Source organism: Parasedimentitalea huanghaiensis (assembly GCF_009753675.1).
GTDB lineage: Bacteria > Pseudomonadota > Alphaproteobacteria > Rhodobacterales > Rhodobacteraceae > Parasedimentitalea > Parasedimentitalea huanghaiensis.
Genome location: NZ_WQLV01000022.1, coordinates 1 through 44,133 on the forward strand (window position 1 = coordinate 1; position 44,133 = coordinate 44,133).

Here is a 44,133-nt window from a genome sequence, read left to right on the forward strand (position 1 = left end):
ACAAACCTATTATCGCTGGAAGAAGAAGTACGGCGGAATGGGCACAGAACAACTCAAGGAACTGAAGCGGCTCCAGAAGGAGAATGAGCGCCTGCGCCGGGCAGTATCGGATCTGACCCTGGACAAATTGATCCTGTCGGAGGCCGCCAAGGGAAACTTCTGAACCCCTCGCGTCGCCGTGCTTGCATCGACCTTGTGCGTAGCCAGATGAACGTTTCCGAACGTCGCGTTTGTCGCGTCTTGGGTCAACACCGATCCACGCAACGGTGATTACCACAGGGGCGTGCCGATGAAGACCGCCTGGTCGCAGACATGATCGAGCTGACTCGCCAGTATGGTCGATACGGTTATCGCCGGATTGCAACTTTGCTGAGAGATGCGGGCTGGCAGGTGAATGACAAACGTGTCGAACTCTTGTGGCGACGTGAGGGGCTGAAAGTGCCAATGAAACAACCGAAGAAGGGGCGGCTGTGGCTGAACGATGGATCTTGTGTCCGGCTACGCCCCGAATATCGCAATCATGTCTGGTCGTATGATTTCGTGCATCACCGTACTTACGATGGCAGGGCGTTCAGGACATTGAATATCCTGGATGAACACAGCCGGGAATGCCTGGCGATCCGCGTGAAGCGAAAGCTGAACTCGACCGAGGTCATCGACGCAGTGACGGACCTGTTCATTCTTGGCGGTGTGCCCGCATACATTCGATCAGACAACGTCCTATATTCGGAAAGTTTTGCTGGATCGGGCATCAGGTCAGGGTGCATCAGGCCATCCTGAGGCACTGTAATTATGGTCCCAAGCGGGTTCCGCAGTCAAGAAGTGGTCTCACCCATAGCAAACACAGAGTACGCAGTTATGCGGCTCTCACCGTCCTTAAAACGAGATCACAAATTCCAAGCGGAAGACCCAAACATTATCTACGAGGTCGGTTCACGCCTCCACGGCCACTACAGAGAGAGGTCCTTCCGCCTGGGCTCACCCCTTCAAAGAAGGGGCGATAGGGTTCGCCGTTTTTGACAATGGCATGCACAGTGCGCGCCATCTTTGCGGCAATTGCAGTATAGGCTTTGCGCCTGAGATGTTTATTGAATCTGTCGTGTGAGATGTAGCGTTCGTATTTGTCACGAAAGCTGTTGGCACGCTGGAGAATGGCGACCTGACCCGCCAACCATAGGGTTCGCCGCAAACGGGCGTTGCCGTATTTTGACAGTTTGGTTTGACCATGAAACATGCCGGACTGATATGTTGCCAGATCCATTCCACAGAATTTGAGAAACTGGCGGTGATGGCGGAAGCGACGTAGATCACCAGCTTCTGCCAAGATCGTGAGGGCGTTGATCGGACCAACGCCGGGAACTGACGTCAGCAGTCGGTAATCTTCGTGATCCGACAAAAGGTCGTCGGCGCGCGCCTCAATCTCGTTACGTTGCCGAATAAGACTGCGACCCTCGCTCAGAACCAGGCGGAACATCCGGATTGCGTCAGACTTTTCAGATACTGGCAATGCGACTGAAGCCTTAGCAGTCTCATATATATCTGAAAGCAATTGAGTTTTGGAAACTTTGCGGCCGACAACCTGCCATGCGACTTTGGTGAACTCTTCCTTAGTGAGAGCCGTTATGAAATAGGGTGACGGAAACATCTCGAGGAACGCCAGGAACCAATCTGTGCGGGAGGAACGGTGAAACCGTTCCGCTTCCGGGAAATACAGCGGCAGATAGTGGGTCAGAATCCGGTGCCAGAGTTCGGTTTTGGATTTGGAAACGATGTCATGGGTTTTTGAAATCTCCTGAATATCATTGGTGCCAAATGCCAGTGGGTCATGGAAAAACTGAACCAGCCCGATCTGTAACATATGAAGGATGACCTGCGCGTCCTTCGGGTCGTTCTTATCCCAACTGTTGTTCAGGGCTTCACGGGTCCGGGCAAGAGCCACCGAAGAAACAAGCTTGAGCTCGAAACCGGCCTGACCAAGATGGTGAGCCAGAACTCTGTGATAATTGCCCGTTGCCTCGAAAGCGATCCGGATCGGCCTTCTATAATCCATCAGCAAGGTGGTCAGCCGGTCGTAATCTTCGCGGGTGTTCTGAATGGTCAAGCGACGGCTGCGCTTCTTGCCTGGAACTTCGATCAAAATCTCGTGGCGATGTTTAGCGATATCAAGTGCTACCAGAACGGGCGCATCAGGTGTAATCTTGTGGTCGGTCATAATCGGTCTCCTCTTCAGTGTGATTTGCACAAAACCACTGTAGAGACCCGAGGTCCGGTTATGGCCAACTGCTCCGCTCGATGAGCGGCTCCGCAGGTCGCCATAACCCATAAATCAACGTGTTTCCGAAGGTGCTACGGTCCCGAGTTTATTGCGGAAGCGGTTAGAAACTGGATCAAAGCCGTTGGGGCCAAGACGGCCTACATTGAGCCTGGATCGCCCTGGGAGAACGGATACTGCGAGAGCTTCAACGGCGAATGCGAGACGAATTGCTGAACGGTGAAATCTTCTACTCGCTACGTGAGGCGCAAATCATCATCGAAAGCTGGAGGAACCACTACAACACCAAACGACCACATAGTGCTCTGGGATACTGTCCACCCGCGCCAGAGGTCATCCTCCAGAAGGTCCAAGGGCCGACAATGCACTAACTTTCAAACTGGACCACTTAAGTGGGGCTGCTCACAGAGGAAAAGACAAAAACGCCAGCGCGGGTAAAAAGCCACGTACAATCTTATGCATAGGAGGCAAAATCCGGATCAATTCTAAATTGATCGTAAAGAAACCGTCAAATCTCAACCTGTCAACCTAAAGTATAGCCGTCGACGCCAGAATATCGCAGTTTACCTTAGAGTTTTCCTTGATTGTAAGGCGGGCGGTTAAAGAACTACTCACAAACAAGATGATGCCAGCGTGGTAAATCTAGAACGCACTTGGTCAGTAGTTGGTGCCCCCGCTAAGCAAAACCTAGCTTTCACCGCTTACAAATTGAGAACGTAATCTGCGATCCCGACCAGAAACTTCCAACGTCTGGCCCAACACTCCTCGTAACACATCCCGAACGATATACTCCGGCACCCCCAAATCCACTAACCGGGTCACGGCGCCCTGTGGGGAGTTGGTGTGCAGCGTCGACAGCACCATGCGCCCAACCAGCGCAGCGCGGCATGCAATTTCGGCAGTCTCCTGATCACGGATCTCGCCTATCATGATCACATTTGGGTCCTGCCGCAAAAACGCCCGCAGAGCCTTAGCAAAGGTCATACCGATCTCTTCATGCACCTGAACCTGCTCAATCCCAGGTAAATTATATTCCACAGGGTCTTCGATTGTCAGAATTTTACGATCGTCGCGGTTAAGATGGGAGAGCGCAGTATACAATGTTGTGGTCTTGCCTGATCCGGTTGGTCCAGTGACCAGAAATAACCCGCTGGGCTGTTCTATCACAGATTTGATTTGCTGGGTGATTTCACCGTTGAACCCTAGTTGCGCCCAGCCTAGCCGCAGTGCCTTGGGGTCGAGCACCCGCGCAACGATGCTCTCACCATAGGCGGTGGGAACCGAAGAGACGCGAAAATCAATTTTGCGGCCAGCTAGGTTTAATGTAATGCGCCCATCTTGTGGCAGTCGGCGTTCAGACACATTCATTGAGGCCATCACCTTGACCCGAGCTAGGATCGATTTCGCATCCAGCCCCCTGTCAACTAGTTGAGACTTCAACAGACCATGTACCCTAAATCTGATACGCAACCCGTCTTCCTGAGCTTCAAAATGAATATCGGATGCACCTAGAGCCACCGCATCGTCAAACATCGAAGACACGAAGCGGATGACTGGACCGTCGCTCTCATCGCTCCGTGCCGCCTGCTGGTCAATTTGGCGCTGCTGATCCGAAGTCAAAGCGTGGTCATCCCCTCCCTGTGATGCGGACAACATCGTTCTGACAACCCGTGCCGAAGTAACCGCAAAAATCACACCACCATCCAGATGGAAGTTCAGCTCGTCTTGGATTGCCTTGTCGCAAGGTTTGCTAAGAAGGATCAGAGGGGGCCCCTGTGGCGCAAGCACAGGAGCCAGCGCGTTAGAGCTGCAGTAGTTAGGCGACAGTAAGCCCAGCCGTGTGGTATCCAGTCGGTAATCCGAGATGTCTACGACGTAGCGCAACCCGGCCAATTCAGCGACATGCGGAAGTAGCGTGTCCTCTTCTATCAATCCTAGTTTGAGAAGAGCCCTGTCTAGTGTAATAGCTTCGCTAATAGTTACAGACAGACCTCTCTCAACATCGACTTCACTGAGAAGTTCGTTGGCTAACAGCAGATCTGCTAAATCCTGGTTCGTGGTTGTCGAAGAAATCATAAAGGTAACTTGGATGCGCGTTGAATTTTTCTCTATAGGTTGTACCAGACTTACGACCAAGTTCTGGAAATTGAAAGATTACGTTTAATGACCTCTCATTTTGCCCGTTGGGCTGGATTGCTCACACGGACACCCCTAATCGGCTTAATACGTTGGATCTATCTGCCAGGCTTTGCACGACAATGGTCAACTAAAATCCATACTGATACCATTCAACCGGACGCCTCCTCATTCATGGCAATCAAAACGGGGGATTTAATCGATCTTGAACTCGGAGAGCCGTTGTTTCTAACAAAGCGTATCCCTCTCCCCGTCGCGGCTAAGAAAAACCTTAACAAAATCATTGATATGCAGATTAAGCAGTCCACCCCCGGCCGAGGTGAGAATGTGGTGTGGAGATCAATATTTGCTAACAAATCAAAACAGGAAATCGAAGTTAGAGTTGCTCTTGTTAAAAGGCCAGTATTGGTGAAGCTCGAAGCCGATGTTGCGGCACGAGGTGCCCAACTGAGAACCGTAAGGCTAGCCAACTTTCCACGGGTCAAACCCTTGCTAGATAATAGACAAACGACAGACAGGGGCCGACGATTTTGGAGCTATATTATCGCCAGTGCCAGCGTTGTATTTTGCATGCTTATTCTTGTACAAACCAGCGCAAACCTCAAAGCACAGAATAACCAAGTGCAACTCCTGCAAGACAAAAAGACCAGCCTTGAGCGGGAGGCAGTGCAATTACGAAAACGGCTCGATCAAAGTAACGCCAATTTCGCAGAAATCTCACAAGATATTCACCTTTTCGAAGCTGGCTTCCTGCGCCTCCCCTTAATCTTGGATCTCACCCAGACCCTAGATGACAGTACATGGATTTCTAACCTCTCACTTAACACCGAGGCACTCAATATTTCCGGATTTTCGGGCAGAGAGATAACTACGATCATATCTGATCTACGTGCGCTGTCATGGGTCAGCGGGGTTGAACTTCAGGGCCCAATCTCATTTGATAGCTTTTCACGGCGTAATCGGTTTGATCTCTCGATTGAGCTCGAAGGCATGGAAGATATAGCCAAATGATAGATCTACGTTCACTTCTCCCAGTTTTTGTAACTGTGATGTCCATGGCGATCGTCGGCTACCTCTTGTTGATCTACCCCGTTTATGGGCGAGGAGAGCAGCTACGTCAAAGCGCAGTTCAACTTCGGCATGAAATCAAGGCGTTGCAGACAAGGATAACTGCCTTGCAAACAGATGAAGCTACGGTTGAGTTCCCCAAGAAATTACTATGGATAGCTCCATCAGAAGCAGATGCTGAAATCTCTTTTCAGGACACAATCGTGAGATTGGCAGAGTCACTTAGATTAAGCCTTTCAAGTTTTGGCCCCCAAAAACCATTTGAAAGGACAACACACAAAACAATCTCCTCGGATCTGGAAGGGAACGGTAATCTCCAGGATTTCTATGCTTTCTTAGCGTCTGTTGAGAAACTTTCGCCAAGAGTAACCATCGCAACAATGCGGGTTCGTCCAAACCCTGGACCAGATTCTTCAGCCGAAAACGTTGAGGTCTATTTTCAGATTTCTTTGTGGGCATTCTGGGAGGAATTGAGTTGAAACGGCTTCGAAGATTGCTTCCACCCCCTTTGATGATTCTAATGGTGTTTCTAGTGTTCTGGATCGCCCTTGGAAGCCCAGTCACTTCACAATATGAAAGCCCGGTTACAGAAAAGAGTACTTCAGGAGCTATCGCAGCCAACTCAAACACCGGAGTATTCGACCTTCAGTCGCCAGGAATTTATTCAGAAACACTTGAACGTGCAAACCTGCGTCCGCTGTTTTCGGAAACCCGCCGGGAACCCGCAGCAATTTCGGCTCCCAAAGAAGAACCAATAATTGCTGACGTAGAACCGCAAGAAACTGATATTGAAGAGCCCCCAGCAATGCCTCTCCCGCCACAACTTGAATATCGAGGCTTCATGAAGTCAAGCTCTTCGATCCGCGCTCTTTTGTCAGACATTCAAACTGGAGAAGAAAACTGGGTTTCTAAAGGAGACGTGATTTCCCAGTGGCGTGTTGCCAAAGTGTCAAACATTCAAGTTCATCTGCAACTTGAAGACTTTGTACATATTGTTGAAATCAATCGTTAAGAGTAGAGGGAAGGTGAAGTTCTAGGGTGAAGTAAAAATGCTTAGATTAATATGCGCGTCACTCATCCTAATGTTAACGTCTTGCACTGAAACTACCACCACCAGTTCGGGAATTTTTGGCGATGATGTGACTGTCGAACGAGACCCCCTCATTTCAAGGAACTCTGAATTTTCCGGTCAAAATGAAGGGGGGGTTCGCCCAGGTGCAATGTCGCGAGGAACAGATCAATTCTTGAACCCAGCGGACGGCCGCAACCAAAATAGATCGCAAGCAATTGTAGTCCCTAGGGACGGGAAGCTTGTTGAGGTATCGCTGGTAAATGCAAGTATTTCTTCAGCTGCCCAAGCCGTTCTTGGAGATGCTTTGAAAAAACAGTTTACTGTTAGCGACCAGGTGAATGGCACGGTAACCATCCAATCTACGGGGCCTATTCCAAAGGACGCATTGCTTGAACTGTTTTCAGCAGCTCTCTCCGCTAATGGAGCACGAATTGAAAAAAGCGGCAAAGTTCTCAAAATCGTACCCGGTACCACTGGTAATCGAACTTTTCGACTCGCTTCCAGCGGCGTTGGAAACGGTGCCTCCATCATAGTTGCACCATTGGAGTACATTTCTTCCGCGCAAATGGTAAATCTACTTCAGCCCCTAGTTGCAGAAGGGCTAACAGCTATCGCAGACAAACGGCGTAACTTGATCATGATGACTGGCACTCCAGCCCAATTGGAAGCCGCGCTGGATGCGCTGAACCTCTTTGACGTGGATGTTCTTTCTGGGAAATCCATTGCACTTGTAGAGCTAAACTCGGCTGACCCTGAAGCGATAGTAGATGAACTCAAGGTTATTTTCGAAAATGAAGAAGGTGGAAACCTAGAAGGCGTTGTAGAGTTCATCCCAAACAAACGACTAGGTTCAGTATTAATCATTTCATCTCGCTCTCGGTACCTCCCAACTGCTCAAAAGTGGATCAGGGAACTTGACCGCACGGCGAGTGGTGCAAGTCGATACATCGAAACGTATGAGCTGCAAAACCGGAGCGCGACAGATGTGGCTCCAATACTTAGCAGCCTTCTTGCAAGTGAAGCCAGCACATCGGGCGAGAGCCAGTCTCAGACTTCCGCGAACACTGGAAGTACAGGTTCGCGCGTGGCCGCAGATAAAGCCCGAAACTCACTACTGATCAAAGCAACACGTAGTGAACATCGTGAGGTGCGCGCGCTCCTAAATGAAATCGACAGCAGTCCACAACAAGTTATGCTTGAAGCCACTATTGCAGAGGTGACTTTGAACGACGAGATCGGTCTTGGCGTGCGTTGGTTTTTTGAAACTGGAAATTTTGATTTCACCTTCTCTGACAACGACAGCGGAAGCGTAAACAGTAGTTTCCCTGGTTTTTCGGCAGTTTTCGGATCCAACAGTGCTGCTGCGGCTATCAATGCCTTGGCCGGTGTAACAGACGTGAAGATCATCTCATCGCCGACGCTGATGGTTTTAGACAACGAAGAAGCCATACTGCAGATCGGCGACCAGGTCCCCATTGCAACGCAATCCTCCACCTCTAACTCGGATGGGAATGCCCCAACAATTACTACAATCGAATATCGCGATACCGGAGTAATTCTAACTGTAAAGCCAAGTATAAATCGCAACGGTCGCGTTGTGTTGGACATATCGCAAGAGATTAGCACCGTATCCGAAACGGTAACCTCAGGCATAGACTCACCTACTATTCGCCAACGAAAGATTGCCACCAACGTTTTACTAAACGACGGCACAACGTTAGCGTTGGGTGGGCTTGTGCAAGAAAGCGACTCTACAACGGTCAGCAAGATACCAGGATTGGGAGATATCCCTGTCGCAGGCAGTCTGTTCCGGAACACCAACAGCAAGAAACGTCGGACTGAACTCCTCATTCTTATCCGTCCGCGTGTAGTACATACGGAAAACGATGCTCGAACGGTAACTGAGCATTGGCGAAATAAATTGTCTGGCTCAAATTCAATCCTAAGGACAGGCCTCGGAAATCCAAGGCATCAGATTAGTGAAATACTAAAGTAAACTACTGACATGGCTGAATTCTATTACACTGGATACGATGCGAACGGCCAGACAGAACGTGGAAGCATAACTTCCGCGTCAGAGCAGCTTGCCTTTGAGCTTTTACAATCCAGGGGGATCACAGTCTTTGATCTTCGAGAAGATGAAAGCACTACAACAAACGACCTTCCGTGGTATCGCAAGGACATAAAATTTGGACACCAAGAACTAGCTTTGGAGGAACAGGCAGCAACTGCAGACTTGCTGGCAACTCTTTTTTCCTCTCAGCTTCCCGTATCAGAAGTCTTTAGGATTGCAGCACTGTCGACTGAAAACCCGAAGGTAAAAAGTCAATTTGAACGGATCAGGCAACTTGTTGACGATGGAACAAGTTTGGCAAGAGCATTTGAGACTGAAAATCGGCTTTTTTCACCGGTGTTTATTTCTTTCTTGGGAGTAAGTGACAAGGCAAACGCCCTACCTTTGCTACTAAGATCGCTGTCTTCCTTTTTCCTGAAATTGAACGAAACACGTCAAAAAATCATTTCGGCGCTCATCTACCCAGCCATCTTGATGATCGCTGCCTGTGGTCTGCTCCTGGTTGTTGTTTTGTATCTTGCCCCCAATCTTGAACCACTTTTTAGAGCAGCGGACAGAAAGCCTCCCGACACACTGTCTGCTTTGCTCCAGATTAACATCATTGTCAGCAGCTATTGGCATTGGATGCTTCTAGGCTTGGTTGGTAGCTTCCTGCTGCTCGGAGTATCCCTTCAACAGCAACGTTCGAGGATCATTTTCTACGATCTAGCGCTCCGTGTTCCACTAATTGGGAAATTGCTGCGTTTTTCAGCTTTGGCACGTCTCACTCAAGCGACAGAGCTACTATTGACTTCGGGCCAACCCTTGCCGTTGGCCTTAAGACAAGCCGTTGAGTCAATGGGGGCATCCGCTGGGTTTGGTCAACTCTTCAAGCGGGCAGCAACTACTCTTGAAGCAGGCGGAACCGCCTCGAGTGTTATTTCTGAACATCGGCTTGTTCCCGCAAACTATAAAGAGTTGTTTCGAATTGGCGAAGAAACAAACAGATTACCAACCACCTTGGTTGCTCTTTCCGAGACCCTAAATGCCCAGGTCGACCGCCACGCGCAGCGCCTTCTTTCAATGTTAACACCGATGCTGACATTGGTATTGGGGCTAGGAATTGGTTACCTGATCTTTACATTGATGGGCGCAATTCTGGAAATTAACGAAATTGCTTTCTGATGTGACCCACCGGTCTCGCTCTTCCGGGTTCACCTTGCTTGAAGCTATGCTTGCGATGGCAATTCTAGGAATGGTACTAGCTGGGATTTTTACAGTTACCTCACGCTCGTTAAGTCAGCTTGGTCTCGCCACAAGGGAGCTTAATGACTCCGAAATGGCGCGTGCGCTATTGGACGAATACTTAGGAACTTATCCGGAGATGCCTGCGTCCGGCACATATCAGGGAGCTTGGAGTTGGCAGGTTAGAGAAGAACAGACCATTGGCCTCCAGCCGTCCCAAATGGATGAGAGTATTAGTTTTATTAGGGTAACTGTCACCGTTGAACGCCTTAACTCTCGCTTGGCCACTCCACTGTCGCTTACTGCCACCACCGCCCGGCGGCCAGAAAGCTAATGACCAAAAGAAAACCCAACTTAGGCATTTCACAACTCGAGGTGCTGATTTCACTCGCGGTTATGGGTCTAATAGCCGTGCTTTTGGCGAATGTATTGAACTTCTCCCGTATGTCACTCAACCGGGCACAGGAAGTTTCCTCTGAGGTGGGGTTATTTCTCACCCGTAATTCGCTCCGCCACTGGGGCGAAGAGATCCCTCTAAGCTACAATAACGAAACTGTATCTGGGTATTTTCATGGAAAAAATACCGACCTTCGATTTCATACTCTTATCAGCAATGACTCTTTCTGGGGCGGTGAACTCACGACGGTTCACCTACATGAAGACAATGGAACACTAACGGCAGAATTGGATGGTCTTGATGCGCAGACGCGGAAACCTCTTCAAACCCAACATCTACTTGCTAAAGATATTCAAAGCTTCCGCATCAGCTACTATGGAACCAAACACGGTGAACCAAAAGCCCGTTGGCACCAAAGTTGGGACGAAGCGACCAGCCTTCCTACCCTGACGAAAATCGAATGGGACGTCGCCTCCTCTGCAGCACCCCCACTTATCCTGCATCCCGCAAAACGAGATCGACAGTCTGTACTTTCCTTAGGTGACGTTATTCCACGCCACTAGCTTTTTCACATGGAAAGATCACCATCTTCGTTTTCACCGCCGGGATGTCCGTCGCGCCCATAGGTGACTAGATCAAAGGCTTTATCCGTGCCGGGGCTACGATACAGCAGGATACGACCCCACGGGTCTGAAATATCCTCTTCCTTGTCCATATAGGGTCCCCGCCAGCCTTTGGCCCCAGTGGGCGCAGACAATAGCGCTTTCAGCCCCTCCGCCTCACTGGGATACCGGCCCAGATCGATGTAATAAAGCTGCAATGCGCCTTTTACATTCTCCATCTGCGCCTCGGCCACCATCGTTTTAGCGCGACCAAAGTTGCCCATCAGTCGTGGCGCAGCCAGTCCAACCACCAGTGCAATGATGGCCAGCACCACCATGATTTCCAGCAGCGAGATACCGGCGTTTCGTTTACGGCGAACGGGGCGCGAGGTCATTGGAATTCCTTACAGAAATAGCGGATCAAAAAAGATCAAAACAAACATCGAATAGGCGATAAACGGGCCAAATGGAATCCCTTCCTGATCCGAACCGCCACGCATATGCGCAACCGCAACACCCACAATTCCACCAACCGAGGAGAGCAGGATAAACTCGGGCAATTGCCAGGGACCCAGCAACACCGCACCAGCGCCAAACAGCTTGGCATCGCCAATCCCCAGCCCTTCGCCCCCGGTGCGCCGAAAATGCAATTCTCCCACCGCCCATAGCAAGGCGTATAAGACCGCCCCCGCGATCAGGTTGATCAACAGCACGCCGGGGTCCGTTCCCCCATGATAGGCAATTGCAATCAGCACCACTGTGCCGGTGGCCAGATCGGGGATCTCAAAATGAGTGAGATCATGCTGGCTTAGCCAGATCAATGGCGGGCATATCGCCACAGCCATTGCCACCTGCCAAATATCCACCGTATTGGCCAACATCACCAGGGTCACCGTATAAATCACCCCAAAACCTGCTGCCCGGTGGCTGACAATCCGCCTCAACAATGCAAATGTTCCCTATGACCTATCGCGTTGAAATTTCCCGCAACCCTAGGCGCGGCGTGGTGCTGATCGCAACCCTGGCCTCGCTGATTTTGGTGATGGGGCTGATCACCCTGTTGCAGGCCCGATCGCTGGCCGCAACCAAGGTGATGAAACGCCTGGCCAACAACCACCAACTGGCGCTGGATCACAGCAGTGTCCGCGAGATGCTACGCCCTCTGGTGGGCGAGGCAATGATCCGTTTTGACGAGGAAACCACCCTGCGCCTGAACAGCACGCCTCTGCGGGTGGAGTTCGACGGCGCCACTTATGAAATCACCGCACAGGATCCGGGTGGGTTGGTTGACCTCTACCGCACCCCGCCCTCGGTGGCCGATCTGCTGTTGACCTCACCCCAACTGCGGGAATTGCAGGCCATGAAAGCGGTTGAGGCGCGAGGCCTGCCCCTGCGCCAACTGGCGGCGCAAGTGGGGCTGGCCGAGGCACCCACTTGGCTGACCACGCGGTCGCGTGAGCGCAGGGTGAATGCGGTGACATTGGCGGAGTTTTATCCAAATGGGGCCGAGCAGGTGCTGGTGCCGCGACCAGATCATAGGCAGCCGCGTGAGGTGGTTTTGGACATCCGGAAAGTTGCTGAATAAGGCAACTGCTTTGCCTATGTCATGGCGAGGCTGGCCGCCGTCGCCTATCACATGATACGGGCCGATTTCTATGCCAGGTAACCAGTCGCCGGTGATTTGCCGCCTGATCGGGGGGCTGATGGAGTTGCAACGGATCAACCAAAGAGTATGCAAGCAGGCGAAGAATTTGGGTTGGCGGCCTTTATGGGCTGACGCCTTGAATGCCAAAAGGTCGCATAACACAACCATATCAAGGATGAAATGACTTTATGGCAGCATCCATTCTCTCTCTATCGACAACGTCGACAACGATAATATTTTCAGCCAAGAAATTTTCTCCAAGCTCTTCAGAGAGCTCAGTATCTTGCTGCAACCTGTATTTGTCATAAAAGTTTACATTTATCGTTTCACCATCAACGACTGCCTGAACCTCAAAACATCCCTTGGAAGAAAGTTCCCAGGCATAGTCATCGAAGTCTTCGGGGTATTTCACATAATTCATACAATTACCTCGTACATGAAATGCTCTGACACGCCTCTATATATTGATCAGGGGTTAGGTTTGAGCCTGGCTTTGGGGCAATTTCAAAATGAGATGGGTCGCGCCCCCTCTGGATAATATCCAATGTATCCGGAACTGTTGATCGGTCAATTTGGTGAGGATCAAACCCTTTTGACGCGACACTTTCTGGGTTATCAAAGACAGAAACCCCATGAGTTGGCTTAACAAAACCTGTTGCTGGATCAACCTTGTAGTCGTTTGGCCTTGGCGTGAAGTCGGGGACTTGCCCTGGACGAGCACCACGAAAAAATTTCTTACCAATGCCTATAACTGGTTCAACGATTTTGGCGACTACCCGTGCTTTCCCGACAACGATCTCACCGGCCCCCATAACAACGCCGCTAATATCTCCGTTTACAACTGATTTAACACTCCGTATTGCACCATTAATGCCAATCACCTCTCCAATAATGCTATTTTCGGGATCATACTCGTTAGTAACATCAATCCCGTTACGCGCAGCTCTGTTGGCTAGAGAATAGTAATCTCCTAATTGATCCTCATCTCTTAACCCATCGTCTGGCGGGCCAAAATCTCCGCATTTAGTTTTCTCGCAGTTTCCGTTCGGATCAAGTTTATTGATTGGATCGTTAAAGCTGTACGAATACCTATTTGTCCCCACCCCTGGCTTCGTCACCTCAAACCAATCGGGTTGGATGAACATGGCCTGGGCTTGGGGGGCGAGGCTGGTGAAGAGCAGCGCGCAGAGGAGATATTTAAGGCGAGTGAGCATCAGGGGCGCTCTGTATTATGAGTTTGATCTATGGTGAGATGCGGCGCCCAAGGTGAGACCTCAGGCGCCGGTTGCAATGTCAGTGGACCGTCGGGTGCATCGCCGCGGGCTTGGCTGCCTTGGGATCCGTCGGAATGAACAGCGCCAGCTCGGGGTCATAGTAGCGGGCGTTGAGATACATCAGCCCGGCCGCCTCATCCTCGCGCTCGCCGATATAGCCGATGTCCTCTTTCGCCGGGTAGGAGGCCATGGCGGTGTCATGGATGGTTTCCCGCTCGTCACCAAATGGCGCAAAGTCGCGACGGACGTCTTTGGTGCCGGTGGCATTGGTGATAGAGAACACGCTGCCCAGCTGGTCGCGGTGCAGGTATTTCACCTCTTTGAAGGTCCCGCCCTCGTAAGACATCCGGACATTACTGTGTGGATACCAATGCGCCTGCTCGGGTTCATTTGGCGCCTGTACCAGCTCCACCCCGCCCACATAAAGCGATGTGGTGACGGCGCCATTCACCGTCTCGATCCGTTTTAAGCGGCTACCATCTGCACCATAGACATATTCGGTCTGATCACCATTCAGGGCGGTGACTGTCAGCGGCCGGTTCTCACCGTCGTAAGTCATCACCTTGCCATTCAGCCCCGTGGTCATGTTGCCATTGGCATCGTAGGTGAAGCTATCGCCGCCGGTGATCTGCTTGGGCGCGTGATCCACCGGGCTGCTGGAATAGTCATAGCTGCCGACAAAACTGTTCGACGCCATCGCGCCGTCACTCCGGTAGCTAAAGACCTGATCCTGAGGCTTAGCTCCGGTCCAGGACCCAACCGTACCACAGGTCTTGCCCGCCGCATCCAGATCCGCCGCCACCAAGAGACGCCCGGCATAGTCATAACAATAATTGAACCGTGAACGCTGAACCCCCGACCATTGTCGGTTTACCCGCCCGGTTGCAGAGCGATAATAGCGGCGTCGATCCAAGTAGGCCGTTCCAGCCACATCGTGGACATGGATTTTGTTAGTCCACCCACGCGCTACATCGTACTGCACCTCTTCACGCACACCACTGGAGAAGTCGGTCCAGGTTGGCTGGCTGCGCAGATTGTAGCTGGTGTTGGTCACATAGTTACCAAAGCCCGTTACCCGGCCCGCGGCGTCATAGGAGAATTCGGGGGTCCAAGCTCTTAGGGTCCAAGCTTGTTCGCTACCCGTTCCATAAGGGAGACGTTCTTTGACCAAAGCACCAGAGGTGTCGAACTCCCGTTCTATCCAATAGAAATTGCCGCCAGAATGAATGTCGTAGTGCCGCTCACCGGCCCGGTTTCCGTTCTCATCATATCCGTATTGAACCATGTGGTTCGCATTGTTTTGCCGAGTAAGCATTCCGACATTGCTTCTGCCAACCAGCCAGTCATATGGCTCATCATACACGTATGTGGTGTTATCAGTACGTGAGGTGCCATTCTTGGTCCATGTCACCTGTTTTTGCGATACACGATCCAGCTCGTCATGGGAGAAAGCAATCTCCTGCCCCTTGGCATCCACTTGACGCGTCAGGTTGTTATTGGCGTCATACTCCATCGTCCAGTAGCCCAACCCCGGATCATCCGCAGTCAGACGGTTGCCGCGCGAGTCATAGGTATAGGTCCAGATCGCGCCACCAGGATCAGTTACACCAACCATGCGGTTCAATAGATCATAGCGATATTGAGTTGTGCGATACTGGCTTGATCCACTGTCAACATCAGTGTCTGCAACATCTCTCACCATCGACCTGAACAGATTACTGCGCGCGTCAAAAGTAGTCCAATTCTGTCCACAAATAGTTGCATCTGCAGTCGGATCAAAACAGTGCTCATCTTTTCGACTAACGCGGGGATGTGCGATCGCGACACCGTTTATCGTAAACGTATGTTTCTCATAGATCTGCTGGGTTTTACTGCCATCTGGATTGTAGGTCCAGGTTGGCCTATCCGCCGGGTCGTATTCAAATCGCGTTTTTGAGGTATCAGGAAGAACTGCAGATGAGGCAGCCCAGCTCAATGGGTTGGATTGCCAAGACAGGTTGCCACGCACATCGTAGCCGCGCACAGAAGTGATCAGATCGACTTCAGCCGAAGTACTACCTGTTGCTGCGGTTTTGTAAACCTCACCAAAGCCGTCAAAGTACTCCCGGCTTTCCTGTGTTGTGCTGCCAGAGACCGTGGATGGGGATTTGGTGATCTTGCGGATGTACTGCGCCGTAGCACTGCCAAAACTGTTGTATTGAGTGTCAACATAATTGCCACCAGGTACTGTTACATAGTCTTCGCGGCAATGTGCATCATAGGTGTAATCCGTCACCAGCCCATTGATATCCGTTACCAAATCCGGGGCCTGACAGGCTTCGTCCCAGGCCGTGGTAACGAGATGCCCCTTGGCGTTGGTTTCCGTCAGACGGAACAAATGGCGCGTGGTGTCATAGCTGTAGGTGGCGACATTCCCGCGCGGATTGGTGTGCTGTGTCAGGTTGCCATGGCTATCATAGGCGTATCGGTCCATTTCCAAATAGACCGTAGTTGGAATGACCCTGTCCCCGTCCCACAGGCGAACCCTTGTGAGCTGCCCCTTCACGGGGGTATCGTTATTTGTGTTCGACCCATCATAATAATACAGCTCACGCGACAGCCAATCAGACCGCCCCGCCGTATTGCTATGCCCCTCCATCTCAGTTTTCCAACGCGGCAAGGAAACAATGTAATTGGCCAGATGGGGACGGTAGGAAAATACAGTGATGGTATTATCACCAGCATCCAAGTCCGCACCAGCATTGGTGAATCCAAAATGTCTGACCCAGGAAAGTGGCCCGTAGTCAGTCCAGGCGAATTCCTTCTTGGTCTCGATCAACTGGTCCCCGCTTAAGGCAGACGTACGGCTTGCTGTTTTGGTCACACGATACGGACCGTTGCCAGACTGAACTCCGCTCCAGTCATTGATCACCTTTGAGTAGGTGGTGGTACCGTCAGTGGTGCGAATCTGAGACTTAATCTTGCCGCGCTGGGAAAAATGGTCGTTCAGATAAGTGGTGACAACAACCGGCCCCTCAGTCTCATTGCTCAGTTTGGGCAGATAGGCAGTGACGGTACGGTAGCCCAAAGAACGACGGTTCTCGTAGTCATATTTGCTGCCGACATAGGAAAACTGTGTTTGTCGTGACGATCCACGCCCATCGTTCACTGTGAGCGTATCCACAAGCTGGGATACACCCGGCACTCGGTTGTCATTGGTGTATTTTGTGGACGGTGCATAAGCCACTTCTGTTGCGCCACCCGCATCATTCGTAAACTGCGTCAACAGGTTCGCCACCTGACCATCGCCAAACCAAACCGTTCCAGATGTTGCGCTTTCTTGAACGAAGTCGATCAACCCATTGCCGTCAACATCCCCAGCTCCAATAAAGCCCGGTATACTGGGTAGGCCACTTGTTTCTGGTGGGATAAAGCTAGATCCGTTCGAAAGGAAGATATGAGCGGTGCTGGAGCCAAAGGCGAGAGTGTAATCTTGAACATCCCCTTCCCCGCAATTTTGTTGCCCATGAAAGTTACTTGGCGTGTTCACCACAATATCAGTAAGGCCGTCGCCGTTTACATCCCCTGCGGTTGCCACTTTTGACCCAGCGGCCAATCCTGTCAAAGGGCTATCCGCCCAAATTTGCGGTGGTAGAAAGTCATTTCCTGTAGACAGAGCAACATAAATCGCTGTCCCACCTGTCTTCGGCGCAACATAGACTAGATCCTGTTGACCGTCACCATTGACATCTGCGGGTACAAATTTTGCCAAAGGAAACGTATCAAGTTCATCAGTCAAGCTATGATAGGCGCCAAGGTTCCTAAAATCTACAGTCTTCCACCGTCGAGGAGAGGACGCCGGAAACTCACTATTGGCAACCGGAAACCCGGTCTCAGCTTCACCGTCAAAGTAGGACGGGGGATTATTGTAGTTGAACGTTGTACCATAAACCAGTTCCTTCATCCCATCGCCATCCATGTCAAGCTGGGCAAGCAAGGCTGAATGCTCGTTAAATTGACCGATTCCAATCGACTGCTTTGTCCCCGATTGACTGGCTAGACGGATATGGTCAACGCCTCCGCCTTGATTTTTCAGGTAGAATTCCTGATCGGAATTGTTGTCAAAATTGCCCGCAATAGGGTTGCCCACATAGTCGGTTCGATCAGAACTGATCTCATAGTTTGCGCCGTTAGATCCAAGCCCTACAAACCTAAGGGCGCCGCCTACTCGCGTCCACTCGCCTCCGCCTTGCTGATGAGTGTAGTCAGAATATGTTTCATGGAGCAGAAATCCGTAATCACGCCTTTGGGCATCTGGAGGCAAGATACCTTTAATAACGCTTGTGACACGGTCGTAGCCAAATACAGCGGAGGTCCTACCTATAACACTCGCGGAGGTCCTACCTATAACACTCCAAGCGGGGTGAGCAATTTTCGCGTTCAGAACAAAGTCGCCATTACTGTCTCTGCTTGCTTCAAACTGGGGTGGGGGGTTGGAAATCTGGAGGTTGCCCCCCCCCCAACAACTGGGAATAATGGAGGTTCCCCCCACCTTGTTATACAAATCTGCAAAAACAAGGTCGTCTTTGTTGTTGCCGTCGACATCTAGAACCTGCAATCCGCGGTGAAACACCTGTCCAGCAAAAGTCTGTTGGGTCAACGTATTCAAATCGGGCGCGTAAATCGAATTTCTGACTTTCCCGGGCAGCACACTGCCGCCATCGATGACACCGCTGTTTTGACTGTTCAGTGTAAAATCACTGCCGTAAGGCGTCACCGCTGTCAGCAGTGACGCACTGGTCACCGCGGCGGTTTGATACTCTAGATCATAGGCCCTAATTTTGGCTGATCCATCGTGAACAAAAACCGATCTTAACCGAAATTTCTGTTCGCCAAAATGTGAGCCAGAACCCACCGCATAAGAGCTCAAACGTGAACTTGGCTGGTCGTACCCAAAGGATACCTTGTACCCGTTGCCGTATTGTATATCGGCAGGGCGGTGTGCCCGGGCCTCAGCCTTGCTGCTAAAGTCATAATTGAAAGTGACAATATTTGGCGTAGCCTGGACATCTTGGATCTCAGTCAGCAGGAACTTGCGACGGAACAGGACATTGTATTCATCATCTGCTCCGTTCGATATATCCCCTGCGATAGCGCCAACAGACCGATAAATATATCGCACGCCCTTGGTGTTGGTGACTTCAAAGAATTCGACCTGCTTGCCGCCGATGGTCTGATATTTCATCTCGATCTTGCGATAGCTTTCCACCATCGTTGACAGGTTGCCACCCGCAAGGCAGCTGGCACTTTTTGTCTCTGTTACATAGCGATCCGGATAGGCGCGTGTAGTTGGCAAAGGTGCAAGGGCCTGCGCGTCTCTGCAGGCCAACAGTTCTGTGCCGTCCAGGCGGAACAGGTCATAATTATCATCGTATGTCGGTGTGCCGCCGCCAAGGCTTACCCGTTCAATGGTCGAAAACCCATTGAGCTGCCACCCAACACCCAACCACGTCTCAGGGCTCCCCTTACCCTTGAAGGAGGAATTATATGATAATCCCAGATTAGGCTCCAACCCGCGAAACGCTGGAATGTCGAAAGTTATTCTTTTCCGGAAAGACCCATCACTGTTCATCCCCTGCGGTGTTTTGACCTCCGGCATTACACTCGGCTCTGGCCCAACAACGCCTTCGCTAAAGCCCGCATAGGCGAGATGAAATGGCAGAGCTAAAAACGCCAGCGCGGGTAAAAAACCACGTACAATCTTATGCATAGGGAGCAAAATCCGGATCAATTCTAAATTGAGCGTAAAGAAACCGTCAAATCTAAACTTGTCAACCCCAAGCTGCAGATCGTGACGGGCGCAGCACCATTAGGACGCGCAGAACACTGGCATCACGATACAATTTAGTCTCATATCACCGCCTTGGGCGCTGCCAGACGCGAACTGTTTTGGCTTCTACTAGTTATTAGCCATTCAACAACCTGTTTGATCAGAACAATACATTTGACTTTTGTTGACGTGAGCACGATCAAAGCTATCTCCAAGTGGACGGCAACGTCGTAGTCGATTGTTTTTGGCATACATGGGTCAGAGAACTAACTGCGCTTCAACTCTCGAAGCATCGTTGACCGACAACACTTCAAAAATATTTTGCTATCTCAACAACAAGGACCTTGGAGTGTCTCCAGCGTCATTCTGTGATACTTTGCTAGCAATAATCCGCATTGCGAATAGCTCGCACCTGGGAGCCTCAAGGGTCGTTGCGACAGTTTGCTCTATCTCAGCGTCATAAGCTCGTCCTTGATGGCTTCATTTGGAGTTCTCCATCCCAGGCACTTTCTTGGCGTGCCATTTAAGCGGTCTCAAATCGACTTCGTATCTCAATTTGAGAGTAGTGGAGACAGGCCCGTCTCGCGGCAGATATCGCCGCCCTCGTTTGTTAAAGTTTTCTACCAAGCCCTTTTGCACGGGGCCTGCGGATCGCAGAACCAAACCAACCAGATGAGCCAAACTCTCTCTCAGCTCAGGCCGCCTTTGGGCCTAAAAACCCTGCCGACGTGCACTCTATAGTTTTTGCCAGCAAAACCGAACCAATGAGACGATAGCCTGACGTAAAGCATGAAGCTCTAAAACAGGACTGCTGACTGGTCGAAAAACGAGGATTACCTCTAAAATCACTCGATCACAGAAGTCTCGTCACGCAGGTCCTCTCTTTGCCGAACCAACTTCTTAGCGCGGTTATGTTCGGGGGTGCCGGGTGCGAGTTCATTTAGGGTGTATTTCAACATCAACTCAATATCGTTGTCGGACACACCAACGTTTTTCCCAACTTGCCCGAGCGTCTGCATGCGGCTTTCGCTAGTCATCTTTCCATAGTGGGTATTTGTAATGACTTCACTTTCGTGCCCCATGTTAAGTGACCACGCCTTACGCTCTTGGGCGCTGTCGCAGAGCTGATCGCCCAGCGCTTTGAGGCAGTGGCGAGCGGAATGCGGTGAGTAGGCTTTTCCAATGACGGCACTCGCTATCGCGAACGCCTGATTGATTGGACCATTGGTTCGCAAGGGAGGTATCGCTTCGTCCTCGTAGATACGTCGCCGAATGTGTTTGCCATCTGGAAACAGCGCATCAGCTGGATTGAAACCCAGCGCCTCTAACTCTGCTTTCCACTCGGTAACAAAAGGTTCAAAGACCTCAACGCCTGGAAACCACTGAACAACCAAACTCTTGCCGTTTTTAGCCCGCATTTCTGTTCCATCTTGGGTTACAGTTTGGGCTTCAACATTCAAATGTTTCAGGCGTAGCGTCACCAGTGCACCGGCCCGCAACGCTGTTAGAAAAGCCAATGCAACCATGGCTCGGTCCCGGCGTTGCAAACGCGTTGTGCTCGGCATTGAGTCCACCATAGCCTTTGCTTCTTCTAGTGTCGGATAGGCTTTGTTTTCACGGGGTAGAACCTTGGCCATTTGACGTTTGGGCAAATCAAACTGATCCGGTATATTGGGACTCAGCCTGCGATATCCCTCTTGCTTCAGCAGCCAGTTAAAGAAGCTGGCCAGATGAGAAGCCCGATGCCGGATGGTGGAGGAGCTGAGGCCACCTTTATCGGGTTGTAGGTTACCTCGATCAACCAACCAATTTCTATAAAGTCCTGCGTCCTGATCACGCAGTTTGGTAAAGCAATTGCATCCGTAAAACATCTCGAAATCGCGGATGGAAGTGAGATGTGCGTCGGTGGTTTTGACGTCATAACGCCCCGCATAGAGCTGCCAATTATGAATAGTCCTATCGTTGGGCGAAGGCGCCACACGGACTCTATCCTGCGACTTTTTCCCAACACAAACGGGCTTTGCCCCATTTCTTTCGTCTATTTGGTGCAGTGCAGTATTGGTATTTAGGCATTCCATTATCCTGTCGCATTCTGTTTCACTTAGTAACTTCATCAGAACACCGCCACAGTCAGGGCAAGCGGCTTCACCGATCAATTTCCGCGACGCGGTCGTGCGGATCAACAAGAATTGGAGGTTGGGAAAAACACCAGCTTTACAGCAAAAACAAAAGAACTGTCCCATGCATAAATTTTTCCGATTTTGAGCCCGACGCTCCTGATGAAACCTGTTTAGTTCCGCCCCTCGGAATATCTGTGGCCCCAAACAAGGCGACGGAATCAGGCCAGACGCGACCCAATTGGACAAGGTGTTCCTGCATATGTCATAAAGGACCATCACCTCGTCAACTGAGTAGACCCGATTACGCTTGGCTCGGATTTTGTATGACCTACTCATTGAGTGCCCCCCTGGCGGGATTTGTCTTCTCGACGACCTGGATTTTGGCCACTTTTTTCTCAAAGGCTTCAACGTCCCTTTGCCGCCAACGACTAGTACCTTTTGCTAGTTTGACCGGTGCTGGAAAGGTCCCTTGTTTCACCCACCGCCAGATTGTCTGACGGCTCACACCAAACTTCTCAGCCAGTTCAAAATCAGTGAAGTATAACCCAAAACTCGCTCTTCTTCCTGACACCAAAATCGGTTGCTTGACCTTAGATTTTGTAACTTTCTTTTGGGGCTTTGAAGTTGCGCCATGCTTACGCGCTCCCTTCGTCGTGTCGGCCACCTCCTCAAACAAATCAGGGGTATGGCCCTTATTGGCGTTCCTATTTTTCATGTTTCCTGCATTCCTTGTCGAAGGCGATCTTCGTGCGCCAGCGCACGAAGATCGTTTTCTAATGAACGTCGAGTAGCTATAATGGACAGAGCATCACCCGACGAACTGATCTGATGGCATACACCAGCAGCACGGTTTTCAATCGAGATCATTGAGCCATTCGCGGATGGTGCTTTCACGCCAGCCAACAGCACGTTTGCTCAGCTTGATTGCATGAGGGAATGTTCCTTCCTGCATCATGGCGTAGATGGTGCTGCGCGATAGGCCTGTCACGGCCATCACGTCTCCACATCTTAGAATTCGACTAATTTGGGGCATTTCTGCTCCTTTCCTTTTCGAGAAGGCAGGAGCTCACATCAATGCATATGTGTGTCTCCCACCCTTAACGGGTGTCTTTCCTCGCGGAAACGGAAACGACACATCTTGCATCGTAGTTGTGAAGTGACGCTACAAAGTCACTTTAGACATTACAAGTGTGTTTAAGAGGCGTTGTACAAAAATAGAACATTTGGTGTGTGAGGGTATCCGAGAATGTCCAGATCATCCGAGCTACTGTTCCAGAAGAGTTGACCACCAAGCAGCAATTTCGACTCGCTCAGCCCAATGTTCACCTCGGGCGTAAGCTTTACGGATCTGGTTCTTTTCTACATGTGCAAGGGCGCGTTCGATTGCATCGGCATGCCAAAGACCGGATTCATTAGCCAAAGTTGAAAAGGTTGCTCGAAACCCATGGGCGGTCATTTCGTCTCCGCCATATCCCATTCGGCGCAATGCAGCATTCAGTGTGTTTTCGCTCATACAACGTTTAGATGAGCGAATAGATGGGAAAATCAGTTTTCCCCAGCCAGTCAATTCCTGCAGCTCTTGCAACTTGCCCTGTGCTTGCTCTGACAATGGCACCATGTGTGGTCGACGCATCTTTGCACGATGCGCGGGCACAGTCCAAATTGCGGCTTCAAAGTCAATTTCTTCCCACTCTGCCATGCGCAACTCACCTGGCCGCAATGCTGTCATCGCCAGGAGTTCCATTGCCAACCGAGTTGTGGGTTGCCCGTCAAACCCTGCAATCGCCCGCATAAGGCCTCTCACCTTTTCCGGATCTGTAATTGCAGATCGATGTTTGACGGGCGGTCGTGTCAAAGCATCTTTCAAGCCAAAGGTCGGATCGTTATCAACCACGCCCAGCGCGATTGCATATCGAAATACCTGCCCCGCTGCAGACCGCATCCTCAAAGCAGATTCGTGGTTCCCCTTGGCCTCCATCTTCTTGAGAGGCACCAATACATCCCGCGCAGTCAGCTGGTTAACAGGGTACGCGCCGATATCTGCACAAAGCAAGCGGTGCAGCCATTCCGACTTGGCCAGTGTAGCAGCGGATTTGCCCTCCTGCCGCTTCTTCTGCAGAAGAGCCTCAGAGAGTTTCTCAAAAGTCTCGCGATGTTCGGCTTCCTGAACAGCTTGTTCTTTTCTGCGTTCGAACGAAGGATCTTTACCCTCTGCCAAAAGTTTGCGCGCCTGATCGCGTTTGCCGCGCGCTTGTTTCAGCGAAAGCTCAGGATACCGACCAAACGATAAGAGCTTTTCTTTCCGCATCCAACGGTACTTGAATCGCCAAAGCTTGGATCCTCCAGGGTTCACCAAAACAAACAAATCATCGAAGTCAGCTTGCTTGTAAGGTCTATCTTTAGGCTTTAGCGCACGGATCTTAGCATCACCCAGAACTGGCATCTGGGGATACCCTTTATTCCTACTCTCCGCTGCACCCCAAGCCATACCCCCAATCAGGGAGGATTCAGTAGGATTACCTCGGACAATCTCGGACATCTCGTTCGAGATTTTCGATAGAAACTAAAGTATTATAGGATGTATTAGTCCACAACTGGAAGATATTGTGGTGCCCAGGGGCGGAATCGAACCACCGACACGAGGATTTTCAATCCACTGCTCTACCCCTGAGCTACCCGGGCACGGGAAGGCTTATCGCCTTGGGTGTGGGCCTTCTATGACGTCGAGGTCACAGTGTCCAGAGGCATTTTTCAAGAAAACTACTAATGTTTGGTTTGAGTATTTCGGTCTGCTTCTTCCAATGCTTTTTCAAGATCTTCGGGGTCCTGGCTCGGCACTGAATATGAACCGCTCAACCATTTTCCCAAGTCGATATCAGCACAGCGCTTGCTACAAAACGGGCGGTAGGTCGCAACGGTTTCTTTATCGCAGATTGGGCAGCTCATGACAGCAACTCGCTCAGTAAATTTGTCAATGTTGCCCGACCGCGTTTGCGCTGCAGCTCATAATGCCCTAGCGGAGTCCAGCCCACCAACAATGTCTCTTCGGTGTCAGCACGAAATGCGGCGCGCAGCGCAGTTTCAAAGGCACGTCTGTCCTTTTTCGGCATGGGAGCCAGGTCCAGTACGATCTGACCGCCCAACCCACGCAGCCGCAGGGCGCGCGGCAGGGCCTTAGCACAGGCCATATTGGCCTTAACGCCAGCCGCCAGTGATACATCAGCGCCCGTGTTCACATCCACCGCGACCAGGGCCCGGGTGGGTTCGACAAACAAAAAGGCGCCGCCTGACATCGGCTCGCGAATATCACGCACAACTTCCAGCGCTTCCAGCACACCATGGTGTTCAAATCCGCCAGGCTCGCGTTCAATCTCGGCCGCTTCTGACCAGTCACGCCAGGCCAGCAGATGCGGCGTATCCCCTTCGGTCAACGCCTGTGGCTCGGTGCCTTGATCCGCCATCACGGCAGCAGCCATATCCGCCATGGCCGAAATATCGTCGGCAATTTCATCTGCATCAGCGCCATCGCAAGCCGAACGCAGAATCAACCCATGTTCACTATCACCCATAGTCTCATGTGCCACTTCCAGAAGCCGGTTGCGCTCGTCCTCGTCGCGGATCGAGCGCGAGATGTTCAATCCCGGCGCCTCAGGGGTGACAATGGCATATCGGCTTTTAAACAGGATCTTTTGGGTGACCGGGATAGCCTTGCCATCTTCGGCATAGCCCGTAACCTGGACCAACAGCATTTGACCCGGGGCCAACCCCTTAACCTGACGTAAAAATGCTGGGCCATCCGGCGTGCTCAGGAACATTCCCCCCTGCCCTTTGACCGGACGATCAGCGCGGGCCCGGTAAATGGTCCCTGGCGTAGGTAAATCGCTTTCGATCAGAACATCGTCCAGCTTGCCATTCACAATCAGCGCCGCAGCTTCACGGCCCTTTACGTGGTCAAGAATGATAGTACGGCCCTTCATGCGGCGGCCTCCTTATGAACTGAATATCCCGCGACTTGCAGCAGGTTTGCGGTTTCGGCCAATGGCAGGCCGACGATGCCTGTAAACGAACCACTGATCCAGGGGATCAGAGCGCCTGCCGGCCCCTGAATGGCATAGCCACCCGCCTTGCCCTGCCAGTCATTACTGGCAAGGTACGCATTGAGTTCAAGATCAGACAGCCGTTTCATCCGCACCTGGGACACCACGTCCTTTTGCCAGATTTTGTCTCCGCGGCGCAGCGATAGTGCTGTGATCACCCGGTGCCGACGACCAGACAGGGCCAGCAGGAATTCTGCGGCTTCACCAGCATCAGCAGGCTTGCCCAAAATTCTGCGGCCCAGCGCTACAGTCGTATCCGCACACAGAATCAGGTCATCGCTGTCAGCCCGGACCGCCAACACCTTTTCATGCGCAATGCGATTACAGTAGTCCCGTGGTAGTTCGGCTTTCTTCGGGGTTTCATCGATATCAGGAGGCCGCACATCATCAGGGGTAATCCCCAATTGCGCCAAAAGCTCCAGCCGCCGTGGACTGCCCGATCCCAAAATGAATGCCATCACTGACCCTTTTGCCTTTGTGAGCCTGCTTACATCTCAGCAGATACTTATCAGAAGTCACCAGTCAAACCGGGCAATCTTCTTTTGATAGAATGCCTCAGTTAGAGGCCTTGGCCTTGCAATACAAAGCCGAATGACAAAAGCCCGGCGGGTAAGCCGGGCTTTGATCGTCAATCAGGATCGCGCTTACTTAAAGCGATAGTTGATCCGTCCCTTGGTCAGGTCATAAGGAGTCATCTCCACCTGAACCTTGTCGCCAGCCAGAACGCGGATGCGGTTTTTGCGCATCTTGCCTGCCGTGTGTGCGATGATCTCATGGCCGTTTTCCAGCTCGACCCGAAACGTCGCATTGGGCAAGAGTTCCTTCACGACACCGGGAAATTCGAGCGTATCTTCCTTGGCCATGTTCTCTCCATTTTTGGTTATCCCCGCCTATATGCGGGATGTGCGCTTAAATGGGGGCTTTTGCCCTGATTTTCAAGGGTGCAATCGCTGCTGGGGGCTAAATGTGACCGATTTCACCCGCTCTCGCTGCGCACCCCGTTAACAGAGGTTCAGAACCAGCCCAATTGCGCGCGCATACGAAACATCTGCAAGGCGAATTACAGCCAAAGCCCACTTCGGTATGGTTAAGCTATGCTCAACCTGCCCCTGCCTGAGTGAACCCGGTGACAAAGGGGCCAAACCTGAAATCCATACTGACGCTTACTCCAACATACACAACCATTCCATTGAGCCAACAAACGAGGCCATAATATTCAACACTGGTGTTTCAGAACCAAAGTCCTTGCGCCAGTCCGCTCACATCGGAAACATGCTGAACCATTCACCTCACATTAAATAGTTGTTTTTTAACAACCCACTACATCAAATCAAATCACTTGGACGCAATAGATCTTCAATATAACGCTCGAGTTCACACCCCAAATCTCACACTGTGAACAATCCAAGAATTGCTATTCCAAAGCACATTGTCGCCATGTGACAGCGCGTAAGCTCAGCCCAATTGACTACCGCAGAGCAGTGGCGCCATCTCCATCGAGGTCTACACAGGAACCATCGAACCGCGTCCCCAACCAAAGATGCCAGCATCCCAAGAAACAGCTTGGCCGTCATATTGTTCCAACCAACACAACAGGTAGGTGAACTTACCGCCATGTCGCGCCCCTTGTTACGGGCATGCAGGAGGTTCTAAGGCAAATCTCTGACCGTACACGATGATCGCGACATCAGCGAATCAGCAGCCTATTGCTTTTGAGTTGGCGCACCCCAGCGTTTAGTCAGATGTTGGATGATCTGGTCACGGGATTGGCGATAGCTAGCCAGCTTTGCTTCACGACCTTCGCCCAAGCCAGTTGGGTCCATAATTGGCCAGTACTCAACATCCAAATGAAAAAACCTGGTCAACTCCAATGCTCGGCGCTGGCTGGCAGGAGACAAGGCGACAACCAGATCAAACGACGAGAGATCATCACCCCAGCGCTCCATCTCATCAAAGGAGCGCGAACGATGACGCGACAATTCAACGCCGATCTCCTGACAAACTGAGATGGAAAACCCATCAATTTCCATGTCGGTCTTAACCCCAGCCGACTGCACATATGTACCGGTGCCGTAGAATTTTTTCATAATGCCCTCGGCCATAGGGGAGCGCACCGAGTTATGGTCACAACAAAACAATACCGATTGTGGCAACTCGCTCAACCGTCAGCCTCCGAAATGCAGCACACAGATCAACGTAAACAAACGTCGGGCAGTGTCGGTATCAATCTCTGCTTTACCTGCCAACCGCTCTTGCAACACACGACTGCCTTCGTTGTGAATGCCGCGGCGCGCCATATCGATCGTTTCGATTTGGCTCGGCGGTAGCGTTTTGACGGCTGTGAAATAGCTTTCGCAAATCTGGTAGTAATCTTTAACCACCTGTCGAAACGGTGACAGCGACAGATGAAATTCCGCTGCTTTACCGCCGTTCTCGGTTGCAACATCAAAAACCAATCGCTTATCACGAATTGCTAGTCCCAGATGGTAAGGACCCGGCGGCAGGTCGCGATCATCCCGTAACGGCAACGCAAAGGAGTTTTCCTCGATCAGGTCAAAAATCGCCACCCTGCGTTCCTGCTCAATCTCAGGCGTCGGCGGAGGCAGATTACGATCGTCCAACTCGATGTGGCTAATGCGGCTCATTCTTTTTTGTCTCACTGCACGTATGCTTTGCCTCAGAGGTATCTCAAGCCGCCAACGGGGGCAATGCGCAGCGTTTAAACAAATGACAAGCAGGCATCATCGGCAAAGTACCGCAAAAAAGCCTTTATGCCTCCGGCGGGGATATTTTGAGCTAGATGAAGTAACGGATTCTTAACTATACCCGCCAAGCCTGACGAGGCGGTACAGGCGGGGACGCCGATGACCGCGCTGGGTGAAACTTCCTGGACATTCCAGGAAGCGGATCCCTTATTCATCTAGCCCTAAATATCCCGGGGTGAATTGACCGAAGGTCAAGTGGGGCAGAGCCCCACCTTTTCCACTCAATCGTTCAGCGCGTCCAACCGTGCCCGTACAGACAATCCATGTGCTTCCAGGCTTTCACTAATCGCCAGAGCCTCAGCCGCAGGCCCAATCGCGCGCAGGGCGGCTGGGGTCATCTGGCTAAGAGTGGTGCGCTTGAGGAAATCCATCACCGATAGCCCGGACGAAAATCGCGCCGAGCGCGCAGTGGGCAGCACATGGTTGGGACCACCAACATAGTCGCCAATCGCCTCGGGGGTATATTGCCCAAGAAAAATAGCGCCGGCATGCACTGTCTTTTGGCTATACATCTCTGGATCAGCCACGCAGAGTTCCAGATGTTCGGGGGCTATGCGGTTGGACAATGCGGCAGCCTGATCCAGATCAGCCACGGTGATCACTGCACCAAAATCGCGCCAGCTGGGGCCAGCTATGGCGCGCCGTTGCAGCGTTTCGAGCCGTTTCTCAACCGCATCAGCCACTGCACGACCAAATTCCGCATTGTCTGTAATCAGGATCGACTGGGCGCTTTCGTCGTGTTCAGCCTGGCTCAGCAGGTCGAGCGCGATCCAGTCCGGGTTGTTATCTTTGTCAGCAATCACCAGAATTTCGGAAGGACCGGCGATCATATCGATACCCACCTTACCAAACACCCGCCGTTTCGCCGCCGCAACAAAGGCGTTGCCGGGGCCTGTGATTTTATCCACAGGAGCGATGCTTTCAGTCCCATACGCCAGTGCTGCGATCGCCTGCGCACCGCCGATACGGTAGACCTCATCCACGCCAGCGATCCGGGCCGCCAGTAAAACCAGTGGATTGATCTGACCATCCGGTGTTGGAACCGTAATTGCCAACCGCGGCACGCCTGCAACTTTGGCTGGAATGGCGTTCATCAACACCGAAGAGGGATAGGTGGCCAGGCCACCCGGCACATAAAGACCAGCAGCAGACACCGGCGACCAACGCCAACCCAGGGTCGCACCGGCCTCGTCCTTCCAACTGTCGTCCGCTGGCATCTGTCGCTCATGATAGGCGCGGATACGTTCAGCAGCCAATTCCAATGCTGCACGATCATCTGCGGACACCTGAGCAATGGCCCTGTCAATTTCCTCTGCCGAGAATGCCATCCCATTGGCCGTCAAATCCAGACGATCAAACTTCGAGGTCAGCTCAAGCACTGCGGCATCACCCCGCGCGCGGACATCAGCGATGATATCCGCGACGACCACATCAACATCGGGGCTGTCTTCTCGCTTAGCCCCCAGCAGTGCTGCAAACTTGGTTTCAAAATCAGGCGCGGTGGCATCAAGAAACTGCGGCATCGGGCTCTCCTTTGAGCGCTGAATAGCCGGGCACGCAGGCAGGCTCAAGCAAATTGGGTTGGTTAGTCCCCATGTCCCGGAGCCTTGCCCGAGGGGGCCTGATACGGGCGGGTAACATCGCGTAGTGTGACGCCAAGCGCTTCGACCGACAAACGCAGCACACCATCACCCGCCAGTGTCAGCAATACATGCCCAGTGCCATCTTCGCCGGGTTCAAAGCTCACATCCAAGAGCGACAGAATGATGTCCCGATCGCTACGATCGACTCCCTGCGATGCCACCGACAACACATTGTCGATGACAAGCAAGGACTGAACGCGTTCATAGGCGCGGCCACGAGCTTTGGCAGCGTCACTGTCTTCCCAACGGAACCGGTTCAACAGCAGTGCAAAACGGAACTGCTTTGCCTCCCAGCGCATTTCGGTGACCGGGAACACCGCATCCTGCGTCAGTGACGAGATAACTTGCAGGTCCTCACCTGTCAGTGCGCCAAGGTTCAACGGTGCTTCGCCGCCCTCTTCAAATGTTGCGTCGGCCATTATTGTCCCTTGATCCGTTCAATTTTTGCGCCAACACCTGAAAGCTTGCCCACCACATGCTCATAGCCGCGATCCAGATGATAAACCCGGCTGACCACAGTTTCACCCTCAGCAGCCAAGCCAGCCAGGATGAGAGACACCGAAGCCCGTAGGTCGGTTGCCATCACGGGGGCGCCTTTCAATCGGTCTACGCCGGTCACTGTGGCAGTCCCACCATGCACATCAATCTGTGCGCCCATCCGGATCAACTCAGGAGCATGCATGAACCGGTTCTCAAAAATTTTCTCTTCCAGCACCGAGGTGCCATTAGCGGTGCACAGCAATGCCATCATCTGAGCCTGCAGATCGGTTGGGAAACCGGGGAAGGGTTCGGTGACAACATCTACGGCGCTAATCCGACCATTGCGGCGCGCAACTTTCAGACCTTTGTCAGTTTCCTCGACCGAGATCCCAGCGGCGTCCAGCTTTTCGCAGAATGCACCTACCAGATTTAGGCGACCTCCCAGCAGCTCAACCTCGCCGCCGCAAATAGCTGGCGCCAGCATATAGGTGCCCAGCTCAATCCGGTCTGTAACAACAGGGTGCGTCGCCCCGTGCAGCCGGTCAACACCCTGAACGGTAATGGTTGATGTACCATCGCCGTCAATCTGGGCGCCCATTTTACGCAGGCAATCCGCCAGATCCACAATTTCCGGTTCACGCGCAGCGTTGTTGATAACCGTGGTGCCCTTGGCCAAGGTCGCCGCCATCAGTACGTTTTCGGTGGCCCCGACTGAGACCAGAGGAAAATCAACGGTTCCGCCCTTTAGCCCACCGGGGGCCTTTGCGTGGACATAGCCATCTTTTAGCTCCAGTTCGGCGCCCAGCGCTTCTAGTGCTTTTAGGTGCAAATCAACCGGCCGGGCGCCAATGGCACAGCCACCGGGCAACGACACAACCGCATGTCCGTCCCGCGCCAGCATCGGCCCCAGAACCAGAATCGACGCACGCATTTTGCGCACGATGTCATAGTCAGCAGTATGATTGTTGATATCGTGGCTGGACATCGCCAGCACCTGGCCGTCCTGAAGGCTGGTAACTTCGGCACCCAGCGACTGCAGCAGCTCGGTCATGGTTTTAATATCGCTAAGCCGTGGCGCATTGGTCAGCGTAAGCGGCTCTTCGCTGAGCAGCGTTGCCGGCATCAGCGTTAAGCAGGCGTTTTTTGCCCCTGCAATCGGAATTTGGCCGTTCAGCTCGCCGCCGCCACTTACCAGTATCGAATCCATCTGCCGTTATCCTTCTGACTTGCCTGTCTGTTTATTATCGGCACCTGTGCCTGATCGCGCCTTTGCCTGAGCCTTGCGCCGGGCCATATTGGCCTTCAACGCAGCCTTTAGCCGGTCTTCGCGTGCAGGGGAATTATTGCCGCTTTTGGGTGTTTTCTTATCTGCCATAAACCCTGTGTAACTCAGTCTGAAAAAACCGTCCAGATTACCCTTGCACAGTTCTTCGATTGCCCCTAAAAGCCCCCTCACCGGCGCTGCTGCAGCCCAGAGAGAGTTCTTTCTGATGCAAAGCAAGTTCGGTTGGTTAGGTTGCCGAACGACACGGGGTTTTCCAGTCCCACAGGCCACCTGATAAGATGCTGGAAAACGGTGCGCTGTGGTAGCTCAGTGGTAGAGCACACCCTTGGTAAGGGTGAGGTCTGGAGTTCAATCCTCCATCACAGCACCATTTCTATTTAGCTACAGCAAATAGTCGACTTGATAGCAATCTCGTCTGTTGGGCCACGGCCCCATTGAAGCTGTTGGTACCTACCAGCAGCTCCATCAGTCTCACAGGCAAACAGGCATCTCAGCGCACTGCTGAAATGCCTGTCTTAGGTGACAATCAAAACCCGTTTTGCGACCTCTGGTCAGGTGCGTCTCAATCCAGCCGCAGCCCTGATTCGGGGTCGAACAAACAAGCGCGTTCGGTTTCGATAGTGAAATCCATCGTGCCCTCAAGGATCTTGGTATAGCCCGAAGTGCCGCGCGCCAGCACTTCTTGGTTGTTCCAGTTCAAAACGCAGAGTGTATCCGCACCGGTGGCTTCGGTGACGTCGATTTCACACTGTACGCATTGACCGGCATCTGTGGTTCCCTGACTGATCATCTCAGGCCGCAACCCCATCACAACCTTTCGCCCGACATAGCCATCTAACCGCGCAGTATGGGCGCTGAGATCCAGCAAGACGGGCTTATCAGCACCGTCCGCGCGCAGGGTGACCCATGCCGCCGGACCCGCCTCTCCTGCCTCGACAGTGATGTCGAGAAAATTCATCGGTGGAGACCCAACCAGACCGGCAACAAACATATTGGCGGGGTGTTCATAGATTTCAGCCGGAGAGGCCAGTTGCTGGACCTCACCATCTTTCAGGATGGCGATACGATCTGCCAGTGTAAGCGCCTCGATCTGGTCATGGGTGACATAGACCATGGTGGCATTCAGCCGCTTGTGCAGGCGTTTGATTTCGGTGCGCATCTCTAACCGTAGCTTGGCATCGAGATTCGAGAGCGGTTCATCGAACAGGAAAACTTCAGGATCACGCACCAACGCCCGCCCCATCGCCACCCGCTGGCGCTGCCCGCCAGACAGTTGCGCCGGTTTACGATCTAACAGATGATCCATGCGCAGAGTCTTCGCGACCTGCTCTACCCGAAGGGCGCGCTCGGCCTTAGGCACACCGCGCATTTCCAGACCAAAGGCAATATTCTGCCCCACCGTCATCGTCGGGTATAGCGCGTAGGATTGGAACACCATGGCGATATCACGGTCTTTGGGATGTACGTCATTGACCACCCGATCCCCAATCATGATCTCACCTTCGGTCAGGTCTTCCAACCCGGCGATCATGTTCAAGAGAGTGGACTTCCCGCAGCCCGATGCGCCAAGCAGCACCAGGAATTCGCCGTCGCGAAGGTCGATAGACACGCCCTTCAGGACCTCAACATTACCGTAGCGTTTGACTGCATTTTTGATTGTCAGAGATGCCATTGTTATTTCCTCATCCTTTGACGGAACCTGCGGTCAGCCCGCGCACAAAATAGCGGCCCGCAAAGATGTATACGAGAAGGGTCGGCGCGGCTGTGATCAGCGCGGCGGCCATATCGACGTTGTATTGTTTGACCCCGGTGGTGGTGTTGACCAGATTGTTCATCGCCACTGTGATGGGCTGCGCCCCGCCGGTGGTAAAGCTGGCTCCAAACAGGAAGTCATTCCAGATTTGGGTGAACTGCCAGATCACTGACACCACGATAATCGGCGGTGACAACGGCAGGATGATACGGTGAAAGATTGTAAAGAACCCTGCCCCATCAATGGTCGCCGCACGGACCAGCTCATCCGGAATGGTGACATAGTAGTTGCGGAAAAACAGCGTGGTGAAGGCAAGACCATAGACCGAGTGAACAAGGATCAACCCGTAGACCGTGTTGGTGATGCCAATTTTGCCCAGTGTCTGCGCCATCGGCAGGATCACCACCTGAAACGGTACAAAGCAGCCAAACAGGATCAGCGCAAACACCAGATTGGCGCCTTTGAACTTCCATTTGGTTAGCGCGTATCCAGTCAGTGCGCCCAGCAAGGTCGACACCACCACTCCGGGCAGCGCCATCGACACCGAGTTCCAGAAGTAAGGCTTTAGTCCGGTGCATTCGACACCGATACAGGCCTCGGACCAGGCATGACGCCAGGCTGAAAAGTTTAGCTCATGTGGCAGCGCCAGCAGCGAACCGCCGCGGATCTCATCCAGATCCTTCAGCGATGTGCCCACCACCACATAGGCCGGCAACAGGAACCAAATCGCAAAGACAATCAGCACAAACCACAGTAACACGCGCAAGATTAGCGCAGACCAGGGACGCGGGGCAGAGTAACGGGCAGCATCAGACATGTTTTTTCCCCCGCAGTTCGGAATACAGATAAGGCACCATGATCGCGGCAACTGTCGCCAGCATCACCATGGCCGAGGCTGCACCAACGGCGATTTCGTTCCGCCGAAAGGTCATTTCGTACATGAAGTTTGCCGGCAGGGTTGAGGCATAGCCCGGTCCACCTCCGGTGAGGGCCACCACCAGGTCAAAGCTCTTGATGGCCAGATGGGACAGGATCACCATCGCGCTCATGAAGACCGGCCGCATCGATGGCAGAATAATGCGCAGATAGATCCGCCAAGGGGACGCGCCGTCCAGACTGGCGGCTTTGATAATGTCCTGATCAACACTGCGCAGCGCCGACAGAAACAGCGCCATCGCAAATCCCGAGGCTTGCCAGACTGCTGCCATCACCAGTGCGTAGATAGCCAGATTATTGTCGACGGTCCAACCAAAGCGGAAACTCTCCCAGCCCCAGTCGCGGATCACTTTTTCCAGCCCCAGTGACGGGTTCATGATCCATTTCCAGGCGGTACCTGTAATGATGAACGAGATCGCCATCGGGTACAGGTAGATGGTGCGGATAAAGCCTTCAGCACGGATTTTTTGGTCCAGCAACACGGCCAGCAGGCAACCAACGATGACTGAAACAAAAACAAACAAAAAGCCAAAGATGAACAGGTTCTCGATCGCTACAGACCAGCGGTCCATTTGGAACAGCCGTTCATAGGGCCGTGTACCTATCAGGGTGTAGTTAGGCAGCATCTTGGATTTGGTCAGCGAGATATAGCCGGTCCAGATGATGAAACCGTAGACAAAGTAGAGGATCGCGGCAAAGCCGGGGGCAACCACAATTTGTGGCAAAGCGCGGGCAATGCGGTCGATGAATTTGACAGGCGGACGGGTCAACACAATCGAACTCCGGCTGAATGTGGGGGAATAAAGTGGATGTGCGGCCCGGTCATGCAGGCCGCACATGGATCAGGTCATACCGCCAGATTACTGGGCCAGCTTGATCGCTTTGACCAGCTGGTCTACCGCATCCTGCGAGGACATATCCGAGTTGAAATGTGCTGTTGCAACATCAATGAACGCACCACGAACCGCACCGGCTTGGGCAATCTCATGCGCCATCGACCCCAGCAGTGTACCACCTTCGGCAGCAGCAACCATGTCGTCCATCGACTTGATCGCACAGTCGTCGAATTCGGCGCGTGGAACATCGGTCCGTGCCGGGATTGATCCCTTGAACAGGTTGAATGTTTCCTGGAACTCAGTGCCCAGGATCAACTCTGCCAGCACGGCCTGACCTTCAACGTTGTCATCGCCAGAAACATTGAACATGGCAAAGCTATCCGAGTTCAGCAGGTAACCGTTGTCAGAAGGTGTCGATGCACAAACGTAGTCCACTCCGGGAACCTTGCCCGCTGCGGCAAACTCACCTTTGGCCCAGTCGCCCATGATCTGCATCGCAGCTTCACCGCGCATAACCATGGCCGTTGCCAGGTTCCAGTCGCGGCCGGGGAAGTCGGGATCAACATAGCCACGCATTTTGCGCATCTGGTCAAACACCGCAATCATAGTGTCTGAACCCAGCGCATCCATGTCTAGCTCAACCAGTGCTTTGCGGTAGAAGTCGGTTCCACCAATGCCGAGCACAACAGTTTCGAACACAGTGGCATCCTGCCAAGGCTGTCCACCATGGGCCAATGGAATGATTCCGGCCGCTTGCAATTTGTCTGCGGTCTCGTTGAACTCTTCCCAAGTGGTCGGCACCTCGGCACCCACTTTTGCCAGCACTTCTGGGTTGGCCCAAATCCAGTCAACCCGGTGAACGTTCACTGGTACGGCGACATATTTGCCTTCGTACTTGACGATGTTTTGGATCGCTTCGGGCAGAACCTTGTCCCAGTCTTGGGCAGTAGCAACAGCTGTCAGATCACCCAGCGCGCCGGCTTCGGCCCATTCCTGGATGTTTGGACCCTTGATCTGCACCGCGGCAGGTGGATCACCGGCCAGTACGCGCGCCCGCAGAACAGCGGCTTGGGCGTCACCGCCGCCACCAGCCACAGGGGCATCAACCCATTCACCACCGCGCGCGGCAAAGGCTTCCTGCAGAGCCTGAACAGCTTTGGCTTCGCCACCAGAGGTCCAGTAGTGCAAGACTTCAGCTTTTGGTTCAGCCAAAGCAGGCGCCGCTGCAGTGACAGCAATCATTGAAACGGCGCCACAAAGCGCCCGTGCGAATGTCTTCATGATATCCTCCCAGATATACGATTGGTGCCATGCCTGTTCGGCTGGCCCTGCCTAACTGTAGAACGGGCCGTAGCATTTCCCTTGTGTTGAATTGTTGCGTTTTGTTGCCAAAGCCTTGGAAATACAGCCCCCGGTGATACAAAACGTTACAAATGTCGCGCCGTCTTGGCCTATGATGACCACAGAACCTCCTTTGGGAAAGACCACGATATTGAGCCATGTTCACATCATTGAGGACGACAGCGAGATTTCCAGCCTGCTGTCGACCTATCTGACCGCACGTGGATTTGACTGTACTGTGTCCGGGTCGGTGGAACAGGCTCAAAAGCGCCCACCTGACACGTTTGATATTTTTATCGTCGACGTCATGTTGCCCGGTGACGACGGATTGAGCTTTTGTCGCTGGCTGCGGGAACGCTCCGAACTGCCAGTGATCATCCTGTCCGCCGTCAAAGGTGACACCGAACGGATTATCGGCATTGAGCTGGGCGCGGATGACTATCTGGAGAAACCATTCAACCCGCGCGAACTGCTGGCGCGGATGAACGCTCTTTTGCGCCGCGCCAAGGGGGATGCAGCATCCGCACCTGCAGCTGGGCAAATTTGTTTCTCTGGCTGGGCGCTGGATTTTGACCGCCAAAAGCTACACAGCCCCGATGCCCAGTTGGTGCCCCTGAGTTCGACTGAGTACCAACTTATGACAGCGATGATTTCGGCGGCACCAGCCCCGGTCACCCGCGAGGACATCGCCCGGCACGTTTTAGGCGTTGAAATCGGTCCCGAAGACCGCCGGGTCGATATTCTGATCAGTCGTTTGCGCAAAAAGCTGATGGCAGTGGACAGTACGGCCGACTTTATCCGCACCGTGCGCAACAAAGGGTATTTGTTCTGCGCTGAAATCAACGGAAAATCATGAACGTGCCGCATCCGGCCCAATGGGCGCTGTCACTGCTTCCACAGGCCCTGGCGCAGAGGCTCCCACTACTGGTGATCGCGTCGTTTCTCATGGGGGGGCTAGTTGCAACCTGGACGTCGTACAATCTTTTTGAGCGCCGCGCCGCGTTACATTCGGCTGAGACCTCCGGAGGGGAACTACAGCAAATTATTCAGGCTGCTCATTTTGTCGACACGCAGCAAGACACCCCACCGTATCTCTGGAGCAAGACAACCGGTTTTGCTGCCGATAGCGACGCCCATACAGTGCCTTTGATCCTGACCCTTGGTGCTGTTCGCTACCGGGCAGCGGTTGTATTCGACCAGCGCCCCAAACGGCCCGATCTGCTGCGCGCGGGCGCCGTGTCGCAATCAGCCTCTGGTCGCTTGGGGGAGCTCTCAAAAGGGATCTCACGACAGGACGGCAAGGCCACTCTGGTTCTGTTTCTGCGCGATGGCGAAGCTCTGACCATCACAGCGCCTGATCTGTGGCGGGACCGTTTGGGTGAAACAACTGTGGCCCTGATTGGCATTGCAGCGTTTATCGGCGTTATCATGGCAATCCTGCCCTTAGCCCTAAACCTTGCGGCGCCCTTTCAAACCTTAACCTCCAAGAACCGCGAACCACTGACATCTCTGGCCTCTTCCGAGGCCCAGATGGCCCGTGACCACATCGTTCGCCTGAAAGAAAGGTTTGCCATCGAACAAGACAAACGGGTGCGGGGCTTGGCGGCGATTTCGCACGACCTGCGCACTCCGGTAACCCGTTTACGTTTGCGCACAGAGCTCCTGCCTGAAGACATTACACGCGACAAGTTCACTGCCGACCTGGACGAAATTTCCAGCATCGTTGATGGCGCACTCGATCTGCTCAGCATCCGCCATCAGGCTGAAACCAGTCACCGGTTTTCACTGGCGGCCTTGTTGGAAAGCCTGGTTGACGACTACCGCGACACCGGCCGCGATGTCAGCTTTCATTGGCCCGAAGCACTGGACCTGCCCTCGGTCCCATCGATTTTTGGCCACAGCGGCCATGTCACCGTCCGCGCCAGTGGCGAAAGCATGATGCGGGGGCAGCCCGACAAGCTGCGCCGGGCGCTGTCCAACCTGATTGACAACGGATTGAAATATGGTGGTGAAGTCACAGTATCGATTGCATCACCCAAGGCCGACCTGTTGCAGGTCGAAGTTCGCGACCACGGTCCTGGCATTGCTGCTGACAGGCTAGAATCTGTACTGATGCCCTTTGTCCGCGGTCATGGTCATGGCGCTGGCGATGGTGTCGGGTTGGGGCTCTCAATTACTCATGAGATTGCCGAATTACACGGCGGCGAACTCACGCTTGAAGATGCCAAACCGGGTCTGCGTGCAATTCTACGGGTCAAACGTGGGTTATCCTAACCCCTTCAAGATGCCTTGAGACAAGCCGTACGGCACCAGTTCAGAATGGCCTCAGAATTGGCAGGCACGAGTTCTGCCAGTCCACCCGCAAAGGAATCGAAATCATCTCGACTGCCGCGCCCCACCCCTACCAAAACGGGTACGTTGCGCTCCAGCGCGCCTCCGATTGCGGCGCAAAAACCCCGTCCTGCGGCTTCTTCTGGTCCGAACTTGTTCAGCACAAAAAGGTCGGTTTCCAGATCTGCCCGCGCCTCGACCTCTGCCACCGCACTGGTAAGGGCAGTGGGATCCAGTCGGCACCCCTGCGCTTCTTTGCCAAGCGACTGAGTAATCCGAATATCAGGACCATCGGGCAAGACCTGCACCACCATATCGCAATGGTGCTGGCCGGGGACATCGGGTTGCTGAACCTTGGAAATCCCCGCCAGTCGCAGGTTTTCAACCTGCAACACGGCCACTGCCTCAGATATTAGTCTATCAGTTTCACCACGCCCTTCGGCGCTAACGACTGCAATTTTCATCTCGGACTCACCCCCATACCATCTGCCGATTTACGGCAAACTACCCAAATTCCCCCTATTCTGTTTGATAGGGATCAAACTTAAGAAGCTTTGCGATGAAGAGTCAGCCACGAATACCCAATGCATAGGGATCTTGTGGATCAAACACCAATTCCGACTGCGCGGTGACATAGGCTTCGCCGGTCACAGTTGGAATCACCCCACCATTTGGACCCGCCCAGTAGCTCACCAAATAAGTACTGCCGATAATACTTTCTTGGCGCCAGTCCTGACCAGGGGTGAGCAGGCCATCAGCCGCAAGGCAGGCGAGTTTGGCCGATGTCCCAGTGCCGCAGGGCGAGCGGTCATAAGCCCCACCGGGGCACAGCACAAAATTACGACCATGGCCGCCGGCTGATTGTGCTGGCCCAGTGAATTCTACGTGGTCAATCCATGCACCATCGGCTCCGGTAATCCCCGCTGTGGCCAGCGCGTCCCGCACTTGTTGAGCTGCTGCGCTGAGCTGAACAACATTTTCAAGGTTTAAGGCCACCGGCGTATCTGCTGTGAGGAAAAACCAGTTTCCACCCCAGGCTACATCTCCGGTGACAGTGCCAAGTCTAGGCACCTCAACCGACACATCCTTGTGCAGACGATAACTTTCGACATTCACAACCGAAGCCCGGTGCATATCGTGCAGCTCGACCTCGACCCGCCCCACGGGCGTTTCAAAAAGATGGGTTCCGGGCAGAATTCGCCCGATATGCGCCAACGAAACCGCCGTCCCAATTGTCGCGTGGCCACACATGCCCAAATTGCCCACCGGGTTGAAGTAGATCACCCCGGCAACACATTCTGGATCTGTGGGCGGCACCAGTAACGCCCCAACCATAGCGTCATGACCCCGAGGTTCCAGCAGCACCGAAGCACACAGGTCTTTGTGCTCCTCCTGCAATCGCCGGGCACGATCTGCCAACGACCCATCGCCCAGATCCGGTCCACCGCTCAGGATCAGTCGAGTTGGCTCGCCGCCGGTGTGGCTATCAATTACGCGCACTGGAATGCATTTCCGGGCAGCGCACTCCAGTCGGCATACCAGCTGCGAAACAGGGAATACTGTGTCTCAACATAGTTACGCTGGCTGCCGGACAGCGCGTCGGATTGGTAGAAATGCAGACGGTATTCCTCGTCCCCGTTCAGAACCATCAAATGTTTGTAGTACAACACCAGATCTGCACCCTCATCAAACGAGGACAAGACTCCAAGCGCTTCTTCCAATTCGCGCGCTCTGACGCGGGCCATTGCGTCACCCTTGGCCGCCTGTTGGCACAGTGACACCAGATGCAAGACTTCTCGTGGCAGGGCATTGCCGATACCGGTGATGGCACCGCCTGCGCCGCAGTTGACAAACCCATGATAAACATTGGTATCGACACCAATCATCAGGGTAACGCTATCATCCTGTGAGGTGATGTTTTCTGCCGCGTACCGCAGATCATCAGAGCCACCAAATTCTTTAAATCCAACCAAATTGGCGTGATCTTGGCGCAGATCGAAGAACAAATCAGCCCGAGTAGCAAAACCATAGTAAGGACTGTTGTAGATCACCGCCGGTAAGTCTGGCGCAGCGTTAAGAATACCGGCAAAGTGGGCCCGCTGGGCAGCACTGGATGATCCACGTGACAAAACCCGCGGGATAACCATTAACCCCTGTGCGCCAACCTTGGCAGCATGGGCAGCATGGGCGACTGCCGACGCCGAGTTCACCGCACCTGTGCCAACAATTGTGGGAACTCCAGCCGCTACAAGACGTGCGACGCCTTCCATCCGCTGCTCATCTGTCAGCAAAGGCCAGTCGCCCATCGACCCACAGTACACCACTGCTGACATACCGGTTGCCACCAACTCCTGCCCTTTGCGTACCAAGGCATCAAAGTCGGGCTGACGATCCGCTGTGCAGGGTGTCATAAGGGCTGGAATGCAGCCAGAAAAAATAGTGTTGCTCATTATGAGTTCCTTACTGCGGCGACCCGGTGCGGGCCCGGTTACGGTTGAATGCCATGTAATGTATTTTGGATCCAATTTTCAAGCTGAGAAATCCGACATCTTCCTTCGCGTTGCCTTGACTGATATACAGCCATCAGGGAGACTACGCATGGCCTTGAAATTCGAAGGTATTTCCAAATCAACTTCTGCAGCAACCACTATTTACGATGCCCTGCGCAAGGCCATCATTGAAGGTGAGTTAGAAGTAGGTGAACCACTGCGCCAGGACGAAATGGCGAAATTGTTCAACACCAGTCGGATCCCGGTCCGCGAGGCCCTTTCAAGGCTGGAGGAGCACGGCCTGGTCAAAACCAGACGCTACAAAGGCGCAGTCGTGTGTGGGTTATCTGCTGACGAGGCCACTGGAATTTTCGATTTCAGGGCCCTGATTGAACCAGAAGTCATGCGCCGTGCAGTTCCCAAAATGTCGCGTGAACTGCTTCAGCAAGCCCGCGGGTACTGTGAAGCGTTTTCACAATCCACAGAACCATTGCACTGGGGTGATTTGAATCGTGACTTTCATTCAACTCTCTATGGCGTCAGCGGGCTGGCCTACCATTTGGAAGTGGTCGACAATGCCATGGACCGGGTTGACCGCTACTTGCGTGCGCAACTGGTGCTGAGCAATGGCATTGATCGTGCAAACATTGAACATTTCGGTATTATGGAAGCCTGCGAAAAGGGCGATGCTGATCTGGCTGCAAAACGAACGTTCGACCACATCGAAGGCGCAAAAAACTCGCTACTTCACGGCATCTCTACCTAGTACGTAGGATTTACTAATCCGGCTTAGATCATCAGGTCAGCGTGGTTCAAGCCTCAGAACTGCGGGGGTCCTATGAGCAATCTTTACTGGCTTAACGAAGACCAATTGATGCGGCTTCGGTCCTACTTTCCAAAAAGCCAAGGCATACCAAAGGTTGATGCTCGGCGTATCTCAAGTGGAAAATGTATTCATTAACCGCAACGGTTTACACTGGTGTGATGCGCCCAAGGAGTGCGGACCATCCAAGACGCTCTACAACCGTTGGAAGCGGTGGAGCGATATCGGAATATTTGCCCGGATTATGAAGGAGCTTGCCGATTAAGCTCCAGACAACAAAACCATTTCAATCGACGCGACCCATCTCAAAGCCCACCGGACAGCTTCCAGATTGTCGGTCAAACAGGGGGACTTGGACGTCTGATGAGGCGCAACAAAGGCGGCATGAACACAAATTTGCATGCAATAGCCGACACAATAGCTCGACCAGTTTGGTTTTTCACGACCGCCGGTCAAGTGGGCGATTATTCTGGAGCGAGAGCTCTTCTGGGTCGCCTACCAGCTGCCAACTGGCTACTCGGGGATCGTGGCTATGGCGCCAGTTCAGCTTTTTCAAAGCCGTAATTTCCGTAATTCAAGTTGCCTGTTACATGGCCAACCCTATTCCCGGCAACAACATCAACAAAAATTTGATCCGCTGAAAAACTGCTTCGCCTTCCACCTCTGCCACCCCAAGGCTCGTGGAGCCCTCAATTTCTCCATTATTTTTAATACTAACTTCGGAACTAATCCCAAGATTACGCTAGTACTCATTCGTCGTCGCCATATAAATTTTACACGCATCCTCAGCCGCTTCAATTTCGATAGATGTATTTTGGTATGCCAAACTCGCAATATCGATAGCAGCAACACATCCATGCCAATCAATTCCATGGACGGAGCGCTCTAAGTAGTTAATTTGCACCGACAGAGCTCTGCCGTTACCCAATTGCGCAACCACTCGCGCTAGGGAAGAGTTTTCATCAACCTGTCCCTTCGTTGCCTCTATCACTTGACTTGCCAATTTTGGGAGGGTTCCAAAATCCTTTTCGGAGTCAAAAAAACAATCCATGCGTCTGCCTCATTCGGTGGAAACCAATCAGACGTAGACAGAACAACCTGTTCAGAAAGATCCACTTTGCTCAAAGTGTCTAGAAATGACTGGGGAGGATGGTTCACCATGACTTTTATTTGTTCTGCAGCCACATATGAAGGCAGCAATACAGAGGTCAAAAGGGCGCAAAAATAGCATACCGCTTTGCCAAATAGTTTTCGTTCGGCTTTTCCTTTCATTTTTGTGCTTTTGTTATCCATATATTTCTTTTGACTAAGGCTAGAGTTTTCTCACCCGCGTTTTCGTTTTGACATATCCGCATTCTATCAAGGCCACGTTTCGCCGATCCACCCTCGAACCCCTACATATCCAGCATTGAAGGTATTCTTCTTCCACCTTTCAACGGGCTACCCACTTGGAATGCTCCTCCGGTTGCGGCTCCGCAACACTCCGACTTGTCCCCATTTGGTTCTAGGTAGTTTTGCAGCGGGCGGTGTGGAACGCCGAAAGCCCCGCTGGTGCGGGGTTTATGGTGTTGAACTGTCAGTATTTTTGTTTTCTGGCGTAGGATTTGAACCTACGATCTTCAGGTTATGAGCCTGATGAGGTGAGGAGGTTTAGCAATTGA

General features: G+C 52.7%; 41 protein-coding genes, 2 tRNA genes and 3 pseudogenes. 15 read left to right on the forward strand and 31 right to left on the reverse strand.

Annotated elements, in window-relative coordinates; translation table 11 throughout:
* A pseudogene (locus tag GO984_RS21840) lies at positions 1–717 on the forward strand (IS3 family transposase); the annotation flags it as partial.
* A 199-nt stretch (positions 718–916) separates the two neighbouring features.
* On the opposite strand, the gene GO984_RS21845 reads toward GO984_RS21840, so the two are convergent.
* Entirely contained in the window at positions 917–2,212 is a 1,296-nt protein-coding gene (locus GO984_RS21845) for an IS110 family RNA-guided transposase (RefSeq protein ID WP_157024675.1), read from the reverse strand.
* A 236-nt stretch (positions 2,213–2,448) separates the two neighbouring features.
* Here GO984_RS21845 and GO984_RS21850 point away from each other — a divergent pair, with 236 nt between their 5' ends.
* Positions 2,449–2,643: an integrase core domain-containing protein gene (locus GO984_RS21850; RefSeq protein WP_245231212.1), complete on the forward strand. Its 195-nt coding sequence runs from the start codon at positions 2,449–2,451 to the stop codon at positions 2,641–2,643.
* Positions 2,644–2,959: 316 nt separating this feature from the next.
* Here the strand turns inward: GO984_RS21850 and GO984_RS21855 are convergent, their stop codons facing one another.
* Positions 2,960–4,348 (reverse strand): GspE/PulE family protein, encoded by a 1,389-nt coding sequence (locus GO984_RS21855; protein WP_157024676.1) that lies wholly within the window; start codon positions 4,346–4,348, stop codon positions 2,960–2,962.
* 234 nt (positions 4,349–4,582) lie between these two features.
* Between GO984_RS21855 and GO984_RS21860 the strand changes: the two genes are divergently transcribed.
* The 7 genes from GO984_RS21860 to GO984_RS21890 all read left to right on the forward strand — a co-directional run bounded on the left by GO984_RS21860 (position 4,583) and on the right by GO984_RS21890 (position 10,806).
* Positions 4,583–5,419 (forward strand): PilN domain-containing protein, encoded by an 837-nt coding sequence (locus GO984_RS21860; protein WP_157024677.1) that lies wholly within the window; start codon positions 4,583–4,585, stop codon positions 5,417–5,419.
* Positions 5,416–5,955, forward strand: a complete 540-nt coding sequence (locus GO984_RS21865) for a GspMb/PilO family protein (RefSeq protein ID WP_157024678.1) — start codon at positions 5,416–5,418, stop codon at positions 5,953–5,955. The genes GO984_RS21860 and GO984_RS21865 overlap by 4 nt, the downstream gene beginning before the upstream one ends.
* Before the next feature lie 41 nt (positions 5,956–5,996).
* On the forward strand, positions 5,997–6,488 hold the full coding sequence (locus tag GO984_RS21870; protein ID WP_157024679.1) for a hypothetical protein: 492 nt from the start codon (positions 5,997–5,999) through the stop codon (positions 6,486–6,488).
* A gap of 127 nt (positions 6,489–6,615) precedes the next feature.
* The gene (gspD, locus tag GO984_RS21875) at positions 6,616–8,544 is read left to right on the forward strand and encodes a type II secretion system secretin GspD (protein ID WP_167740470.1); all 1,929 of its coding nucleotides are present in this window, start codon (positions 6,616–6,618) and stop codon (positions 8,542–8,544) included.
* 9 nt (positions 8,545–8,553) lie between these two features.
* Positions 8,554–9,786, forward strand: coding sequence for a type II secretion system F family protein (locus GO984_RS21880; RefSeq protein ID WP_157024681.1), 1,233 nt, complete (start codon positions 8,554–8,556; stop codon positions 9,784–9,786).
* Between the two features lies 1 nt (position 9,787).
* Positions 9,788–10,180, forward strand: coding sequence for a type II secretion system protein (locus tag GO984_RS24050; RefSeq protein ID WP_425339668.1), 393 nt, complete (start codon positions 9,788–9,790; stop codon positions 10,178–10,180).
* Positions 10,180–10,806, forward strand: a complete 627-nt coding sequence (locus tag GO984_RS21890) for a hypothetical protein (RefSeq protein ID WP_157024683.1) — start codon at positions 10,180–10,182, stop codon at positions 10,804–10,806. The genes GO984_RS24050 and GO984_RS21890 overlap by 1 nt, the downstream gene beginning before the upstream one ends.
* 5 nt (positions 10,807–10,811) lie before the next feature.
* Here the strand turns inward: GO984_RS21890 and gspG are convergent, their stop codons facing one another.
* Positions 10,812–11,240, reverse strand: a complete 429-nt coding sequence (gene gspG, locus GO984_RS21895; RefSeq protein WP_157024684.1) for a type II secretion system major pseudopilin GspG — start codon at positions 11,238–11,240, stop codon at positions 10,812–10,814.
* A gap of 9 nt (positions 11,241–11,249) precedes the next feature.
* Entirely contained in the window at positions 11,250–11,789 is a 540-nt protein-coding gene (locus GO984_RS21900) for a prepilin peptidase (protein WP_157024685.1), read from the reverse strand.
* A gap of 2 nt (positions 11,790–11,791) precedes the next feature.
* On the opposite strand from GO984_RS21900, the gene GO984_RS21905 reads away from it, so the two are divergent.
* The gene (locus GO984_RS21905) at positions 11,792–12,430 is read left to right on the forward strand and encodes a hypothetical protein (protein WP_157024686.1); all 639 of its coding nucleotides are present in this window, start codon (positions 11,792–11,794) and stop codon (positions 12,428–12,430) included.
* Positions 12,431–12,659: 229 nt separating this feature from the next.
* Here the strand turns inward: GO984_RS21905 and GO984_RS21910 are convergent, their stop codons facing one another.
* From GO984_RS21910 to GO984_RS23435, 19 genes and pseudogenes are all read right to left on the reverse strand, one after another.
* The gene (locus GO984_RS21910; RefSeq protein WP_157024687.1) at positions 12,660–12,911 is read right to left on the reverse strand and encodes a hypothetical protein; all 252 of its coding nucleotides are present in this window, start codon (positions 12,909–12,911) and stop codon (positions 12,660–12,662) included.
* 4 nt (positions 12,912–12,915) lie between these two features.
* A complete protein-coding gene (locus tag GO984_RS21915) occupies positions 12,916–13,635 on the reverse strand; it encodes an RHS repeat-associated core domain-containing protein (RefSeq protein WP_167740471.1) in 720 nt (239 codons plus the stop codon).
* A 148-nt stretch (positions 13,636–13,783) separates the two neighbouring features.
* Complete coding sequence (locus tag GO984_RS21920) at positions 13,784–19,513, reverse strand: FG-GAP-like repeat-containing protein (RefSeq protein WP_157024689.1); 5,730 nt, start codon at positions 19,511–19,513, stop codon at positions 13,784–13,786.
* A gap of 506 nt (positions 19,514–20,019) precedes the next feature.
* A pseudogene (locus GO984_RS23715) lies at positions 20,020–20,235 on the reverse strand (IS30 family transposase); the annotation flags it as partial.
* A 183-nt stretch (positions 20,236–20,418) separates the two neighbouring features.
* Positions 20,419–21,552: a tyrosine-type recombinase/integrase gene (locus GO984_RS21930; RefSeq protein WP_342448124.1), complete on the reverse strand. Its 1,134-nt coding sequence runs from the start codon at positions 21,550–21,552 to the stop codon at positions 20,419–20,421.
* A gap of 469 nt (positions 21,553–22,021) precedes the next feature.
* Positions 22,022–22,408, reverse strand: coding sequence for a helix-turn-helix transcriptional regulator (locus GO984_RS21935; protein WP_157024691.1), 387 nt, complete (start codon positions 22,406–22,408; stop codon positions 22,022–22,024).
* Positions 22,409–22,546: 138 nt separating this feature from the next.
* Positions 22,547–22,726, reverse strand: coding sequence for a helix-turn-helix transcriptional regulator (locus tag GO984_RS21940; RefSeq protein WP_157024692.1), 180 nt, complete (start codon positions 22,724–22,726; stop codon positions 22,547–22,549).
* Positions 22,727–22,957: 231 nt separating this feature from the next.
* The gene (locus GO984_RS21945; RefSeq protein ID WP_157024693.1) at positions 22,958–24,136 is read right to left on the reverse strand and encodes a tyrosine-type recombinase/integrase; all 1,179 of its coding nucleotides are present in this window, start codon (positions 24,134–24,136) and stop codon (positions 22,958–22,960) included.
* 164 nt (positions 24,137–24,300) lie between these two features.
* Positions 24,301–24,375, reverse strand: a tRNA-Phe gene (locus GO984_RS21950).
* A gap of 81 nt (positions 24,376–24,456) precedes the next feature.
* On the reverse strand, positions 24,457–24,639 hold the full coding sequence (locus tag GO984_RS21955; protein ID WP_157024694.1) for a DNA gyrase inhibitor YacG: 183 nt from the start codon (positions 24,637–24,639) through the stop codon (positions 24,457–24,459).
* Entirely contained in the window at positions 24,636–25,670 is a 1,035-nt protein-coding gene (locus tag GO984_RS21960; RefSeq protein ID WP_157024695.1) for a ribonuclease E/G, read from the reverse strand. The genes GO984_RS21955 and GO984_RS21960 overlap by 4 nt, the downstream gene beginning before the upstream one ends.
* Positions 25,667–26,248: a Maf family protein gene (locus GO984_RS21965; RefSeq protein WP_157024696.1), complete on the reverse strand. Its 582-nt coding sequence runs from the start codon at positions 26,246–26,248 to the stop codon at positions 25,667–25,669. Before GO984_RS21965 ends, GO984_RS21960 begins: the two co-directional genes overlap by 4 nt.
* Positions 26,249–26,434: 186 nt before the next feature.
* Positions 26,435–26,653, reverse strand: coding sequence for a translation initiation factor IF-1 (gene infA / locus GO984_RS21970; protein WP_005978431.1), 219 nt, complete (start codon positions 26,651–26,653; stop codon positions 26,435–26,437).
* 840 nt (positions 26,654–27,493) lie between these two features.
* Positions 27,494–27,952, reverse strand: coding sequence for an arsenate-mycothiol transferase ArsC (locus GO984_RS21975; protein WP_138163756.1), 459 nt, complete (start codon positions 27,950–27,952; stop codon positions 27,494–27,496).
* A 3-nt stretch (positions 27,953–27,955) separates the two neighbouring features.
* Positions 27,956–28,435, reverse strand: coding sequence for a UPF0262 family protein (locus GO984_RS21980; RefSeq protein ID WP_157024697.1), 480 nt, complete (start codon positions 28,433–28,435; stop codon positions 27,956–27,958).
* A 341-nt stretch (positions 28,436–28,776) separates the two neighbouring features.
* Complete coding sequence (gene hisD / locus GO984_RS21985) at positions 28,777–30,078, reverse strand: histidinol dehydrogenase (RefSeq protein WP_157024698.1); 1,302 nt, start codon at positions 30,076–30,078, stop codon at positions 28,777–28,779.
* A 62-nt stretch (positions 30,079–30,140) separates the two neighbouring features.
* The gene (locus GO984_RS21990) at positions 30,141–30,617 is read right to left on the reverse strand and encodes a DUF2948 family protein (RefSeq protein WP_138163753.1); all 477 of its coding nucleotides are present in this window, start codon (positions 30,615–30,617) and stop codon (positions 30,141–30,143) included.
* The gene (murA, locus tag GO984_RS21995; RefSeq protein ID WP_157024699.1) at positions 30,617–31,885 is read right to left on the reverse strand and encodes a UDP-N-acetylglucosamine 1-carboxyvinyltransferase; all 1,269 of its coding nucleotides are present in this window, start codon (positions 31,883–31,885) and stop codon (positions 30,617–30,619) included. Before murA ends, GO984_RS21990 begins: the two co-directional genes overlap by 1 nt.
* 6 nt (positions 31,886–31,891) lie before the next feature.
* Positions 31,892–32,053: a hypothetical protein gene (locus GO984_RS23435; protein ID WP_167740472.1), complete on the reverse strand. Its 162-nt coding sequence runs from the start codon at positions 32,051–32,053 to the stop codon at positions 31,892–31,894.
* Positions 32,054–32,258: 205 nt separating this feature from the next.
* Here GO984_RS23435 and GO984_RS22000 point away from each other — a divergent pair.
* Positions 32,259–32,333, forward strand: a tRNA-Thr gene (locus GO984_RS22000).
* A gap of 192 nt (positions 32,334–32,525) precedes the next feature.
* Here the strand turns inward: GO984_RS22000 and GO984_RS22005 are convergent.
* From GO984_RS22005 to GO984_RS22020, 4 genes are all read right to left on the reverse strand, one after another.
* Positions 32,526–33,635, reverse strand: a complete 1,110-nt coding sequence (locus GO984_RS22005; protein WP_157024700.1) for an ABC transporter ATP-binding protein — start codon at positions 33,633–33,635, stop codon at positions 32,526–32,528.
* 10 nt (positions 33,636–33,645) lie between these two features.
* Entirely contained in the window at positions 33,646–34,533 is an 888-nt protein-coding gene (locus GO984_RS22010) for a carbohydrate ABC transporter permease (RefSeq protein ID WP_157024701.1), read from the reverse strand.
* On the reverse strand, positions 34,526–35,422 hold the full coding sequence (locus GO984_RS22015) for a carbohydrate ABC transporter permease (protein WP_245231211.1): 897 nt from the start codon (positions 35,420–35,422) through the stop codon (positions 34,526–34,528). Before GO984_RS22015 ends, GO984_RS22010 begins: the two co-directional genes overlap by 8 nt.
* 90 nt (positions 35,423–35,512) lie before the next feature.
* Positions 35,513–36,769: an ABC transporter substrate-binding protein gene (locus tag GO984_RS22020; RefSeq protein WP_157024703.1), complete on the reverse strand. Its 1,257-nt coding sequence runs from the start codon at positions 36,767–36,769 to the stop codon at positions 35,513–35,515.
* Positions 36,770–36,941: 172 nt separating this feature from the next.
* Between GO984_RS22020 and GO984_RS22025 the strand changes: the two genes are divergently transcribed.
* Together GO984_RS22025 and GO984_RS22030 are read left to right on the forward strand one after the other, a co-directional pair.
* Positions 36,942–37,685, forward strand: a complete 744-nt coding sequence (locus GO984_RS22025) for a response regulator (protein ID WP_157024704.1) — start codon at positions 36,942–36,944, stop codon at positions 37,683–37,685.
* Positions 37,682–39,103, forward strand: a complete 1,422-nt coding sequence (locus GO984_RS22030) for a sensor histidine kinase (RefSeq protein WP_157024705.1) — start codon at positions 37,682–37,684, stop codon at positions 39,101–39,103. The genes GO984_RS22025 and GO984_RS22030 overlap by 4 nt, the downstream gene beginning before the upstream one ends.
* Before the next feature lie 5 nt (positions 39,104–39,108).
* Here GO984_RS22030 and GO984_RS22035 read toward each other — a convergent pair whose 3' ends face one another.
* The 3 genes from GO984_RS22035 to GO984_RS22045 form a co-directional block, all read right to left on the reverse strand.
* Positions 39,109–39,624 (reverse strand): DUF2478 domain-containing protein, encoded by a 516-nt coding sequence (locus GO984_RS22035; RefSeq protein ID WP_157024706.1) that lies wholly within the window; start codon positions 39,622–39,624, stop codon positions 39,109–39,111.
* Between the two features lie 103 nt (positions 39,625–39,727).
* Entirely contained in the window at positions 39,728–40,660 is a 933-nt protein-coding gene (locus tag GO984_RS22040) for a 4-hydroxyproline epimerase (protein ID WP_167740473.1), read from the reverse strand.
* The gene (locus GO984_RS22045) at positions 40,651–41,610 is read right to left on the reverse strand and encodes a dihydrodipicolinate synthase family protein (RefSeq protein WP_157024708.1); all 960 of its coding nucleotides are present in this window, start codon (positions 41,608–41,610) and stop codon (positions 40,651–40,653) included. Before GO984_RS22045 ends, GO984_RS22040 begins: the two co-directional genes overlap by 10 nt.
* A 148-nt stretch (positions 41,611–41,758) precedes the next feature.
* Between GO984_RS22045 and GO984_RS22050 the strand changes: the two genes are divergently transcribed.
* Both GO984_RS22050 and GO984_RS23720 read left to right on the forward strand, forming a co-directional pair.
* Positions 41,759–42,415 (forward strand): GntR family transcriptional regulator, encoded by a 657-nt coding sequence (locus GO984_RS22050; RefSeq protein WP_157024709.1) that lies wholly within the window; start codon positions 41,759–41,761, stop codon positions 42,413–42,415.
* Positions 42,416–42,487: 72 nt separating this feature from the next.
* Positions 42,488–43,012: pseudogene (locus GO984_RS23720) on the forward strand (IS5 family transposase); the annotation flags it as partial.
* A 202-nt stretch (positions 43,013–43,214) separates the two neighbouring features.
* Here the strand turns inward: GO984_RS23720 and GO984_RS22060 are convergent.
* Positions 43,215–43,523, reverse strand: a complete 309-nt coding sequence (locus tag GO984_RS22060) for a hypothetical protein (protein ID WP_157024710.1) — start codon at positions 43,521–43,523, stop codon at positions 43,215–43,217.
* Positions 43,524–44,133: the final 610 nt, after the last annotated feature.

Bases quoted from the DNA above. Each gene is read 5' to 3' on its own strand.
- GO984_RS21845 (WP_157024675.1), bottom strand. From the start codon at position 2,212: ATGACCGACCACAAGATTACACCTGATGCGCCCGTTCTGGTAGCACTT.
- GO984_RS21855 (WP_157024676.1), bottom strand. From the start codon at position 4,348: ATGATTTCTTCGACAACCACGAACCAGGATTTAGCAGATCTGCTGTTA.
- GO984_RS21860 (WP_157024677.1), top strand. From the start codon at position 4,583: ATGGCAATCAAAACGGGGGATTTAATCGATCTTGAACTCGGAGAGCCG.
- GO984_RS21865 (WP_157024678.1), top strand. From the start codon at position 5,416: ATGATAGATCTACGTTCACTTCTCCCAGTTTTTGTAACTGTGATGTCC.
- GO984_RS21870 (WP_157024679.1), top strand. From the start codon at position 5,997: ATGGTGTTTCTAGTGTTCTGGATCGCCCTTGGAAGCCCAGTCACTTCA.
- GO984_RS21880 (WP_157024681.1), top strand. From the start codon at position 8,554: ATGGCTGAATTCTATTACACTGGATACGATGCGAACGGCCAGACAGAA.
- GO984_RS21890 (WP_157024683.1), top strand. From the start codon at position 10,180: ATGACCAAAAGAAAACCCAACTTAGGCATTTCACAACTCGAGGTGCTG.
- gspG (WP_157024684.1), bottom strand. From the start codon at position 11,240: ATGACCTCGCGCCCCGTTCGCCGTAAACGAAACGCCGGTATCTCGCTG.
- GO984_RS21905 (WP_157024686.1), top strand. From the start codon at position 11,792: ATGCAAATGTTCCCTATGACCTATCGCGTTGAAATTTCCCGCAACCCT.
- GO984_RS21910 (WP_157024687.1), bottom strand. From the start codon at position 12,911: ATGAATTATGTGAAATACCCCGAAGACTTCGATGACTATGCCTGGGAA.
- GO984_RS21915 (WP_167740471.1), bottom strand. From the start codon at position 13,635: ATGTTCATCCAACCCGATTGGTTTGAGGTGACGAAGCCAGGGGTGGGG.
- GO984_RS21920 (WP_157024689.1), bottom strand. From the start codon at position 19,513: ATGCATAAGATTGTACGTGGTTTTTTACCCGCGCTGGCGTTTTTAGCT.
- GO984_RS21935 (WP_157024691.1), bottom strand. From the start codon at position 22,408: ATGAAAAATAGGAACGCCAATAAGGGCCATACCCCTGATTTGTTTGAG.
- GO984_RS21940 (WP_157024692.1), bottom strand. From the start codon at position 22,726: ATGCCCCAAATTAGTCGAATTCTAAGATGTGGAGACGTGATGGCCGTG.
- GO984_RS21945 (WP_157024693.1), bottom strand. From the start codon at position 24,136: ATGCCAGTTCTGGGTGATGCTAAGATCCGTGCGCTAAAGCCTAAAGAT.
- GO984_RS21955 (WP_157024694.1), bottom strand. From the start codon at position 24,639: ATGAGCTGCCCAATCTGCGATAAAGAAACCGTTGCGACCTACCGCCCG.
- GO984_RS21960 (WP_157024695.1), bottom strand. From the start codon at position 25,670: ATGAAGGGCCGTACTATCATTCTTGACCACGTAAAGGGCCGTGAAGCT.
- GO984_RS21965 (WP_157024696.1), bottom strand. From the start codon at position 26,248: ATGGCATTCATTTTGGGATCGGGCAGTCCACGGCGGCTGGAGCTTTTG.
- infA (WP_005978431.1), bottom strand. From the start codon at position 26,653: ATGGCCAAGGAAGATACGCTCGAATTTCCCGGTGTCGTGAAGGAACTC.
- GO984_RS21980 (WP_157024697.1), bottom strand. From the start codon at position 28,435: ATGAGCCGCATTAGCCACATCGAGTTGGACGATCGTAATCTGCCTCCG.
- hisD (WP_157024698.1), bottom strand. From the start codon at position 30,078: ATGCCGCAGTTTCTTGATGCCACCGCGCCTGATTTTGAAACCAAGTTT.
- GO984_RS21990 (WP_138163753.1), bottom strand. From the start codon at position 30,617: ATGGCCGACGCAACATTTGAAGAGGGCGGCGAAGCACCGTTGAACCTT.
- murA (WP_157024699.1), bottom strand. From the start codon at position 31,885: ATGGATTCGATACTGGTAAGTGGCGGCGGCGAGCTGAACGGCCAAATT.
- GO984_RS23435 (WP_167740472.1), bottom strand. From the start codon at position 32,053: ATGGCAGATAAGAAAACACCCAAAAGCGGCAATAATTCCCCTGCACGC.
- GO984_RS22005 (WP_157024700.1), bottom strand. From the start codon at position 33,635: ATGGCATCTCTGACAATCAAAAATGCAGTCAAACGCTACGGTAATGTT.
- GO984_RS22010 (WP_157024701.1), bottom strand. From the start codon at position 34,533: ATGTCTGATGCTGCCCGTTACTCTGCCCCGCGTCCCTGGTCTGCGCTA.
- GO984_RS22020 (WP_157024703.1), bottom strand. From the start codon at position 36,769: ATGAAGACATTCGCACGGGCGCTTTGTGGCGCCGTTTCAATGATTGCT.
- GO984_RS22025 (WP_157024704.1), top strand. From the start codon at position 36,942: ATGATGACCACAGAACCTCCTTTGGGAAAGACCACGATATTGAGCCAT.
- GO984_RS22030 (WP_157024705.1), top strand. From the start codon at position 37,682: ATGAACGTGCCGCATCCGGCCCAATGGGCGCTGTCACTGCTTCCACAG.
- GO984_RS22035 (WP_157024706.1), bottom strand. From the start codon at position 39,624: ATGAAAATTGCAGTCGTTAGCGCCGAAGGGCGTGGTGAAACTGATAGA.
- GO984_RS22045 (WP_157024708.1), bottom strand. From the start codon at position 41,610: ATGAGCAACACTATTTTTTCTGGCTGCATTCCAGCCCTTATGACACCC.
- GO984_RS22050 (WP_157024709.1), top strand. From the start codon at position 41,759: ATGGCCTTGAAATTCGAAGGTATTTCCAAATCAACTTCTGCAGCAACC.
- GO984_RS22060 (WP_157024710.1), bottom strand. From the start codon at position 43,523: ATGGATTGTTTTTTTGACTCCGAAAAGGATTTTGGAACCCTCCCAAAA.